This is a genomic window from Acinetobacter sp. 25-47-122, assembly GCF_056779695.1.
The window spans coordinates 115,344-173,014 of the sequence record NZ_JBWYIJ010000001.1 but is presented as its reverse complement, the minus strand read 5'-3'; the positions used below and the strand labels follow the sequence as shown (position 1 = coordinate 173,014).

52 protein-coding genes, 4 tRNA genes and 1 other RNA gene (2 of these 57 cut by a window edge) are annotated in these 57,671 nt (G+C 38.4%); 30 read left to right on the top strand and 27 right to left on the bottom strand.

The window, feature by feature from the left end; all coding sequences use genetic code 11:
• Positions 1 to 218, top strand: the end of a protein-coding gene (gene sucD, locus AC1M9P_RS00760) for a succinate--CoA ligase subunit alpha (protein WP_035268498.1). Its footprint begins 673 nt before the window's first position; the window shows 218 of its 891 coding nt (coding positions 674-891); its start codon lies beyond the left edge, outside the window; it ends in the stop codon at positions 216 to 218.
• Positions 219 to 295: 77 nt separating this feature from the next.
• Positions 296 to 775, top strand: coding sequence for a hypothetical protein (locus AC1M9P_RS00755; protein WP_481586475.1), 480 nt, complete (start codon positions 296 to 298; stop codon positions 773 to 775).
• A gap of 4 nt (positions 776 to 779) precedes the next feature.
• On the opposite strand, the gene rsmD is transcribed toward AC1M9P_RS00755, so the two are convergent.
• Together rsmD and mrdA are read right to left on the bottom strand one after the other, a co-directional pair.
• Positions 780 to 1,331: a 16S rRNA (guanine(966)-N(2))-methyltransferase RsmD gene (rsmD, locus tag AC1M9P_RS00750; protein WP_035268497.1), complete on the bottom strand. Its 552-nt coding sequence runs from the start codon at positions 1,329 to 1,331 to the stop codon at positions 780 to 782.
• Positions 1,332 to 3,431 (bottom strand): penicillin-binding protein 2, encoded by a 2,100-nt coding sequence (mrdA, locus tag AC1M9P_RS00745; protein ID WP_481586474.1) that lies wholly within the window; start codon positions 3,429 to 3,431, stop codon positions 1,332 to 1,334.
• 236 nt (positions 3,432 to 3,667) lie between these two features.
• Between mrdA and AC1M9P_RS00740 the strand changes: the two genes are divergently transcribed.
• From AC1M9P_RS00740 to AC1M9P_RS00725, 4 genes are all read left to right on the top strand, one after another.
• Complete coding sequence (locus AC1M9P_RS00740; protein WP_481586473.1) at positions 3,668 to 4,183, top strand: hypothetical protein; 516 nt, start codon at positions 3,668 to 3,670, stop codon at positions 4,181 to 4,183.
• A 64-nt stretch (positions 4,184 to 4,247) separates the two neighbouring features.
• A complete protein-coding gene (locus AC1M9P_RS00735) occupies positions 4,248 to 5,564 on the top strand; it encodes a hypothetical protein (protein ID WP_481586472.1) in 1,317 nt (438 codons plus the stop codon).
• A gap of 75 nt (positions 5,565 to 5,639) precedes the next feature.
• Positions 5,640 to 6,299, top strand: a complete 660-nt coding sequence (gene adk, locus AC1M9P_RS00730; protein ID WP_035268488.1) for an adenylate kinase — start codon at positions 5,640 to 5,642, stop codon at positions 6,297 to 6,299.
• 75 nt (positions 6,300 to 6,374) lie between these two features.
• Positions 6,375 to 6,527, top strand: a complete 153-nt coding sequence (locus AC1M9P_RS00725) for a hypothetical protein (RefSeq protein WP_171076785.1) — start codon at positions 6,375 to 6,377, stop codon at positions 6,525 to 6,527.
• On the opposite strand, the gene nth is transcribed toward AC1M9P_RS00725, so the two are convergent.
• Both nth and AC1M9P_RS00715 read right to left on the bottom strand, forming a co-directional pair.
• Complete coding sequence (nth, locus tag AC1M9P_RS00720) at positions 6,524 to 7,225, bottom strand: endonuclease III (protein ID WP_481586471.1); 702 nt, start codon at positions 7,223 to 7,225, stop codon at positions 6,524 to 6,526. The two genes, AC1M9P_RS00725 and nth, sit on opposite strands and share 4 nt — an antisense overlap.
• Positions 7,226 to 8,017: an RnfABCDGE type electron transport complex subunit B gene (locus AC1M9P_RS00715; protein ID WP_035268482.1), complete on the bottom strand. Its 792-nt coding sequence runs from the start codon at positions 8,015 to 8,017 to the stop codon at positions 7,226 to 7,228.
• 336 nt (positions 8,018 to 8,353) lie between these two features.
• On the opposite strand from AC1M9P_RS00715, the gene gdhA reads away from it, so the two are divergent.
• On the top strand, positions 8,354 to 9,697 hold the full coding sequence (gene gdhA / locus AC1M9P_RS00710; RefSeq protein WP_481586470.1) for an NADP-specific glutamate dehydrogenase: 1,344 nt from the start codon (positions 8,354 to 8,356) through the stop codon (positions 9,695 to 9,697).
• A gap of 51 nt (positions 9,698 to 9,748) precedes the next feature.
• Here the strand turns inward: gdhA and AC1M9P_RS00705 are convergent, their stop codons facing one another.
• The 5 genes from AC1M9P_RS00705 to AC1M9P_RS00685 form a co-directional block, all read right to left on the bottom strand.
• Complete coding sequence (locus AC1M9P_RS00705) at positions 9,749 to 10,525, bottom strand: DUF4377 domain-containing protein (RefSeq protein ID WP_481586469.1); 777 nt, start codon at positions 10,523 to 10,525, stop codon at positions 9,749 to 9,751.
• A gap of 153 nt (positions 10,526 to 10,678) precedes the next feature.
• On the bottom strand, positions 10,679 to 11,455 hold the full coding sequence (locus tag AC1M9P_RS00700; protein WP_481586468.1) for a DODA-type extradiol aromatic ring-opening family dioxygenase: 777 nt from the start codon (positions 11,453 to 11,455) through the stop codon (positions 10,679 to 10,681).
• 100 nt (positions 11,456 to 11,555) lie between these two features.
• Complete coding sequence (rlmH, locus tag AC1M9P_RS00695; protein WP_035268469.1) at positions 11,556 to 12,038, bottom strand: 23S rRNA (pseudouridine(1915)-N(3))-methyltransferase RlmH; 483 nt, start codon at positions 12,036 to 12,038, stop codon at positions 11,556 to 11,558.
• 155 nt (positions 12,039 to 12,193) lie between these two features.
• Positions 12,194 to 14,620: an endopeptidase La gene (lon, locus tag AC1M9P_RS00690; protein ID WP_035269773.1), complete on the bottom strand. Its 2,427-nt coding sequence runs from the start codon at positions 14,618 to 14,620 to the stop codon at positions 12,194 to 12,196.
• Positions 14,621 to 14,736: 116 nt separating this feature from the next.
• Positions 14,737 to 15,351, bottom strand: coding sequence for a 5-formyltetrahydrofolate cyclo-ligase (locus AC1M9P_RS00685; RefSeq protein ID WP_481586467.1), 615 nt, complete (start codon positions 15,349 to 15,351; stop codon positions 14,737 to 14,739).
• A 223-nt stretch (positions 15,352 to 15,574) separates the two neighbouring features.
• Here AC1M9P_RS00685 and AC1M9P_RS00680 point away from each other — a divergent pair, with 223 nt between their 5' ends.
• A complete protein-coding gene (locus AC1M9P_RS00680) occupies positions 15,575 to 16,831 on the top strand; it encodes a putative solute-binding protein (protein WP_481586466.1) in 1,257 nt (418 codons plus the stop codon).
• A gap of 253 nt (positions 16,832 to 17,084) precedes the next feature.
• Here AC1M9P_RS00680 and AC1M9P_RS00675 read toward each other — a convergent pair whose 3' ends face one another.
• From AC1M9P_RS00675 to AC1M9P_RS00660, 4 genes are all read right to left on the bottom strand, one after another.
• Complete coding sequence (locus AC1M9P_RS00675; protein ID WP_481586465.1) at positions 17,085 to 18,059, bottom strand: hypothetical protein; 975 nt, start codon at positions 18,057 to 18,059, stop codon at positions 17,085 to 17,087.
• Between the two features lie 401 nt (positions 18,060 to 18,460).
• A non-coding RNA gene (ssrS, locus tag AC1M9P_RS00670) (6S RNA) lies at positions 18,461 to 18,644 on the bottom strand.
• Between the two features lie 101 nt (positions 18,645 to 18,745).
• Positions 18,746 to 19,030 (bottom strand): cell division protein ZapA, encoded by a 285-nt coding sequence (locus tag AC1M9P_RS00665; RefSeq protein ID WP_180027932.1) that lies wholly within the window; start codon positions 19,028 to 19,030, stop codon positions 18,746 to 18,748.
• A 2-nt stretch (positions 19,031 to 19,032) separates the two neighbouring features.
• Entirely contained in the window at positions 19,033 to 19,584 is a 552-nt protein-coding gene (locus AC1M9P_RS00660; protein ID WP_481586464.1) for a hypothetical protein, read from the bottom strand.
• 65 nt (positions 19,585 to 19,649) lie between these two features.
• Between AC1M9P_RS00660 and AC1M9P_RS00655 the strand changes: the two genes are divergently transcribed.
• From AC1M9P_RS00655 to AC1M9P_RS00635, 5 genes are all read left to right on the top strand, one after another.
• Entirely contained in the window at positions 19,650 to 20,270 is a 621-nt protein-coding gene (locus tag AC1M9P_RS00655; RefSeq protein ID WP_481586463.1) for a UPF0149 family protein, read from the top strand.
• A gap of 81 nt (positions 20,271 to 20,351) precedes the next feature.
• Positions 20,352 to 21,671 (top strand): Xaa-Pro aminopeptidase, encoded by a 1,320-nt coding sequence (gene pepP, locus AC1M9P_RS00650; protein WP_481586462.1) that lies wholly within the window; start codon positions 20,352 to 20,354, stop codon positions 21,669 to 21,671.
• Between the two features lie 197 nt (positions 21,672 to 21,868).
• Positions 21,869 to 23,077, top strand: a complete 1,209-nt coding sequence (locus tag AC1M9P_RS00645; protein WP_481586461.1) for an FAD-dependent monooxygenase — start codon at positions 21,869 to 21,871, stop codon at positions 23,075 to 23,077.
• Positions 23,074 to 24,312 (top strand): FAD-dependent monooxygenase, encoded by a 1,239-nt coding sequence (locus tag AC1M9P_RS00640; protein ID WP_481586460.1) that lies wholly within the window; start codon positions 23,074 to 23,076, stop codon positions 24,310 to 24,312. The genes AC1M9P_RS00645 and AC1M9P_RS00640 overlap by 4 nt, the downstream gene beginning before the upstream one ends.
• Before the next feature lie 170 nt (positions 24,313 to 24,482).
• Complete coding sequence (locus AC1M9P_RS00635) at positions 24,483 to 24,731, top strand: hypothetical protein (protein WP_035269751.1); 249 nt, start codon at positions 24,483 to 24,485, stop codon at positions 24,729 to 24,731.
• 40 nt (positions 24,732 to 24,771) lie between these two features.
• On the opposite strand, the gene rsmI is transcribed toward AC1M9P_RS00635, so the two are convergent.
• Positions 24,772 to 25,614 (bottom strand): 16S rRNA (cytidine(1402)-2'-O)-methyltransferase, encoded by an 843-nt coding sequence (gene rsmI, locus AC1M9P_RS00630; RefSeq protein WP_481586459.1) that lies wholly within the window; start codon positions 25,612 to 25,614, stop codon positions 24,772 to 24,774.
• An 11-nt stretch (positions 25,615 to 25,625) separates the two neighbouring features.
• On the opposite strand from rsmI, the gene AC1M9P_RS00625 reads away from it, so the two are divergent.
• The 4 genes from AC1M9P_RS00625 (at position 25,626) to AC1M9P_RS00610 (ending at position 28,624) form a co-directional block, all read left to right on the top strand.
• On the top strand, positions 25,626 to 26,555 hold the full coding sequence (locus AC1M9P_RS00625; protein ID WP_035266822.1) for a penicillin-binding protein activator: 930 nt from the start codon (positions 25,626 to 25,628) through the stop codon (positions 26,553 to 26,555).
• A gap of 14 nt (positions 26,556 to 26,569) precedes the next feature.
• Complete coding sequence (locus tag AC1M9P_RS00620; RefSeq protein WP_035266825.1) at positions 26,570 to 26,986, top strand: YraN family protein; 417 nt, start codon at positions 26,570 to 26,572, stop codon at positions 26,984 to 26,986.
• A gap of 64 nt (positions 26,987 to 27,050) precedes the next feature.
• Entirely contained in the window at positions 27,051 to 27,743 is a 693-nt protein-coding gene (locus tag AC1M9P_RS00615; RefSeq protein ID WP_035266827.1) for a BON domain-containing protein, read from the top strand.
• The gene (locus tag AC1M9P_RS00610; protein ID WP_481586458.1) at positions 27,743 to 28,624 is read left to right on the top strand and encodes an alpha/beta hydrolase; all 882 of its coding nucleotides are present in this window, start codon (positions 27,743 to 27,745) and stop codon (positions 28,622 to 28,624) included. Before AC1M9P_RS00615 ends, AC1M9P_RS00610 begins: the two co-directional genes overlap by 1 nt.
• A gap of 23 nt (positions 28,625 to 28,647) precedes the next feature.
• On the opposite strand, the gene nudC is transcribed toward AC1M9P_RS00610, so the two are convergent.
• The 3 genes from nudC to dnaQ form a co-directional block, all read right to left on the bottom strand.
• On the bottom strand, positions 28,648 to 29,406 hold the full coding sequence (nudC, locus tag AC1M9P_RS00605; protein WP_035266832.1) for an NAD(+) diphosphatase: 759 nt from the start codon (positions 29,404 to 29,406) through the stop codon (positions 28,648 to 28,650).
• On the bottom strand, positions 29,406 to 31,046 hold the full coding sequence (locus tag AC1M9P_RS00600; protein WP_035266835.1) for a hypothetical protein: 1,641 nt from the start codon (positions 31,044 to 31,046) through the stop codon (positions 29,406 to 29,408). The genes nudC and AC1M9P_RS00600 overlap by 1 nt, the downstream gene beginning before the upstream one ends.
• A 119-nt stretch (positions 31,047 to 31,165) precedes the next feature.
• Positions 31,166 to 32,593, bottom strand: coding sequence for a DNA polymerase III subunit epsilon (gene dnaQ, locus AC1M9P_RS00595; RefSeq protein ID WP_481586457.1), 1,428 nt, complete (start codon positions 32,591 to 32,593; stop codon positions 31,166 to 31,168).
• A 215-nt stretch (positions 32,594 to 32,808) separates the two neighbouring features.
• On the opposite strand from dnaQ, the gene AC1M9P_RS00590 reads away from it, so the two are divergent.
• The 6 genes from AC1M9P_RS00590 (at position 32,809) to AC1M9P_RS00565 (ending at position 42,905) form a co-directional block, all read left to right on the top strand.
• Entirely contained in the window at positions 32,809 to 36,021 is a 3,213-nt protein-coding gene (locus AC1M9P_RS00590; RefSeq protein WP_481586456.1) for a LysM peptidoglycan-binding domain-containing protein, read from the top strand.
• Between the two features lie 33 nt (positions 36,022 to 36,054).
• On the top strand, positions 36,055 to 37,908 hold the full coding sequence (locus tag AC1M9P_RS00585; protein WP_481586455.1) for an extracellular solute-binding protein: 1,854 nt from the start codon (positions 36,055 to 36,057) through the stop codon (positions 37,906 to 37,908).
• An 11-nt stretch (positions 37,909 to 37,919) separates the two neighbouring features.
• On the top strand, positions 37,920 to 38,990 hold the full coding sequence (locus AC1M9P_RS00580; protein ID WP_481586454.1) for a microcin C ABC transporter permease YejB: 1,071 nt from the start codon (positions 37,920 to 37,922) through the stop codon (positions 38,988 to 38,990).
• Between the two features lie 2 nt (positions 38,991 to 38,992).
• Positions 38,993 to 40,003, top strand: a complete 1,011-nt coding sequence (locus tag AC1M9P_RS00575; RefSeq protein WP_481586453.1) for an ABC transporter permease — start codon at positions 38,993 to 38,995, stop codon at positions 40,001 to 40,003.
• On the top strand, positions 39,981 to 41,558 hold the full coding sequence (locus AC1M9P_RS00570; protein WP_481586452.1) for a dipeptide ABC transporter ATP-binding protein: 1,578 nt from the start codon (positions 39,981 to 39,983) through the stop codon (positions 41,556 to 41,558). The genes AC1M9P_RS00575 and AC1M9P_RS00570 overlap by 23 nt, the downstream gene beginning before the upstream one ends.
• Positions 41,559 to 41,660: 102 nt before the next feature.
• Positions 41,661 to 42,905, top strand: a complete 1,245-nt coding sequence (locus AC1M9P_RS00565) for an NADH:flavin oxidoreductase/NADH oxidase family protein (RefSeq protein WP_481586451.1) — start codon at positions 41,661 to 41,663, stop codon at positions 42,903 to 42,905.
• Between the two features lie 59 nt (positions 42,906 to 42,964).
• On the opposite strand, the gene AC1M9P_RS00560 is transcribed toward AC1M9P_RS00565, so the two are convergent.
• The 6 genes from AC1M9P_RS00560 to AC1M9P_RS00535 all read right to left on the bottom strand — a co-directional run bounded on the left by AC1M9P_RS00560 (position 42,965) and on the right by AC1M9P_RS00535 (position 46,633).
• Positions 42,965 to 44,368, bottom strand: a complete 1,404-nt coding sequence (locus AC1M9P_RS00560) for an iron-containing redox enzyme family protein (RefSeq protein ID WP_481586450.1) — start codon at positions 44,366 to 44,368, stop codon at positions 42,965 to 42,967.
• 157 nt (positions 44,369 to 44,525) lie between these two features.
• Positions 44,526 to 44,601 (bottom strand) — tRNA-Glu (locus tag AC1M9P_RS00555).
• 45 nt (positions 44,602 to 44,646) lie between these two features.
• Positions 44,647 to 44,722, bottom strand: a tRNA-Glu gene (locus AC1M9P_RS00550).
• Positions 44,723 to 44,746: 24 nt separating this feature from the next.
• A tRNA-Glu gene (locus tag AC1M9P_RS00545) sits at positions 44,747 to 44,822 on the bottom strand.
• Positions 44,823 to 45,036: 214 nt separating this feature from the next.
• Complete coding sequence (locus AC1M9P_RS00540) at positions 45,037 to 46,449, bottom strand: amino acid permease (protein WP_035266846.1); 1,413 nt, start codon at positions 46,447 to 46,449, stop codon at positions 45,037 to 45,039.
• A gap of 108 nt (positions 46,450 to 46,557) precedes the next feature.
• A tRNA-Glu gene (locus AC1M9P_RS00535) sits at positions 46,558 to 46,633 on the bottom strand.
• A 270-nt stretch (positions 46,634 to 46,903) separates the two neighbouring features.
• Between AC1M9P_RS00535 and AC1M9P_RS00530 the strand changes: the two genes are divergently transcribed.
• Both AC1M9P_RS00530 and AC1M9P_RS00525 read left to right on the top strand, forming a co-directional pair.
• Positions 46,904 to 47,371, top strand: coding sequence for a YaiI/YqxD family protein (locus AC1M9P_RS00530; RefSeq protein ID WP_035266848.1), 468 nt, complete (start codon positions 46,904 to 46,906; stop codon positions 47,369 to 47,371).
• Between the two features lie 23 nt (positions 47,372 to 47,394).
• Complete coding sequence (locus tag AC1M9P_RS00525) at positions 47,395 to 48,303, top strand: DMT family transporter (RefSeq protein ID WP_481586449.1); 909 nt, start codon at positions 47,395 to 47,397, stop codon at positions 48,301 to 48,303.
• Positions 48,304 to 48,312: 9 nt separating this feature from the next.
• Here AC1M9P_RS00525 and AC1M9P_RS00520 read toward each other — a convergent pair whose 3' ends face one another.
• The gene (locus tag AC1M9P_RS00520; RefSeq protein WP_035266851.1) at positions 48,313 to 48,888 is read right to left on the bottom strand and encodes a PilZ domain-containing protein; all 576 of its coding nucleotides are present in this window, start codon (positions 48,886 to 48,888) and stop codon (positions 48,313 to 48,315) included.
• A 23-nt stretch (positions 48,889 to 48,911) separates the two neighbouring features.
• Between AC1M9P_RS00520 and AC1M9P_RS00515 the strand changes: the two genes are divergently transcribed.
• The 3 genes from AC1M9P_RS00515 to AC1M9P_RS00505 all read left to right on the top strand — a co-directional run bounded on the left by AC1M9P_RS00515 (position 48,912) and on the right by AC1M9P_RS00505 (position 53,389).
• Positions 48,912 to 50,147, top strand: a complete 1,236-nt coding sequence (locus AC1M9P_RS00515; RefSeq protein WP_092766794.1) for a lipoprotein-releasing ABC transporter permease subunit — start codon at positions 48,912 to 48,914, stop codon at positions 50,145 to 50,147.
• A complete protein-coding gene (gene lolD / locus AC1M9P_RS00510; RefSeq protein ID WP_035266856.1) occupies positions 50,140 to 50,817 on the top strand; it encodes a lipoprotein-releasing ABC transporter ATP-binding protein LolD in 678 nt (225 codons plus the stop codon). The genes AC1M9P_RS00515 and lolD overlap by 8 nt, the downstream gene beginning before the upstream one ends.
• An 82-nt stretch (positions 50,818 to 50,899) precedes the next feature.
• Entirely contained in the window at positions 50,900 to 53,389 is a 2,490-nt protein-coding gene (locus tag AC1M9P_RS00505) for a DNA internalization-related competence protein ComEC/Rec2 (protein WP_481586448.1), read from the top strand.
• Here the strand turns inward: AC1M9P_RS00505 and AC1M9P_RS00500 are convergent.
• Positions 53,386 to 54,321, bottom strand: a complete 936-nt coding sequence (locus AC1M9P_RS00500; protein WP_035266859.1) for a lysophospholipid acyltransferase family protein — start codon at positions 54,319 to 54,321, stop codon at positions 53,386 to 53,388. The two genes, AC1M9P_RS00505 and AC1M9P_RS00500, sit on opposite strands and share 4 nt — an antisense overlap.
• A 131-nt stretch (positions 54,322 to 54,452) precedes the next feature.
• On the opposite strand from AC1M9P_RS00500, the gene sppA reads away from it, so the two are divergent.
• Together sppA and AC1M9P_RS00490 are read left to right on the top strand one after the other, a co-directional pair.
• Positions 54,453 to 55,466, top strand: coding sequence for a signal peptide peptidase SppA (sppA, locus tag AC1M9P_RS00495; protein WP_481586447.1), 1,014 nt, complete (start codon positions 54,453 to 54,455; stop codon positions 55,464 to 55,466).
• Positions 55,463 to 56,272 (top strand): alpha/beta fold hydrolase, encoded by an 810-nt coding sequence (locus tag AC1M9P_RS00490; RefSeq protein ID WP_481586446.1) that lies wholly within the window; start codon positions 55,463 to 55,465, stop codon positions 56,270 to 56,272. The genes sppA and AC1M9P_RS00490 overlap by 4 nt, the downstream gene beginning before the upstream one ends.
• Before the next feature lie 15 nt (positions 56,273 to 56,287).
• On the opposite strand, the gene purN is transcribed toward AC1M9P_RS00490, so the two are convergent.
• Both purN and purM read right to left on the bottom strand, forming a co-directional pair.
• Entirely contained in the window at positions 56,288 to 56,917 is a 630-nt protein-coding gene (purN, locus tag AC1M9P_RS00485) for a phosphoribosylglycinamide formyltransferase (RefSeq protein WP_092766790.1), read from the bottom strand.
• 18 nt (positions 56,918 to 56,935) lie between these two features.
• Positions 56,936 to 57,671 carry the 3' portion of a phosphoribosylformylglycinamidine cyclo-ligase gene (gene purM, locus AC1M9P_RS00480; protein ID WP_481586445.1) on the bottom strand. The gene runs 335 nt beyond the window's last position, so 736 of the gene's 1,071 nt are visible here — the last part of the coding sequence; its start codon lies off the right edge, out of view; its stop codon occupies positions 56,936 to 56,938.

Below are 57,671 nucleotides of genomic sequence, written 5' to 3'. Positions count from 1 at the left end.
AATCAAATGTGACCAAACCCGTTGTTGGTTATATTGCTGGTGTGACTGCACCGAAAGGTAAGCGAATGGGTCATGCTGGTGCTATTATTTCAGGTGGTAAAGGCACGGCAGAAGAAAAATTCGCTGCGTTTGAACGTGCTGGAATGGCATATACACGTAGCCCAGCTGAACTTGGTTCAACGATGCTAGAAGTACTTAAAGAAAAAGGTCTAGCTTAATGCTTTAAGTAAAAAAGCCTCCTGAGTGGAGGCTTTTTTTCATGCATAATAATAAGATATAGAAACGTAAAATTAATATGATTCAAAATTTAAAACTTTATTTACAAGCTTTGATGTTTTTTTCAATTTCTGCTGTTCACGCGAATTCCTTGGATCATGATGAAAATACGAATGATCAAAATCTCATTTTTAATTTTTTTGAAGCTCAGCAAGAACTTCACTATGAGCCTGCCATAGAAGATTTAAATAGTGAACAGACCAAGATTGCAGAATTAAATGAGAAAGAATATTCGAGATTTAATGTATTGACGCATTCAATTTTTCAATCCGAACGTATTCAATTTTTTAATTTCACGGCTTTTGATCGGAATGAATTGAAGAATAAACTTGATACAGGTCATTTTGACTTATCAAATCTGGAACAATTAAGCATTACGTTTGGATATGGTGTTGAGTATTTGCTGAAACAGAATCAAACGATAGGGTACGAGTTTTTATCCTCGTTTCCCTACGATCGAGGCAGATTGATTCGGATTTTTTGGAATCAGACGTTTTAAATGTCTAATCTATTTTTCGATAAAGGCCTGATTTAACTGTTCCAGCTTTGGTTTCTTTTATGAGGTGCCATGAAGAAGGTAGATTAAGTGATGACAATGGTTGATCGGCTTCGACATAAATAAATGCATCTGCTTTGAGTTTTGGGTCAATCAATGAAGCCAACTCCTCCCAAAGATTTAAACTATAGGGAGGATCTAAAAAAACTACATCGAATTGATTGTTTGAGAGTTGTTTTAGCGCGATTTGGGCAGTGCTTTGAATCAGTTTTGCATTATTCACATTTAAAAGCGCTAAGTTTGATTTTAAAAATTTATTTTGCTCTAAATTAGGTTCGATCATCGTGACATGAGCTGCCCCTCGAGATAGCGCTTCAAAACCTAATGCACCAGATCCAGCGCAAACATCTAGCACCTGCGCTTGTTGAATATCCCACATTAACCAATTAAATAAAGTTTCGCGTACACGATCTGGTGTTGGTCTTAAACCCTCAATAGTGGCAAAAGGTAATACACGGCGTTTCCATTCACCACCAATGATGCGGAGTTGATTTTTCATTTATTGACTCGTGTTACGTTGAGTGTCAGTGTTTGCATTCGTTGCATTCGTTGCATTCGTTGCATTCGTTGCATTCGTTGCATTCGTTGCATTCGTTGCATTCGTTGCATTCGTTGCACTGTTGCTGTTACGTGATGCTTGGAGTTCACGAGGAAGTGCATTCGGATCGGCTGACAAATTGGTAGATCCGCTAGGTAATTCACCAGGCTTAATGCCTGCTGTCATTAGGCCGCCACTGACAACATGATTCATCGGCTTTATTGGTTTACGATCACGATGGAGTAACCAATAATCTAATACAGGTCGTGCGAGTGCGGTTGCTCCTGAACCTCCACGACCATTTTCCCATATCACTGCAATCGCTATTTCTGGGTTGTCGGCAGGGGCGAAGCCTACAAATAAGCCGTGATCGAGTTGACGTTCAGTTAATAAAGCTTCGTTATACTTTTTACCTTGCGCAATACTCTTGACCTGAGCGGTACCTGTTTTACCCGCAATTTGATATTGCAGTCCACCACGAATACCTTTACCTGTTCCAGATTGGATCACATCCACCATGGCATCACGCATCTTTATCCAATCTTCATCAGTACCATTGAAGGCAATTTTATAATCTGGTGCATTGTGAACTTTGAATTGCTTTGTTCCTTTGGTTTCACGCAATACGTGCGGTGTAACATGGGCGCCATGATTTGCTGTAATTGCAGTTGCCATCGCGAGTTGTAAAGGGGTAGAAGTGAATGCACCTTGCCCAATACTGACTGAGATTGTTTCACCTTTGAGCCATTTAGAATTGCGAGTACGCATTTTCCATTCTGGCGAAGGATACAAGCCTGTACTTTCGCTAGGAAGGTCTACACCCGTTTTCTCACCAAATCCAAACTGACGCATCCATGTGTTCATACGATCGATCCCCATCTGGTAAGAAAGAACGTAATAGTAAGTATCACAAGAGACAACAATGGATTTGTGCATATTGACTACACCATGACCCGTTTTTTTCCAGTCGCGGAATTTGTGAGAGTCTCCTGGTAAGTGGAAATAACCTGGATCTGAAATAGCAGTTGACCAATCGACAATACCGTAGTGAATACCCCCTAATGCAGCCATAGGCTTAATGGTAGAACCTGGTGGATAAGTCCCTTGAACTGCTCGGTTATAAAGTGGTTGATCTAAATTGTCACGAAGGGCACTGTAGTCCGTATGACTGATACCGGTTACGAATAAATTTGGGTTGAAACTCGGACTTGAAACGAGCGCTAAAATTTCACCTGTACGTGGATCCATTGCAACAATTGCACCACGACGCCCCGCAAGTTGCTCAGCAGCTACGGTTTGGAGACCATAATCAAGTGATAAATAGAGGTCATTACCGCGTACAGAATCTTTACGCCCTAATTTCCGTAAGACATTACCGAAAGCATCTGTCTCAATAGATTCAAAGCCAGGTGAGCCATGCAACAGGTCTTCATAAAATTTTTCTACACCAATTTTACCGATCAGATTTGTACCTGCGTAAGCATCTTTATCAATGCTTTTGAGTTCTTTATCGTTAATACGACCGACATACCCAATAACATGGGCAAATAATTCACCATGTGGGTAATAACGCGTCATTTGGGTTTCAATAGAAACACCAGGAAATTTAAACTTTACTTCGCTAAATTTGGCGATATCTGTTTCAGTTAAGTTTAGTTTAAGCGTTACACGTTCAGTCTTTTTTGCGGTTTTCACACGACTCATGAAGCGTTCGATGTCTTCTTCGCTCAAGTCAATAATCTTTCTAAGGCGTTCTACCGTATCTTCAATATCAGGTACATCCGCTTTACTTAATGTAGCCGTAAAAACTGGATAATTGTCAGCCAGTAGAATGCCGTTACGATCAAAAATATAACCGCGGGCAGGGGAAATCGGTTGTAAACGAATTCGGTTTTTGTCCGATGCATCTTTAAACTGGTCGTAATGCACAATTTGCAGATACGCATATCGAGACAATAGAACAAGTAAAAAAAAGATTACCACGCAAATAGCAAACACCACTCGACTGCGAAAAATTCGCTTTTCTTGTTGTACATTCTTCAGTGGGAACTGCTGCTTCATAGATCTTTACTTTTTTGCGGGTAAAAGCTGACTTTATATCAAAGTATTTTAACTCAGATTGACTATAAAATTTGAAAAATTCATAAATAGTTCGTATGTTATAAAAATTAAAATTTGACCAAATAGACACTAATTTTAAAGCTTGTTGTATATAAGAACGAAAATTATTCTGTTAAAGTCGAAGCACTATGGATGAATAATAATATTGTTCTCAGTTTGAGAGAATGGAGAAAATAATGAGAAAAATCGTTTCCTTTGCTGTCATGATGTGGGTAGGGAATTTAGCATACGCAGATTTTTCATCGTTTTATCCTGAAGCAAAATTGAAACCAGAACAATTTTCTAAAATAAATGTGGGTGCTGGTGTTACACAACGGTTAGCGCATGGGAATTTAGAATACGTCACTCCATACGGTATTGGATACGGAAAGCTTGGCGCTTTCTTAAATGACGACCACGATGTGGGTGCTCAAGTCGGTTTTCGTTACCCAATAATTCTCGGAACTAAGGACTTAAATGGATTTTATTTAGGTGCATTTGCTGGTCATCTAAAATCAAAAACAGTCAATGGTGAAAAGGAATCTCAACTCGGTGGTGGTATAGATTTATCTTATGTCATGCTGAATAAAGAAAGAATTAGTACATTTAGTGTAGGGATAAAAGCAGGAGAGGAAATCACGCAAGGAAACCAAGTGATTTTTGAAACTAAACCAGAACTACAGTTTTCCTACACCTTAAGTGTAGGATTTTAGAAAGCTTTATGGTTTTATACCTCAAGTTCGACTGCAATTAGATATATGAATATGAGAGTCATGAATGTTTGGATATGTGAGTGATTTGTGGCAAGCCTTCGTCAATCGACCTGATTTTTATGCAGTACTGAGTATTATCCCAGTAACCGCATTTGTGACTTGGGCTCACGTCTGGATGGCACTCAAAATGGTGTTTTATCCAATTAAGTTTTGGGGTTTTCACTTAGGTCCGCTTCCGGTGGGATGGCAAGGAATTGTTCCACGTAAGGCAGGACGTATATCGGGTATTATTACCGACAATACACTATCAAAACTTGGCTCCTTACGAGAGTTCTTAGATGCGATGGATCCCGAGGATACTGCTCGTATCATTGGTGAACAGGTTGGCTTCGAGTTAGAGCACTTAATTGATGAAGTGATGATGGATCGCAATGCGGTTCTATGGGAAAACTTACCTTACTCAATCAAGCGACGTATTTATGCGCAAGCACATAAGCAACTTCCAAATGTTTTGAAAGAGCTCGTAACCGAATTAACTTTAAATGTTGAGTCGCTCGTGGATATGCGTGCGATGGTAGTGAGTCAAATGGAAGGCGACCGTCAATTGATGGTCAATATGTTCCTAAAAGTGGGCCAAAAAGAAATTAATTTCATTTGGCATATCAGTGCATTAATTGGTATGTTCTTCGGTATCTTCCAAATGATCGTTTGGTTTGTCGTGCCTTGGCATTGGACCGTACCATTCTGGGCAGCAATTTGGGGCTTTTTAACGAATTGGATTGCAATTTGGATGGTATTTAATCCAGTTGAGCCACATTATATTCGTTATCCACAATTCTTTGAGTTAACTCAAGATCGTAAATTCCCTTGGATAAAACCTGTTATTCCACGCATTGGTTCTTATAATATTCAAGGTGCGTTTATGAAGCGCCAAGAAGAAGTATCAGATGTATTTGCCCGTGTAGTGACTGAAGATTTGATTACATTGAAATCTATTATGATGGAAATGATGTATGGTGGAAAAAAAGACAAAACACGCCGTATTGTCAAACGTCATATCAATGAAATCATGGAAACACCATTGGTTCGTACATCATTACAGCTATCTTTAGGTCCAAAAGAGTATGCAAAACTCAAGACAGACTTGATCGATCGCTCAATTGAAATTACGATGGTGCCTGTATGCGACCCAGCTTTTAATGCGAGCCGCGCACAGAAAATCTATCAAATGTTTAAAGAACGTATCCGTGAATTAACGCCGCGCGAGTTTCAAAATCTATTACGTCCTGCATTCCAGGAAGACGAATGGATCTTAATTGTGCTAGGTGGGGTAACAGGTTTCTTCGCGGGTCTGATTCATTTATTTGTGGCTTTCTTATAAATAGATGCTGGATTGGTGCCTACCAAAGACATTAACCAAGTATCGTCGATATAGTTAAAATGAGGATGTTTATTTATGCGCATTATATTACTCGGACCACCTGGAGCAGGTAAAGGTACTCAAGCTCAGTTGATCTGCAAGCGCTACAATGTCCCACAAATTTCAACCGGTGATATGCTCCGTGCTGCAATTCGTGAAGGAACTGAACTCGGTCTACAGGCAAAATCTGTAATGGACAATGGTGGTCTAGTTTCTGACGAACTGATTATTGGTCTGGTTAAAGAGCGTATTGCACAACCAGATTGTGCAAATGGTTGTATCTTTGATGGTTTCCCTCGTACGATTCCTCAAGCTGAAGCTTTGGAAAAAGAAGGCATTGATATTGATCACGTGATCGAAATTGATGTGCCTGATGAAGAAATCGTTAAACGCTTATCGGGTCGTCGCCAACATCCAGCATCAGGTCGTGTTTATCATATCGTCTACAACCCACCAAAAGTGGAAGGCAAAGATGATGAAACTGGTGAAGATTTAGTTCAGCGTCCAGATGACCAAGAAGAAACAATTCGTAAGCGCTTAGGTTCGTATCATACTGAAACTGAACAGTTGGTTGGCTTTTACCAAGGGCGTGCAGCTTCAGGTGAAAATGCGCCAACGTATGATAAGTTGAATGGACTTCGTCCTATTGAAGAAGTTCAAAAAGAACTTTTTGCAATTTTAGATCAAACTAAATAACCATTATTCAGCTTTGACAAAAAAGAAGCCCTAAGTCATATTAGGGCTTCTTTTTTATGATGTGAAGGTAAACAAGTGCAAAATATTGCCATTATTTTATTGATGCTTGCATGCTTGGCAGTATTGTCTTTTTTGGTATTTATAAGTTTTAAATTACTTCGCGATAGTCAAAAACAGATGAAATTAGATAAAGAGAAAAAAGATCAAAAAAAATCTCTTGATCGTTAAACCTGTTTTAAATCGATCTGTCTTGTCGCTCCATATTCGAAACGTTCAGGCCAGTTGCACACATCACTCACAACACACTCATTGCACTTTGGCCTCCGCGCAATACAGCAATAACGTCCATGTAAAATTAACCAATGATGAGCGTCTACAATAAACTCTTTTGGAATCACTTTAACTAGACGGTGTTCAACTTCGAGTACATTTTTTCCTACCGCAAGTCCAGTACGATTACCTAATCGAAAGATGTGGGTATCAACGGCCATGGTTGGTTGACCAAAAGCGGTATTTAATACCACATTTGCAGTTTTTCGACCTACGCCCGGAAGTGCTTCTAAATCAGCACGGTTGTGAGGAACAATACTGTTGTGTTGTTTAATCAATATTTCACAAGCTTTGATGACATTTTCAGCTTTAGAGTTATAGAGACCTATTGTTTTAATATAAGATTTTAATCCTTCTACACCTAAGGCATAGATTGCTTCAGGTGTGTTTGCTACAGGGAAAAGCTTATCTGTGGCCTTATTTACGCTTACATCAGTGGCTTGTGCTGATAAGGTCACAGCAACTAACAACTCAAAGGGTGAAGAATAATTCAGCTCTGTTTTAGGGGTTGGGCGTTGAGCTCTTAATCTTTCAAAAAAAATTTGAATTTGCTTTTTTGTCATGTTTTTTACAGTTTTAGGTGTTTTAACGTTCATTTAAACACCCTCAATTGAATTGAGTTTTTCATATAAAGTATTGAGTTGCTCTTGCTTATCGACACTCTCACGTACAGCAAGTTGTTTTTCAAGCTTTTTAATTTGTGTACGTAATTTGGCAAGTTCGATTGTAGATTTTGCATCTAATGTCTTATGAAGCGCTGTTTTTTTTATCGTTTGAATAGTAGGTACTGATTGTAATTGTTTTGAAAACTGAGCAAAAAGCGCAGTATCAATTTCAGCTTTAACGACAGGACCTTTGCGATGAAGACTGCGATTTTCCTCACGTTGAATATGAGCATAATAACGATTTCTAAGATCATTTTGTTCTAGGAAGCGGGCTTGCTGATTTGGTATGGGCTGTAAATCTTCAACAAGATCGATACAGTCAACTGGACAAGGTGGTATACATAATTCGCATCCAGTACAAAGATCAGTTAACACAGTATGCATTAACTTTCCTGATCCAATGATGGCATCTACAGGGCAAGCACTGATGCATTTAGTGCAACCAATACACTCGTCTTCACGTATGATCGCTTTCATACGCTGTGGGCGACCATCAGATTGAATTGGCCAAACGCTTTCTTCAGCTTTAAGCTTAGGGCGATTCAGTAAGTGAGCAATTGCGTCAGCAACAGGTTGACCGCCAGGGACACATTTATTCGCGTCTTCTCCTTCTACAATAGCTTTAGCATAAGGTAAACAACCATCACGGTGGCCACATAGACCACATTGGGTTTGAGGTAGGAAAGCATCAACTTGTTGTATCAATGAGATTTGTGCGTGCATGTACGTTAAAACTTAATCAAGCGAAAAGGAGATCATAGGTGCGAAATATGAATGATTTTAACATGATTAGTGTTAGTTTGGGGTGCGCTGTTATGGGTCATTTATCGCGCAATAAAAGCGCCGAATAAGCATTAATCCATAATTAAAAGTAATGAATTTGATAATTTAAAATTATTAAATACTATAATTAAGTAATTGAAATTAAAAAAATATTAAAAAAAATTATGAAAACTATTGTACAGTGCCTGTAAAAGATATTTAATACTTTGCGCCAAAACTTATCAATATATTGAAATTTTGACCAATTTTGATCCATTTTCTGCTGAGGATTAAGCGTTGAAATACAACAGCCTTAACGACTTCCTAGACTACGTTAAAACACGTGATGCACATCAACCAGAATTTCTTCAAGCTGTTGAAGAGGTGATGACAAGCTTATGGCCTTTTATTGAAAAGAACCCTAAGTATGCAGCTCATGGTTTATTAGAACGTTTAGTTGAACCTGAACGTGCGATTCAATTCCGCGTTTCTTGGGTTGATGATCAAGGTCAAACACACGTTAACCGTGCGTTCCGTGTTCAGTACAACTCAGCAATTGGTCCATTCAAAGGTGGTATGCGTTTCCACCCTTCAGTGAACCTTTCAATCCTAAAATTCTTAGGTTTTGAACAGACTTTCAAAAATGCGTTAACTACACTACCAATGGGTGGTGGTAAAGGTGGTTCTGATTTTGACCCTAAAGGTAAATCAGAAGGCGAAATCATGCGTTTCTGCCAAGCACTCATGATCGAGTTATACCGTCACTTAGGTTCTGACACAGATATTCCTGCGGGTGATATTGGTGTTGGTGGCCGCGAAGTTGGTTACATGGCTGGTATGATGAAGAAGCTCAGCAATGACACTTCATGCGTGTTTACAGGTAAGGGTTTAACTTTTGGTGGTTCACTAGCGCGCCCTGAAGCAACTGGTTACGGCACAGTGTATTTCGCTGAGGAAATGCTTAAGACTCGTAACGACAGTTTCAAAGACAAGGTAGTTACAATCTCTGGTTCGGGTAACGTTGCACAGTTTGCTGCTGACAAAGCAATGTATTTGGGCGCAAAAGTTGTTTCACTTTCAGATTCAGCTGGTACTGTATACATTAAAGACGGTTTAACTCCTGAGCTTTTAGCTGAAGTAATGGAGCTTAAAAACGTTCAACGTGGTCGTATCTCTGAGTTTGCAGCGAAGCATGGTTTTGAATATCTTGAAGGGCAACGTCCTTGGGGTATTAAGTGTGATATCGCACTTCCATGTGCAACACAAAATGAATTAGATGCTGATGATGCGGATAAATTGCTTGCAAATGGTGTGATTTGCGTAGCTGAAGGTGCAAATATGCCTTCTACACTTGCAGCAGTTGAAAAATTCGTTGAAGCAAAAATTCTATATGCTCCAGGTAAGGCATCCAATGCAGGTGGTGTTGCAACTTCTGGTCTTGAAATGTCTCAAAATGCGCTTCGTTTAGGTTGGTCTTTCGAAGAAGTAGATGAGCGTTTACATGCAATCATGAAAGAAATTCACCGTAACTGCGTAAAATTCGGTACTCAAGAAGATGGTACTGTGAATTATGTAGATGGTGCGAACATTGCTGGTTTCGTAAAAGTTGCTGATGCGATGTTAGCTCAGGGTGTATTCTAAGAATATATTCAAAAATAAAAAAACCGAGGCTTAGCCTCGGTTTTTTATTCTTTATAAAGAACCTTTTACAGCTTCACGCTCTACAGCCATATCAAAAATATAAGCATACTTTGATTGATCTGCAGCAGGATTTTTAATTTCATAACGTTTTACACGAATGATTTGACGTTCATTCGGACTATGTGAAAAACCTTCAATTTGATCGTAGAATAAAGTCCAGTCTTTATCGACTTGCGTTTTAATACCACTATCGTTGTATTTTATTTCTCTGACTTGTAGACAAGTTTGGGGAGCTACACCAGTACATTGTTTAGTTTCTGGCGAAATTTCAAGAAATATGGTTTCACCTTGAGTTTTGTATTTGGTTTCAGGTGTCATTTTACCCGTGAAGATAATCTTTTCACCATTCGGCTGTACCAAAGTCAACGTTGGATTATCACGATCATTTAAATTAAGCACGAAAGGAACAGCAGCTTGGGAAAATAGATTTCCAGCAAAGCGTTCTTGTTCGGCAGCCAAACCATTACATCCCTTCATGGTAGATGCAAGTTGAGCAGCTACGATAGTATTGTTTTTTAGCTCAAACCCGCCAAATAAAGTATTGCAGCTCGTATGAATTGAAAGTTTTTTATCAGCGGTGAAGTTTAAAGTGATTGGTTGAGGCGCATTTTGTGGATTGGCTTGCCATTGGTATGCAGAGAGAGTTTGATCAGCATTTTGTTGTTGAAGCACAGACACAGCTAAATCCCCAGCTTTTTGTAGATCGGAAGTCTGACACGCAGCAAGTGTGATAGGCAAAATAGCCAAGGCAATTAATTTTAATTTCATAACAAGTTTTCTAAATTGTATTGATCAGAAGAAGGATAACGCAGGGCATCTAAAAAAATATGGATACATTCTGCACTTTTCAGTATCAAAATGTATCCATTGATCGATGATTAATTCGTGATGGTCATTTAAAAAATGATATTTTATTTTCTCTCAATCAAAGCGATAAATATCCATTCCTAAAGCACCCATGGTAAAACTACTATGTACAATGCTAAAACGATCACCAGTGCCCATAGAGAAAAATAAAGGTGCAAAGTGTTCTATCGTAGGGTGGTTACGATGAACATAAGGAATCGTATTCCACGCTAAAATAGCAGGATAATCCGAATGAGTGAGCTGCTGCACCACGTAGTTTCTAAAAGTTGATGCCCATTCTGGAACTTCACTCGTTTCACCATGCCAAGCAAGCTCTCTTAAATTATGAGTAATGCTTCCCGAGCCAATTAATAATATTTGCTGATCTCTTAATGGAGCGAGAGCTTGACCAATTTTAAATATCGCTTCAGCAGACATCGTCATGGGTAAAGAGATTTCGACTACGGGGATATCAGCTTCTGGATACATATGTAATAAAGGCATCCATACGCCATGATCACGAGGTCTTGTACTATTGGCATGTGCAGTAATTTGTGCCTCAGCGAATAAATTTAAAACTTGTTCAGCAACATCTGGAGCACCAGGGGCAGGATAGCGAATTTCATAAAGTGCATCTGGGAAACCTCGAAAATCGTGCCATGTTTCAGGTCTAGTCCCCGTACTTACTTCGAGTGCTTTGCTTTCCCAATGCGCAGACATGACGATTATCGCTCTAGGTTTGGGCAAATTGAGACTCAAGCGATGTAAAGCTGGACCAACCTGTTCAGGATTCAAAGCCAGCATTGGAGAGCCATGTGAGATGAATAAGCCAGGTAGCGTTTGAATAGTCATGAGGGTGGTTCCATTCTTAGATGTATGAGGTGATCATCGCAAATTTTAGAAGTCAGAATAACCATTTAAATTTGAACATCATGTTGCAAATTCGGAACGATTATCCAGCACGATGGTACGGATGGTTATGATTAATGCTCATGGCACGGTAAAGTTGTTCAATCAACAGAATGCGAACCATAGGGTGGGGTAGCGTTAATTTAGATAAAGACCAGTGCCAAGCAGCAGCTTTACGAACTGCATCAGAATGTCCATCAGGTCCACCAATCGCGAGCACAACATCATTCCCTTCAAGCATCCAACCTTTCATGGTTTCAGCTAATTTTTCTGTACTAAACTCTTTTCCTCCCACTTCAAGTGCAATTAAAAGTTCATTTCCTTTCAGTGCATTTAAAATGCTATCGCCTTCGATATTACGGTATTTTAAAATATCAGCTTCAGAGTCATTCTTTCCGCGTTTCGCCATAGGAAGCTCAACAATTTGAGTTTGTACAAAAGGTTGAATTCTTTTGAAATAATCTTCAAAACCAGTAAGAACCCATGCTGGCATTTTTTGACCAATGGTCAAGATACGAATTTTCATGAAAATGTGTCACTAGAAGTTTCACGATATTATACATTTCAAAGTGATGAATTTATAAATTCAAAAGTTAAAACATAATGGGTTGTTAATTTTGCATCCATTGACATCTTATAAAAAAGAGAGCCTAAGCTCTCTTTCTTCACTTAAAAGACCGATTAGTGTCGTGCAGATTTTGATTCGTCAACTGCTTTAACAATGGGTGTTTTGACTAATGGTTTGGGCATAGAGGTTAATGCTAGTGGTAAAATTTCATCAATTGATTTTACAACTTTGATATCTAAACCTTCTTTCACATTATCAGGAATTTCGACTAAATCGCGTGCATTTTCCTGTGGAATAAAGACCATTTTTACACCGCCACGATGTGCAGCCAGTAATTTTTCCTTTAAACCACCAATACGCATTGCACGGCCACTCAAGCTAGTTTCACCAGTCATTGCAATATCAGGTCGAATCGCAATGCCAGTAAACGCTGAAACTAATGCTGTCGTCAAAGCAAGACCAGCTGAAGGACCATCTTTAGGCGTAGCGCCTTCAGGTAAGTGCACGTGAATATCGGTTTCTTCAAAGCGAGTAGAATCGATACCCAAAGCATCAGCTCGTGTACGCACTACGGTCATCGCTGCAGTAATAGACTCCTTCATAACATCACCTAAAGAACCAGTGGTTACAAATTTGCCTTTACCTTTCATTGCTGCAACTTCAATTGTCAGTAGTTCACCACCAACTGAAGTCCAAGCTAGACCATTAACACGACCGACTTGAGCTTCTTCTTCCGCCATACCAAAATCGAATTTATGTGGCCCTAAGTAGTCAGGTAGATTTGCCGAATTAACTTCAATTTGAAGATTTTTCGCTTTTTTACTAACCGCTTCTTTAACCACTTTACGTGCAATTTTAGAGACTTCACGCTCTAAACTTCGAACACCAGCTTCACGTGTATAGCGTTGTACGATATCTCGGATTGCTTCTTCATGTACACTTAATTCCTTAGCGCGTAAGCCATTATTCTTGATTGCTTTAGGTACTAAGTAACGCTCAGCAATATTGATTTTCTCTTCCTCTGTATAACCAGGGAGCCGAATGACCTCCATACGATCTAACAAAGCTTCAGGGATATTCATACTGTTTGCAGTACAAATAAACATGACTTCAGATAAATCAAGATCAAGATCAAGATAGTGATCGTTGAATTTGTGATTCTGTGAAGGATCAAGTACTTCTAACAAGGCAGATGCAGGATCACCACGATGATCTTGAGCCATTTTGTCAATTTCATCGAGTAGGAATAAAGGGTTCTTTACACCAACTTTAGAAAGTGATTGCACAATCTTACCTGGCATCGCACCAATATAAGTTCTGCGATGTCCACGAATCTCAGCCTCATCACGAACACCACCAAGTGCCATTCGAACGAATTCGCGACCTGTTGCTTTAGCTACAGACTCACCTAATGAGGTTTTACCTACACCAGGAGGACCTACGAGACACAATACTGGTCCACGTAGTTTTTTTACACGTGACTGAACAGCAAGATATTCAACGATACGTTCTTTAACTTCATCCAAACCATAATGATCAGCATCAAGAATATCTTGAGCTTTAGCAAGATTAATACTTACTTTGCTTGCCTTATTCCATGGTGTATCTAAAATAGTTTCGATGTAATTACGAACTACGGCTGCTTCACTCGATGCAGGCTGCATTGCTTTGAGCTTACGGAATTCACCTTCTGCTTTTTTACGAACATGCTCAGGAAGATCCGCTTCAGCTAAGCGTTTTTCTATCTCAGCAATGTCATCTTCAGCACCGCCATTCATGTCAGAAAGTTCACGCTGAATAACTTTCATTTTTTCATTTAGAAAATATTCGCGCTGATTCTTTTCCATTTGACGTTTTACATTGTCATGTAAATTTTGCTCAATCTGTTGTTCTTCAGACTGTTGAAGCAAATAAGTCATTAACTCTTGTAAATGAGCTTCAAATTCATCGTGTTCGAGGAATTTTTGTTTCACTTCAATGTTTAACGGCACGCGTGTTGCGACGAAGAACATGAGTTGCAATAAATCATCGATTTTATTTGCAGCATTAATTAACTCACGCGCATTACGTAGTTTTGCTTCAGCGTATTGGCTGAAAAGACCACGTAATTCTTCGAGGCGAGTTTGTTGAGTTGCCGATTCCATACGGATCGTCATTGGGCTAAGGCTGTGCTCAGCTTCTAAATAATCGTTTTGATCGTAAATATTAATCAATTTAGAGCGATAAATACCCTCGATTAAAACCTTAATGCAGTTTTCATCGTTCTCATGATTTACGACTTGCACAATCTTCGCGACAGTACCGTATTGATATAAATTGTCGTGATCAATTTCTTCTGTAAGAGAATCTTGTTGAGCTACTACAAAAACTAAATTGTCACTGTTACGAGCTACATCAACTGCTTTAATCGATTTTTCACGGCCGACAAAAAGCGCAATTTGCATGTGGGGATAAACCACAACATCACGCAAAGCTAATAGCGGTAACACGCTAGGGGTCTGAAGTTCTAAGTTTTCTTCATTCATAATAATATCAGTCATGAGCACTCCTAATGAGTGACAACGGTGTTGCCATATTTTTATAGTGATGTGTAATTTAAAAAATACAAGGGTGAAAATCGATAAAATTCGATTTATTTCTACTAATCTTGATAAATTCAGTTGGATTTAGGGTGAATTAATATTCTTCGTTTGAATTTTAATCGTTTTCTAGGGGTGATTAACTCATCTAATGGCTGATCCCAAGGTTGGCGCTTTAAAGGATCTAAGATTAATTGAAAGTCATGCGCTAAACCGATGCGATAGGGTTGATTGCTCGCATGCTTTAACGTTCTATCATAAAAGCCACCTCCCATACCCATACGTGTTCCATGATAATCACAGGCTACTAGGGGCATCAATAGTAAATCAATTTGTTTTACATTTTGCCCCAATCTATGCATAGGCTCATACATGCCTAATTTATGTTTAGTAAAACGTTTATTTAGATATTGATGCTTTGAAATTGGAACCCATTTTAAAGTTGAATCAAGTCTGGATACTTTTGGGAGATAAACGACTTTATGCTTCGAAAAGCAATGCATGATTAGGATATGTGTTTGTATTTCACCGAATGCATCTAAATAAATCCCAATTTTTTGTGCAGATTTAAATTTAGAGTGAGATTGGATTTTTGACAAAACCTGAAAAGCAGAACGTCGTTGCGTAAAATTTGAGAGTTGTCTTCTACGAGAGCGTAGAGTTTTTCTTAAAAGTTGTGTTTGCAACTGCATTTCAAACTATACCAATCTAAGTGCATGTGTAAGGTAAGTAGTTTATCGATTTTTACTCAGGTTTAATCAACCTGATTTAAATATTTTCGATAGTATATTTTTCATTTACTCTAGGTGTAACAAATAAAAGATTAGGGTCAATTTAATTTTAAATTGAAGCCGATAAGCTGAACTCTATCGGATCAATTAAGGTCTGATCATAAAAAATAGAAAAGGGAAGATAATGAAAAATAAAAAATACGGTATTCTATTTAAAAAGAGCAAGCATGCTTATCGTATGGTTATGCTCACGACAGTAATTAGTCTTTCTGGTCTAATCACAAATCATGTAAATGCTCAAACTAGCTCTAAGTTGGATTTATCACTGTCCAGCCATTCTGTGAATAAAATAAAAAAACTACTGAATGATCCAAAAGTTTGGCAACAGATTCCGAAACAAGTCACCTTATGTGTGTATTCACCGAGCGGTGCTCATGGTGAAGCATTTGAGCAAGCGACGAGCTATATGAGTGAATTACCACGAATTGCTAAAGTTGCTCAAGATTTCGGCGTGCAAATGACTGTCAATCGTACGGCTAAGCTACAAATGCAGATAGATTTGAATTATCCAAAATTAAAGCAAAAAACATCCACTGAAGTTAATTTAAAAGTCTATACAGATGAACGGGTTTTAACTGAAGACTTTAGAAGTAAACGTTGTGATGGTGCTGGAATAAGTAATTTACGTGCCAAGCAATTCAACTCTTTTGTTGGAAGTATTGATGCAATAGGTGCAGTTCAAAACTATAAACAACTAACTAAAGTGATTCAGCTGTTAGCAAGACCTGAATTTGACTCGAAAATGGTCAATAAGGATTATGAGGTTGTTGGTATTGTGCCTTTAGGTGCTGCTTATATAATGGTAAATGATCGTAAAATTGATACTTTATCTAAAGCAGCTGGGAAAAAAGTCGCTGTAATGAGTTTTGACGCAACCCAAAAAAAATTAGTCCAAAATGTTGGTGCTCAACCAGTTACAGTGGATTTAACTTCGGTAGGCGGGAAATTCAACAATAAGGAAGTTGATATTATCGCAGCGCCTGCAATCTTATTTGAACCTTTAGAACTCTATCGTGGAATGACAAGCAAGGGCGAGGTACGAGGCGCAATTATTCGTTTTCCACTCGTTCAAGTAACGGGTACATTGATTATGCATCGAAATAAATTTCCTGCTGGAATGGGGCCTATAGCAAGGGAGATTATTTCCAAGCAATTAACACCGGCTTATAAATTTATTAATCAAACTGAATCTAAAATTGATCCTAAATTTTGGATGAATATAAGAGATGCTGAGAAACCTGGATATTTGAAAATTATGCGCGAAGCTAGAATTCAGATGACAAAAGAAGGGCATTATCATCCTGAAATGATGTCTATCCTTAAAAAGATACGATGTAGTGATGATCCTAAGAATTATGAGTGTGCGCTTCAAGATGAGTAACTAATAATCTAAAAAATAGATTGTTTTTATAATTTTAATCGGTTTTATTTGTTTTTAGCCATGCTTTAAATTACTCACATCTAGGTTAAAGAGTAAATGTGAGATGAAAATTTTTATCGCAGTAGTTACTTCTACTTTGTTGATGAGTGCATGCGCATATGATCCAGTGCATTATGAGCAGCTTAGAATGTCAGAGAACGCGCAACACATGAAATTAAATGGTTAAAAAAGCCCCCAGATGGGGGCTTTATGCCTATTTCTTTTTAACGATATCGCTCCAAGACACATTAGTTGGCACGCCTGAGTTAAAGCGAACTGATGCGGATGATGAATAATCTTTAGTTTGTTCAACGACAATCTTTTGATTGTACTCATCAATAATTTCTAACTTACCGCCTGCTTTCGGGTAAATTCTCCACGACTCTTTTTCGAATGGTTGAGTTACACTGAAGTTGAATGCATATGAAAAATTAGCATCTTTAGGTTGGCCAACGATTGTACCTTTACTTGACACACTTTGTAATTGATCATCAAAGAAACGGTATTCATAATCCTGTAGCCCCATATATTCCAATGTAGTGCTAGGGTTGTTTTTATCTACAATCTGGAATTTTAAAGGATCTTTTACAGAATAAATTGCGCCATTAGAACCAACTGTATCTTTTACAATTTTACCAGTGACTAAATATAGTTTAGATGTATCAGTCCACGGTGTATAAAGCGCATTATTAAACTCAACTGTGGTTGAGCTTAATGTTTCAGTAAGCGAAATAGATCCTCCTTTAAATGTTACGACTTCCTTGCCGAAACTAGTAGCACAAGAATCATTACCACTTTTTAGCTTGATTGTTTGAGTAGTTCCACTTTTAGTTAGGTCAGTACAAATTAAATTTCTAAAAATTGTAAATGCACTTGTTCCTTGATCTGTTAATTCAATTACTCTACCTGTACGAGTAATGGGTCCATCACCCAATGTTTCGCCAATCATGTGTCCTAATGCTTGATTAAATCGATCATCCATGACATTCAAAGATTCTGAAAAACCAAGCGTTTCTTTAAGTTTTGTTAAAAAATCCTTATCTTTAAAAGGTATAAATGTAGAGCTCACATCGCCTGGTTTAATATAATTATCATTTGGCGTGTCAAGCTTCGAGTCACTTCCACCACCACATGCACTTAGTAATGCAGCAATACTCGCAACCCCAGCCAATTTTGCTAATTTAGACATATTCTCTTCCTTTAAATATAAATCTATTCTCATTGTTTATAATGTTTGACTAATAATATAAAGTCTTTAAACAATAAGAAGACATTAAAATGAAATACTATTTGTGTAATTTCTATTATGGGGAATAATAATTTAAATTTTAGAAAAGTTACTAGGTCCTTATTAACCAAATTTACAAATAATATGTCAATTTTTTTATATTGTTAAATATATATAAAGTAATAGTTTTAAACAATTAAATAATATTGAGAGTTAAGTATATTTGTTTTAGATTAGTGTCTAATAAGTTGTTTATAGTGAAAATAATGTGATAAAAATCAAAAAATATTAATATTGATTATTAATTTGGGATAAAGCGCAAGGATGTTTATTCAAAAATAAGAAAAAAGAGAAAATAAAATAAAGACTCCGGAGATGCCGCTGCATGTGTCGTTACCCTGAACCCGACGAGTTCAAGGTGGACGCGACGTATACTTGCTGGGTTTCCCACTCGAGGTGGGCATACGCTCTAAATATACAGAACACAATCCATAAGTTTAAGTATCGGCAGGGGAATAGACCCGCTGGCGAACATCCCAGAGTTAAATTAAGTATAACGAAATGAGTGAGATTGGCAAACCTTGGTGTACCCATTATTTGCGTGATAATTCACTCAGTAAAACTGACTGTGCAAACTTAGATCAAATTTATACAGTTTTTTCAACGTCTTCCAAGATTGTTGCAAGTAAGCGTTCACAATGAGAATATTCTTGTAAGGATTTGTTCATTGTTAAAACTTCTTGCATAAGCTCTAAAGCCACCATGATAACGAGCTTATTGTGTTCTACGTTAGGTGCTTTTCTACGAAATTCTTGAAATTTCTCATTCAGCAAATCACCAGCACGTTGTAAATCATCTTTCCGATCTTGAGTGGTTGAAAGTCTAAATGTTTGTTCAATTAGTCTTAACTCGACTGTAACGACTTCAGACATAATTATGCTTCCTCATTTTGTTCAGCCGGATTTTCTAATTGTTGGATTTCTTGGGCATGATGATCTTGATCAGTACCTAAAATGGCTAAGCGTTGAATGATTTGCTCAACCTTAGTTTTAGCGAGTTCATTTTTTTTGATTAAACGTTGATTTTCAGCCTTCAATTCATCAATTTCTTTTTGAGCTTGACGTTGCTCAGCCAACATTTTTTCTTTAATGACTCTCAGCTCATTTCTTTCAGCCAAGATTTCCTGAAATCTATTTTTTAAATCAGTACAACTTTTTTCTAAACGACTATAACGTTCTGCTAAAGCAGTAGCATCTTGATTTAAAGTTTTATAAATACCATCTAATTGATTGTATTTGTCATTTAGACTTTCAATCTGTTCTTGCTTTTGAGTGATGATGGTATTTTTTTGAGCGGTTTGAATTTGATGAGTTTCCTGAAGTTCTTTCTGTTTAGCTTCAAGAGAACTATTCATTTGTTCGGTTTCGGACAAACGATGTTTAAGCGTGCCTAAATGCGTTTGTAAACGCTGTAATTGTTCTAACATAACGAGGTCGCGTAGTTTCGCAATCAAAGGTAATATATACAGAAGTATAGAGATTGGAAAAGCGAATGCAAGACGATATTTCAGGTTGGACAGATTGGAACCAACATTTCGGTTCAATTGAGGAAATTACTAGTCCAAGTGAGTTACATGGTTTACTTACAGGTATTGTTTGTGTAACTCAACCGCCATCTCATGAGGAGTGGTTACAAATTTTGTCTACATTGAATGTGCCTCAATTAGAACCTGCTGCACTTAATTTACTTGCTGAGGAATCTGAAGATGTTTCGCATGCTTTGTCAGAAGATGAATTAGATTATTTACCCATTTTGCCTGATGATGAACATTTATTGTCTGAGCGTGTTCAAGCTTTAGCAGATTGGTGTGCAGGAGTGGTATTAGGGTTTGGATTAGCGTCTGGGCATATTCGTGCTGATGAAGCTGAGTTGATTGAACACTTGCAAGATATTGCAGCAGTCGAGTTTGAAGATTCTGATAATGATGAAGAAGGTGAAATTAGCTATCAAGAACTTTATGAATTTGTTCGATTAATTCCAGTGAGTTTATCTGTTGGACGAACCAAGATTGCTGTTGAAGAAAGCTCATTACTGAAACATGTAAAACCAACAATTTCGAAAAAAAATGAGCAAAGTGTCGTTGAGATGTTTACACCTCATCGACCAAGTTGATTACATTTAATCAAGAGTACTACTTAACATATAAGTAGTACTGTATTTTCTTAAATTAAAAGCCTAAGCTGCAGAAAAGATATGAAACTTACTCAATCAGATTTTCAAAAACGACGTGATCAATTAGCCGCTGAAATAGGCCTAAGAAGCATTGCAATTATTGCAACACGTGAAGAAATGTTTAGAAATCGTGATGCTGATTATAAATATCGCGCTGATAGTAGCTTTTTTTATCTAACGGGATTTGCAGAGCCTGAAGCAGTTGCTGTAATTGAAACATTTGATACTGAAGAAGAAGGTTATACCTACAGTTTATTTTGTCGTGAACGCAATCGGGAGATGGAAATCTGGACAGGTTACCGTGCAGGGATTGATGGTGCAGTCGATGATTATGATGCGGATGAAGCTTATGCGATTGATCTACTAGACGAAGAAATCATCGCAAAGCTTCAAGGAAAAGAAAGATTATTTTATAGAATTGGTCAACAAGCCAGTTTTGATGCAAAAATTACAAAATGGATTGCAGAAGCAAGTGGTGAAAGCCGACGTGGTACCGCTGCACCTACACAATTGATTCAGTTAGATACAATTTTAGATGAGATGCGTCTACACAAAGAGCCAAAAGAAATAGAGTTAATGCAAATCGCATCTGATATTTCTGCTCAAGCACATACGCAAGCGATGAAATCTGTACAACCAGGAATGATGGAATATGCTTTAGAAGCGGAGCTGAATTATATTTTTGGTAAAAATGGTTGTGTACCATCGTATAACAGTATTGTGGGAGGTGGTGAAAATGCTTGTATATTGCACTATGTTGAAAATAACAAACAACTTAATGACGGCGATTTAGTTTTAATAGATGCAGCTTGTGAGTATGAGTTTTACGCATCAGATATCACTCGAACATTTCCAGTAAATGGTAAATTTAATCCTGAACAAAAGGCGCTTTATAATATAGTGCTTGATGCTCAAATCGCTGCAATAGATGCGGTTAGAATTGGTAACTCTTACAAAGAGCCACACTACGTTGCTGTTCGTATTTTAGTGCAAGGCTTGCTTAATCTTGGAATCATGCAGGGTGATCTCGATGAAATCATTGAGACAGAAGCCTATCGTCAATTTTATATGCATGGAACTGGTCACTGGTTAGGCATGGATGTTCATGACGTAGGGGGATATAAAGTCGATGGAGAATGGCGAACATATCAAGAAGGTATGGTGGTGACCATTGAACCAGGTTTATATATTGCCCCTGATGATGAAACTGTCGATCCAAAATGGAGAGGGATTGGTATTCGTATTGAAGATGATATTGTTGTCACCCAAGATGGACCGAGAAACCTGACTGCTAAAGTAGTGAAAACCATTGAAGATATCGAAGCCTTGATGGCGAGTTAACCATTTTCACAAATCTCAAAAGTCGATGGAAACATCGGCTTTTTTTTTAAATGTCATATTCAATATTGAAAAATGAATTATGGCTTCATCTTCAATAACGCTAATTCATTATAAAAAGTAAAAACTTTATTGTAAGATGAATTTGATTAAGAATTTATGTGTATGCAGCTATTGCTTGCTTTTATAAGGATCAAAACATGCAACAAGAAGTCATCATTGTCGGTGGTGGAATGGTCGGATTAAGCCTTGCTCTTATGCTGGCTAAAACTAACATTGCAGTGAAATTGTTAGAGGCGATCAGCTATCCTAACTATGATGATGCTAACCTTGCACCATATCATTCAAGTTTTGATGCCCGTAATAGTGCGCTGTCACGTCGAAGCGTGCAAATTTATCAAGAATTGGGAATTTGGGATTCACTGCAACAATATGCAACGCCTATTTTAGAAGTAAATATCACAGAAGAAGGAAGCTTTGGTAAAGCACGTTTAATCGCGGCTCAAGAGAAAGTAGAAAGCTTTGGCCAAGTAATTGAGAATGCATGGCTTGGACGAGTATTGTTATCAGAAGTCAAAAAAAATCCACTCATTGAGTTAATTGATGGTGTTCAAGTGACGTCGCTTAAACAGGATGAACATTTAGCTTATCTCGAAGCTTTAAAAGCGAATGAACATTTGCAGTTTCAATCCAAGTTAGTCATAGCAGCAGATGGACGTGATTCTTTCTGTCGTAAAGCACTTGGTGTTGGTGCATCAGTGCATGATTATGATCAAGTGGCGATTGTCACTACAGTGCAGACATCCAAACCTCACTCCCAAGTCGGTTTTGAACGTTTCAGCCCACTTGGCCCTTTAGCATTATTACCTTTACCTGGTGAATACCGTCGTTCTGTTGTTTGGCCAGTGCCTAAAGGTACTGAGGGAGAGTGGTTAGGTGATGAAAATGATCAGCATTTTATAGATGCTCTTCAAAAAACCTATGGCGATCGAGCTGGTAAATTTGAGAAAACTGGTCGTAGATTTAGTTTTCCTTTATCTCAAGTTTTGTCTGAAAAACAAGCAATAGGACGTGTTGTACTTATGGGTAATGCTGCTCATACCATTCATCCAGTCGCAGGTCAGGGTTTTAATTTGTGTATGCGTGATGCATATGTATTGACCCGATATTTAAAACAACAGGTCATCAAAAATGCCGATTTAGGTGAAGTTGCTGTACTGAAAGAGTATGAAAAATCTCGACTCAAAGATCAGCAACGTGTGATTAAGTTTTGTGATTCTGTGGTGCGAGGCTTTAGTAATCAAAATCCAATACTAAAATTTGTGCGAAATACAGGTCTAATGTGCTTTGAAAATATTCCAGGTATTAAGCCACTCGTTGCCAATTATGCAATGGGGTTAAAAGCATGAATGATGCTATTTTAGATGTCGTGATTGTGGGCGGTGGTTTAGTCGGAGGATTAACTGCTTTATTGCTGGCTAAAGGTGGAGTTCAAGCGACTGTACTTGATGCAGCACCGATATTGGATCACGAGAAGACCTTAGAATCATTGAATCCTCGTGTACTTGCATTGAGTCAAGCCACTATTCATTTGCTTAAGCATGTTGATGTATGGGATAAGTTGGCTCGTCAACAACCCTACACGGGAATGCAGGTGTGGAACAAAAATGGCTTTGGTGAAATCAATTTTGGAACATCAGCGCATTCTAAACCTGATCAAGCACAAATATTAGGTTCAATGGTCGAACCAAGTATCTTGAACCTTGCCATTCAGAGCATGATGATCGACCAGATTGATGATTACCGTACTCAAATCCAAGTGAAACGTATTGAGCAAGGAAATGGTTGTTGGATTCTTCATCTCGCTGATCAAACTCAATTGAAAACGAAACTTTTAATTGGTGCGGATGGTGCAAATTCATTCGTACGTGAACAAGCCATGATTGATTTGGATGTTTTGGATTATCATCAGGCTGGTATTAGTTGTGCGATCAAGACGGAACAAGCTCATGAACATGTTGCGAGACAAATCTTCTTAGAAACAGGACCACTGGCTTTTCTCCCAATGGCAAGTTTAGAAGATCAAGAATATGGTCATTGGCAATCCATTGTGTGGACTTTACCAGATGATTATGCAGACGAATTTGCGTCACTCTCAGATGAAGATTTTGTACAATTACTGACACGAGAGAGTCATCATATGTTGGGTAAAATATTAGCCGCAACGCCTCGAGCAAAATTCCCACTGAAAGCACGAGCTGCTCAACGTTATATTAAAGATGGCTTAGCCCTAATTGGTGATGCAGCCCATGTTATTCATCCACTTGCTGGTCAGGGGGTGAATATTGGTTGCCTTGATGCAGCAATTCTATGCGATGTGCTACTTTCTGATTACGCCCGTGGCGTTTGGGCTCATGAGCAAACTTTATTGAAATATGAGCATCGCCGTAAATTTCAAAACGATGCCATGATGCATAGTATGTCTATGATTGGGTGGATGGAATCTGCTCCTGTTTTTCCTATTGTTTGGGCGAGAAACTTTGGTTTGAAACAAGTTGAAAATATAAGTGCGTTAAAATCGGCGTTTATGTCGCAAGCGAATGGTTTGAGTCAGCTCAGTAATACAAGATATCAAGTGAATTGAAATCTGATCTAAAAAGAATCATCAGTATATATTTTTTTACCAATATGATTAAAAAATATACAAATGAGGTGCTTTAGATACTATGCGAACGATAAAGAGCTTGATACATTTCTCTAAAAATCAAAGCACGTTCCAATCAGGTGCGTGAAAACATTGATGGGGAGTTTGAAATGACAGACGCAAATGATTTTGATGACAACGAAGACAGTGTTGTAGACGAAAATGAATCACAAGCAGCAGAAAAAGGTGCGGCCGTAAGTGACGTTACTGTATCTGATGCCGATGTCGCGGAAGCTGAAACATTAACAGTGACAGCTAAACTCAAACAACGTCAGGCACTGGAAGATGAAGTTGCTGCTTTTCTAGCACGTGGTGGTCGTATTACTGAAGTTCCACCTGATGAATCAATAAAAGATTAATAAAAAAAGCACCATCAATATGGTGCTTTTTTTATTTTACTTAATCATTCGCGCCACTGAGCTCTAGCGCGCGTTGATATGCGACTTTCTTTTTGATTCCAGTGAGATCAGCTGCAAGTTGAGATGCTGCTTTTACAGATAAATCTTGCAATAAACGATTGAGTAATTTATCTAATTCTTCTTGCTGCATGTCTTTTTCAGTGGCTGCTCCAGCAATGACGAGTACAATTTCCCCTTTTTGCTGGTGATGATCATTTGCAATAAATGAGTGTAAATCTCCAAGGGTCATTTTTTTGATTGTTTCGAAGGTTTTGGTAATTTCACGTGCAAACCCGACTTCACGGTCAGCCCCGAACACAGAGACCATATCCGTTACAGAGTCTAGGATTCGATGTGGTGCCTCATAGATGATCATGGTATGCGTGTTGTCTTTCAGTTTATTTAATTGAATAAGACGTTGTGATTGTTTCGAAGATAGAAATCCTTCAAAACTAAAGTGATCACTGGGTAGACCTACAGCGCTTAATGCTGCAATAGCTGCACATGCACCTGGAACAGGAACGACACGAATACCATGGTCCTGAGCTGCACGAACCAATTTAAAACCAGGATCACTAATCAACGGTGTACCTGCATCACTGACAAGTGCAACATTTTCACCATTTTTTAACTTATCGATAATTATATCAATTTTGTTACTTTCATTGTGATCATGGCACGCTGTAAGCGGAGTTGAGATATTATAGTGTTTCATTAAAAGAGCGGACTGACGTGTGTCTTCTGCCGCGATAAGAGAGACAGACTTTAAAACATCAATTGCTCGATAAGTCATGTCATCTAAGTGCCCAATTGGCGTCGCTACAACAAATAACTGAGCACTCATAAGGTTTCTCCATGTCGGATCTATTAAGAATAAAAAAAGAATTCATTGGTATTGGCTTATGTGGAATGATTTTCCAAGCCCAAGCGGAAGTATTGGTTATTTTACCTGATTCAGGCCCTATGGCGCGAGCAAGTAATAGCATTAAAAATGGTATTGATGAGGCTTATCAAAAGTCTAAAAGTGAAATGCCAATCAAATATGTCAATTCGGATCAAAAACGATTAAAAGAGATACTAAAGACGCAAGTCAGTCAAAACACCAAACTTATTATTGGTCCATTAGTCAGACAGGATGTCGAAGCAATAATGAAAGAACCGCTTAAAATTCCTGTTTTAGCACTGAATGAAGTTCCTTCTAAGCATGCAAAAGTGTGGCAGTTTAGTTTATCGAAAACTGATGATGCTCAAGGTTTAATTAAACAGATTGAAAAGGACCGAGTTCAACATCTCTATATCTTGCGTGAGTCTGGTACTGAGTCCGAGAGTTTAAGCTTTGTAAATGCCGTGTTTAAAAATTTTCATGGTAAGTTTTCTCTAGTCCAACAATTGCCTGATATAAAGTCAAATGAAGGGGTGTTGCTTTTAGGCAGTATGGCGTGGATCAACTCATTGAAGAATAAGCCTTCAAAACGTTTGTATGTTCAGGCTTTTGCTATTGATCATAATATGGATATTCCGAACGGAACTAAATTCTGTGATGTTCCAGTCATGGTTCAATTTTTAAAAAAACCTAATCAAACAACAGAAAATACTGCTGCATTCCAACGTCTCAATGCCTTCGGTCAAGATGTTTGGCGTTTGGCGGATTTGATGTTGAAAACGAAGAATCCTGATCAAATATCAATTCAAGGTCAGACTGGGCACTTGAGTTTTAAAGAGCATCGGATCGAAAGAAAACCTGCGTGCTTCGAGAAAACATGGTTTAGATTAAAAAATATTTAAGAGGACTTAAATGGATGAGTTCTCAACAATTAGGTATATGGGCTGAAGACCAAACTGAAAAAGTCTTGATCTCACAGGGTTATATTGTGCTGGCTCGAAATTTTCATTCTCGTTATGGTGAGATAGACCTGATTGCTCAACGTGATCTTGAGCTTGTATTTGTTGAGGTCAAAGCCAGATCAAAAACAACCTATGCTTCAGCCCTAGAATCAATATCATCGAGCAAGCAAATTAAAATTGCGAAAACAGCAATGTCATTTCTACAAAAATTTCCAAGCTATACAGAGTTTTATTATCGTTTTGATGTGTTTTGTTTTGATTTTCATAAAAAAATTGCAAAACCGTTACAGCATGAAATTTCTGATATAGATTATGATCTCGAGTGGATTGAAAATGCATTTACAATAAATGCAGACTTGATTAATCTATGAACCGAATGAGCTAAGCCATTTCCAACAATAGAAAAAATTCAAGTTTCACGAGGAGACGGATTGAGTGTTGAAGCGTATTGTAATTTCGATGGCGTGTGTTGCTAGTCTTTCAGGCTGTGCAAGTTTTATTTCAGGTGGAACTGGCGCAGAACCAGTTGGGGTGGTGAGTGGAGCTCGTTCTTTAGGTCAGGTATTTATTGACTCTTCAATTGAACGTACAGCAAAGATCAATTTATACAAATTGGATGCTCGTTTTAAACAATCTCGAGTCAATGTGAATAGCTTTCACAGTAATGTCTTGTTAACAGGTCAAGTGCCTGATGCGCATTTGAAACAGTTAGCAGAAGATAACGTTCGAGCGATGAGTGATGTGAAATCTATTCATAACTACATCACAGTTGGTCCTCAAATTGGTTACTCTACCATCATGCAAGATGCGACTGCGACAGCGAACACACGTGGCTTAATTATGCGTGCGCCAGTTGTTTCAGACAGTAAAGTCTTGGTTCATACTGAAGATGGCGTGTTATATGTGATGGGACGCTTAAATACAGCTGAAGAGCAAGATCTCATTGAAGTTTTACAACGAGTAGGGAATGTCACGAAAATTGTTACTTTGATTGATAACGTGGAATCTGCTCAAGTAGGCGCAGGTGTTCAATCATCATCACTTATGAACCCTTCAGCGGTGAGTACTCAACCTTATGTTGAAACACCCGTTGCAATTGATCCTGACGCTGGTGTCAGTTACCAATAATGTCGAATAAGATTGCGCAATTTTTTCCGAAATCAGTTCAGTTAAAACTGACCAAATTGAATCAAAAACTGAATGCTTTTCGCCCATATAATTTGGGTGGTTTGGCATTAAATCAATTGACCTCAAATAAAGGCTATTCTGTAAAAAGAAATATTGCTTATGGTCTTAAAGCTCGGCAACGACTGGATCTTTATGTTTGCCAAGCGCCAGCGAATAAACCTTTAGTTATATTCGTGCATGGTGGTGCATGGAGTAGAGGAAGTAAGGACGATTACAAGTTTCTTGGAGAAAGTTTGACACGTGCTGGATATAACCTCGCCGTAATAAACTATCATCTGGCGCCAGAACATATTTTTCCTCGTTACGTAACTGACCTTGCAGATTCAATTCAATATTTAATCAAAAGTGCTGATAAATATGGTATTTGTGCAGATCAAATAGCGCTTATCGGACATTCTGCTGGTGCTTTTAATGTGATGTCACTGATTTATCATCCTTCATTCATTGACTTTGAAGGACGAGATCGAATTAAAGCGTTGATTGGTTTGGCTGGACCCTATCACTTTAACTATCTAGGTGATCATTTATCTGAACATGCATTCGATAAAGCAGTAAATTTCAAAGCGGTGATGCCATACTATTTTGTAGAGAAAAATAATATTCAGCACTATATTTTTCTAGCAGATCAAGATACGTTGGTAAAAGATCATAATTCTGAAGAGATGCATCAAGCACTGTTAGCTGTAGAGAATCATAGCCAGCTCATTCGGGTGCCTCGTACTGGACATGTATCAATCATGGCAACAACTGCAACATTATTTGGTCGACTCTTCAAAACTCGATCTCTCATCCTGAAAGTTTTAGAAGAGTCCTTCAAATAAATCTATAACGATTCGGATTTGATTTATTCTGATTTGAAAGGAGTATTGTGAATGACATGTTGAATCATGGCATGCGCAATACTTCCTGCAAATGGAATTTCTGGTAAATCATCAAATTTAAAGAATTGGGCATCACTAATTTCATCTTCTTGAAGCACAATGTCACCTGAATCATACTCGGCCCGAAAAGCAATCATTAAATTACTTGGGAATGGCCAAGGTTGGCTGGCAAGATATTGAATATTTTTAACATTTAGACCAATTTCTTCCATGGTTTCGCGTTGCACAGCCTCTTCTAAAGTTTCACCAACTTCGACAAAACCTGCAATTAATCCATACATATTGGATTTATTTTTTGCATTTTTCGCCAGCAAAATTTCATTGTCACCTCGTGTGATTACGGTGATAACACAAGGTTGAACACGAGGGTATTGGTGATAATTACATGCTGGGCAGATCATGGCATATTCTGAACGGTGCACATCCGTTTCTGTACCGCAATGACTGCAAAATTTATGATTACGACGCCATTCTAATAATTGAACTGCTCGGCTCGCTTGTTCAAATTGTTGCTTAGACCATTGAGTGATCAACTGTCGGATTGGCACAAGTTGATAACCTTCAGGAATCGCTTCTTCAATATGTAGATCTCGTGCAATTACCTGATCACCAGATTTGAAAATCAGATCACTCTCTAAACGTTCAACACGTGGTAATTGGAAGTTTTCATCGACGAGAAGTTGATGTTGTTTAAAAATATAAGCAACAGAGAGTTCAGACATTAGGCAACCGCTTTAATTTTTTGACTGCTGATGAGTGCAGTCTCAGATACTGATTTATGAATAGGATAATCATACTTCAAGCCATCAAGATGAAGCTCTAGACTGGCAAGCACATCTAGAATGTGCTGAAGTTGTTGGGGGGTGAGTGATTTCTGAATATCGTAATAGTGTTCAACCGCCTCAGCACTATTTTTTAGCGCATTACTTAATTCTTGAGCATCAAGAAATAGAGCAGCACCGCTTAATTGTCTTAAATTGGTTGTGATGTTTAATAAATCATTTGTGTCTTTAGCATCGATGTTTTGAAAAAGCTTATCGCCTAGTTCTTGCAAGAGAATTCGAGCTTCTTTTTGCAGCGTTTCATGTGCATCATCTAGCCGATCCAGTGATATATTCATATTATTCACATCAAGTTGAATGCGAGTTGGTGCAAAATTTCGCTTCAAAATCCCGATAGAGTTCATAGCCGATAGCATGCTGTTCATTAATCGTTGAGCAAAATCGGTATTTTGTTGAATATAGGTTCGATGAAAATGATCTGCTTGCAGTTTCATCTCTGCATAAGCTTCATTAAGATTCATGACTAAAAAGATATTTGCCATACGATACAGCTTTAAGCGAATATCTAAAATTTGATCGTCGGTAAAACTTTGATAGTGACTTTCAATATCTAATCTTAATTGATTCAATTCTTCTGTAATCAAGTGAGCAACGGTATCCATTGTTCTTTGATCAGGTCCAAACAGATGGCGACTAAAAATTTGTAGTTGAACATCAGTCAAAATGTTGTCCGAGATTTGAAAATACTCACGAAGCATTTGTGAATCGTAGTTTTCTTGGCTAATACAAATCGCTAAAGCATTAGCAAAGTCAGTTTCATCGACCTGAAAATGCTGGGGTGCATTTAAAAACTCCCGAATTTGACTGCCAACTTTAGCCAACCATTTTAGGCGTGCATCACTGAGAATGAGTTGGTCAAGTTGATTAAATGCGATTTGCATCAGAAGCCAATATTGTTGACTCGGTGTTTCAAGAGAGAGCAGTGCTATATGATATACAATGAGTTTAAAACGATCAAAATCGTCTTCAGTTTCATTTTGCGTCACTAATTTTATTAAACAATCTTTATATAGTGTATTCCAATAATCAGATGAATTAATCTGATTCGATGAAGCTTGCGGTGTTAAAGTTAATTGTTTCTGAGTGGTCTGAATTCCATTACCCAAAGCTGTGCAAGGGATGTTCAATACTCGCTCAAGATGGTTAAGTGTATCTAAGAGAAATTGGGGGACATCGACTTCACGTAAGCAAATAAATTCGATATATCGCTTTAGCATCGTTGTACCATCACTTAATGCAGCAGCGTATTTCAGGTTTTTTGCAGTTGGATTTTGCATCATCTTTGACATGACTTGCGCACAGTAGTGTGCAAGTTGTGCGAGATGAGGAAGCTCGATCATGGCAAAAACTTGATTGGATTGTTCAAGTCGAATGAATGCGTCATCTATCCCAAAAGGAAGTGTTTGATCCTCAATAAGCTCTGATACTGTATTTTCGACCTGATCGATGATTTGATCAATTTCTTTTTTAACAATAAGTAATGCTGTAGGGTCAAAATAAATTGAACTTTGATAAGACATCGATCGAAACCTATGTTGGCCGTTAATTTTGCTCAGAGCCCAGATAAGGGGAATTTTTGCTCTAAATGAATATAGCCGAACTGATCGTACTTTACAAAATGAATCAAGCAGATGGAAGATTATTTAGCAAATAAGCACGGCTCGCCATTTTTTTTTTGGTAATCTTCGATCCATTTTTGGTGTGCTGCTAATTCCTCATCAGAAGCATAAATGATTGGTAAATCTACCTCAATTTTTTGGTACTGATTTTGTCCAGTTTCAGAATGATGATCATGCGCGGAGAGTGCATCGATATCAAATGAAACTTGACCACCTGTCATGGCTAAATAAACATCTGACAGAATTTCTGCATCCAGTAAAGCACCGTGGAAGGTACGATCACGCTGTGGAACTTCGTAGCGCTTCACTAATGCATCCAATGAGTTCTTTTGACCTGGATGTTTCGCTTTTGCCATCGCAAGTGTATCAGTCACTGCGCAGACTTCTGAAAGCGTACCAAAGCCAGCACGTTTGAACTCCATATCTAAGAAGTTCATATCGAAAGTTGCGTTGTGTGCGATAATTTCTGCACCTTTTAAGTACTTGTACAGTTCAGCAGCGATTTCTTCAAATATAGGTTTATCTTTCAAAAAATCATCAGAAATACCGTGAATTGCTTCAGATTCACCGACTGGTTTTTTGGGATTGATATAAATGTGAATTGAACTTCCTGTCAGTTTACGATTGATCATTTCAATCGCACCCACCTCGATAATACGGTCTGTATCTTGATAATAAAAACCTGTAGTTTCCGTATCTAAAATCAGTTGGCGTGGTCCTTGTAAATTTAAACGAGCAGGCGTGACCACAATATGTGGATGCGATTTTTCAGCTAACTGAGGAACGCTTTGATCTACAGATTCAGAATTTAAGTCCTGTGCATCAACTGTCTTAATAATATCTGAGGAGTTTGAGGTGACTTCGTCCGTGCTGTATTTAGCTTGATCATCATTTTCTGCTAAATCAATTTCGACTTCTTCTTCAACTTCTTCATCTTGATCGTTGAGATCTAAACCAAACGGATCATTGAGCAACCAATCTTCAGACTGTTTTTTTTTATCATTCGCTTGCAGGGAATTTTTTAATTGTTCAGCCGTTTGGTCAGCGCCTTGATTAGCTAACTGATCTGCCATTTCATTGCCTGGATGTCCTGCATGACCTTTAATCCAGTTCCACTCAATATCGCGACCTTGACAAACTTGATCCAAAGTTTGCCATAAATCAGGATTTTTTACGTCTTTCCAATTTTTCTTTTTCCAACCACTGATCCATTCAGTAATACCGCGTTTTACATAGTTTGAGTCTGTCCAAATGATCAGCTTCGCATCAACAGGACAAAATTTGATTCCTTCGATTGCGGCTGTTAACTCCATACGATTATTGGTCGTGTCAGGTTCACCACCACATATTTTATGTTCTGTATCCTTAGTGATGATGTAAGCACCCCAGCCACCTAGCCCAGGATTACCACGACATGCGCCATCAACATAAAGTGTTATTTCAGACATAGTTTGAACCAATCAATCGAATAAAGTGTTGAACATCAAGTTCGGAAATTTTATTGTATACGTAAATGCGAAACATCAGTGCGATAACTGGATATTTTTTAATGTCTTGTAACATTTATAAGCAATTACTCATCAAGAAGAGACTTGCCTGAACAACGAGCTCCTCTAAAATGGCTTATATACAATAAATTTACTATGCGTCTTTCGGAATTTGTATGTCTAAAACAACCACCGCAGTGTGGCAGCCATCTGCAACTTTTTTATTTAAAATTTCAGTAATTACTTCCGCAGTAACCGGGTTAGGCGTAATGACTGGCTGTACAGCGAGTCCCACTTCCGCAAAGACGCAAAAGTCGAATCAACTCGGCATGTTAGATGCCAGTAGCTTAGATTCACTTGAAGATCTTTTATCTGCAACTGATATGCGTGCAGTTGAAGGTGATCGTTTACTTATTTTAAAGCACGGCGATGTTTGGAAACGTATGACCGTTGGTTTTAAAATGGATGAAACAAAGTGGGATCCACGGATTGATGCTCAAAGAAGTTGGTTTATTACGCGTCAGCCTTATCTGGATCGTTTATCCGCTCGAGCTTCTCGTTATCTTTATCATACTGTAAAGGAAGCAGAGCGCCGTGGATTACCTACAGAACTTGCTTTACTTCCCGTCATTGAGAGTTCCTATGATCCAGCTGCAACGAGTTCAGCGGCAGCTGCAGGGATGTGGCAATTCATCCCAAGTACAGGTCGTATTTATGGATTAAGACAGACCAATTTGTATGATGGACGCCGTGATGTAGTTGAATCTACACGTGCAGCCTACGAGTTTTTAGGAAGTTTATATAACCAATTCGGTTCATGGGAATTAGCTTTAGCGGCTTATAACGCTGGTCCTGGACGTATTCAACAAGCGATTAACCGTAATAAGGCTGCTGGCTTGCCTACAGATTATTGGTCATTACGTTTGCCTCAAGAGACAATGAACTATGTTCCACGTTTCCTTGCGGTTGCACAGATTATCAAATCCCCTGAAAAGTATGGCGTAAGATTACCACCAATTGCGAATCGTCCTCACTTTAGAGAAGTTCCAGTTCCAGCAGGTGCGAGTTTAAACGAAATTGCTTCTCTGACAGGCTTAAGTCGTGCAGAACTTTATCAACTGAATCCAGGGCATCGTGGTGATATCATTGATCCTCAAAGTCCACAGCGAATTTTAATTCCAGCAGATTTAAATCCAAATATTGATCGTAAATTGAAAGCACTTAAACCAAGCAGTACAGGTCTATGGGCGAGCGCTTCAAGCCCTGTTTCTACATCTACGCCAGCAACCACAATTACAACGACAGTAAATACACCAAAAGCTTCAAATGCTTCCGTATTGGCAACTCAAACAGCGAAGCCAGTTAATAATACTCAAACACCTTCAGTATCTACAACAATTTCAACTTCGAAGGGTAGGACTCCTTCTGGTTCTGATGCATTGGCAGCTTTTGCTGCTTCGGCAGTGGTGCCAAGCGCACCTCGTATACCTGTTGCTGTTACACCGGCGCAAAATGTTAAACCTGTACGTGTAGAACCAGAAATCACTGCTGAAGAAAAAGCCAAAATCTTAGCTTCAATTGCACCTGAAAAAACCACAACAACTACGAGTTCTGATCAAATTATTGCCTCGGTCATTGAACCACAGGCCACTGAAGCAGAAAAAGCGGAAGTCGTTAGAGAGATTAGTGCCATTGCACCTCAAGGTACTGAGATTGTCGATCCGTTGGATGGCAAGATTAAATTAACTGCGATTCAAACAAGTCAATCTGTGGCAGCAGGACAAGGTTCAGAAGTTAAAGTTGGCTTTGCTTATCCTAAATCTGTAGCAGAAAGTACATTGCCTACTTCTGAGGAAGCCCAGCTTAATCAAGGTAAGGCATTTAAGAAAACTGAAAGTGAAGTGGTTGTAGAACCACCTAAGGGTAAGCGTAGTACGTATACGGTACTCCCTGGTGACACGCTGGCAATTATTGCAATGAAAAACGGCGTAAGTTGGAGAGATATTGCAAAATGGAACCAAGTAGATCCAAATGCAACCTTATATGTAGGTGCGACCCTATATCTGTACGATGCTAAACCAGTAGCATCTGCCCAGAAAACGGATATAAAGCCAGCAAGTTATATTGTAAAAGCAAATGATAGTCTTACTAGTGTTGCAAACCAGTTTGATTTAAGTGTCCAACAATTGGCTGAATTGAATGGTCTGACTATCAATAGTAATTTACTGGTTGGGCAGAAGTTAAATCTAACCCAGTCTCAAGCATCTAAATCAAGCAAAACTGAACAAGCGCTAACTAAGGTTCAAACGAAATCTTATACGGTCAAACGCGGTGAATACTTAAAGTTAATCGCTGATCGATACGGACTTTCGACTCAAGAGTTAGCGTCATTAAGCTCAGGATTGAAAGCTGATAGTAGCCTATACGCGGGTCAAAAAATTAATGTTCCTTTAGAAGAAGTGCAATCTGCTACAGCTTCATCAACGACTCGCGCGAGTAATGCTAAAACTGTACCTGAAATTCAGACTGAAACTTACCGCGTACAACGAGGAGATACGTTGTACAACATTGCAAATGCGAATAAGTTAACCGTTGTTGAGTTGGCGACACTGAATAATTTGGATATTGAAAAAGGATTGATGGTTGGTCAAACCATTAAAGTACCGGTGGGATCTAAAGTACCAGAGCAATATGTTGTTCAATCAGGCGATAGCCTGAATGCCATTGCAAGCAAATATAATCTTTCTGTTGCACAGTTAGCAGAAATGAATGGCTTGCGTACGAATGCTGGATTACAAGTTGGGCAAAAGCTGAATTTGAAAGAAGATGAAAATAAAGCTTCCACTAAGCAGAGTTCGACACGAAATAATTCGGTTGCTGAGAAAGTGGAGTCTCACACTGTGAAGAGTGGAGAGACCTTAGCAAGTATTGCGCGACAATATGATATGTCGCTTCAATCATTACTTACGCTGAATGATCTAAATGCGAGATCAGTCCTTCAAATTGGTCAAAAATTAAAAGTAAGTGGCGATGTTGAAAAGGCGGCTGCGAGTACTGAAAAAACACCAGTCCGTCAATCAAAATCGCGTGATACAGAGGATTATGCTGTCAAATCAGGTGAGTCTCTCCATGTTATTGCTACACGATTTGATATGACTGCAAAAGAACTTGCAGATCTCAATAAGTTGAACCTACGTGCTGGATTGCAAAGAGGTCAAATTATTCAAGTTCCTAAAGTTGTTACAGATTATAAAGTCCGTAGTGGTGATTCCCTGTATAGAATTGCGAATCGATTTGGTATAGACATTGATCAGCTTGCAGAAATGAATGGTTTGAAACCAAACACACCTTTACAGATTGGTGCTACGATAAAAGTTCCACATTCTTAAGTCTGCTTAAGCAATCAGGAATTTCATTTCGAGATGTGCATTTCATCAACTGTGTCAAAAGCAAAGTTTATTCTCCTCTTCTTGCCCATTCATATCAGTGCATGGGCAAATCTTCAAACGACGACTTATATTGCTTTACAGTCAAAACCTAAATATCTGAATTTAGATGCGATGCCATATGCCAACCCAGACGCACCAAAGGGTGGAAAGTTGGTGAAAGCGGCTGATGGGACATTTGATAATCTAAACGGTATGAATGGGCAAGGGAGTTGGGTTGAAGGTACAAATTACTTGTTCGATACGCTATTTTCAAAGTCATTAGATGAACCAAATGTGTTTTATCCACTTTTGGCTGAGAAAATTCAGTTTGATCCAAGCCGAACAAAATTTGTGATTTTTCATTTAAATCCACGTGCTCGATTTAGTGATGGATCGCCTGTACTGGCTGAGGATGTCAAATTCACGTTTGAAATGTATTTAACCAAAACCAATCCCGGTTTACAGATGTATTTGTCTGATTTAGATAAAATTCAGGTTCTGTCTAAACATGCCGTAAAAATGGTATTTAAATCAGAAAGTAATACTGAAATGCCAGCAATACTTTCACAGATGCCTATTTTTTCTAAAAAGGATTGGGAATCTAAAGATTTTAGTCGAGCAACACTCAAACCCATTTTAGGATCAGGGCCATATACAATTAAAAATATTGATGCTGGTCGTAGTATTACCTATCAGCGTAATCCCCATTATTGGGCTAAGGATTTGCTTGTAAATCGTGGTCGTTATAATTTTGATCAAATTAAATATGTTTATTACCGTAGTTCGGACATTGCATTTGAAGGATTTAAAGCTGGACAATATACATTTCACCAAGAGAAATTTGCTCGTAAATGGAAGACGGAATACAACTTTCCAGCATTTAACTCAGGGTTGGTTAAAAAATATAGTGTAGCTTTACAAAATCCTGCTCCGACACAAAGTATCGTTTTTAACACACGAAAAAAACCGCTAAACGATATCTATTTTAGACAAGCAATGACCTATGCTTATGACTTTGAATGGCAAAATAAAGCATTGTTTTATCAACAATATCAACGTTTACAAAGTCATTTCCAGTTTAGTGAGCTAGAGGCAAAGTCAGTCCCAAGCCCTAAAGAATTAACAATATTAAAACCTTATTTATCTCGGTTACATCCTTTACAACGAGAAGGAGTATTAAAAGCGTGGAAATATCCTATTACTGATGGTACAGGCTACAATCGTAAAGGCTTACTCACTGCTCGGAAAATTTTAATTGACCAGGGGTATTCATTTAAAAATGGTAATTTGCATGCGCGTGATGGAAAACCAATTCAATTAGAGTTGCTTCTTCATCAAGAAGGCTTACAACGGACGCTCATGCCTTATATTCGAAATTTAAAAAAATTGGGTATTCAGGTTTCGATTCGCCAAGTCGATATGCCTCAATATTTACAGCGAATGCGTCAATATGATTTTGATTTAACCACGATGGTGATGCCTCAGTCACTAAATCCTGGGAATGAGCAAGCGCAATTTTGGAGCAGTCATGCTGCAAATGAAGAGGGAAATTATAATTTTTCTGGTGTGAAAAATAGCGTTATAGATGAAATTATACAACGTATTATCCATGCACCTGATCGAGAAAAATTAATATTAAATACACGTATCTTGGATCGTTTATTACGTGCAGGATATTATCAGATACTTACTTATGGAAATGATCGTGAATGGTATGCGTATTGGAATATGTATAAACAGCCACAGATTAAACCAAAACTTGCTGTTGGTGAAGATTATTGGTGGGTAGATCAACAGCAAGCTCGCAAAGTGGCTGCTTATCTTGGTCGAAGTAAAGGCTCACGTTAAAGGTTAAATTTATGGGTCTTTATATACTTAAACGACTTTTGCTAATCATTCCCACCTTATTTTTGATATTACTCATCAATTTCGCCGTCGTTCAAATTGCTCCTGGTGGACCTGTTGAACAGGCAATACAGAGAGCTGAACAGTTTCAAGGCATTGGTGTTGTGTCTGGTTCGACATCTCACATCAATGAAGTCCAGAGTCATTATCAGGGTACACGAGGACTCAGTCCTGAAATGGTCGAGCAGATCAAAGCGCAATATGGATTTGACCGCCCTGTGCATGAGCGCTTTTTTAAAATGCTCAAAGGATATCTTCAACTCGATTTTGGAACGAGCTTTTTTAAAAATAAATCAGTAACAACATTAATTTTGGAAAAAATCCCAGTTACGATCTCCCTTGGATTATGGAGTACCTTACTGATCTACAGTATCGCCATTCCTCTAGGGATCAGCAAAGCGAAAAGACATGGCAGTCTGTTTGATCAAACGACCTCCCTAGTATTGGCCGTAGGTTATGCAGTGCCAACTTTTGTATTTGCTATTCTGCTTATTATGATTTTTTCGGGGGGATCGTATTTGCAATGGTTTCCATTACAAGGATTGGTCTCTGAGAATTTCGCTGAACTCAGCTTCATTGATAAAGTAAAAGATTATTTTTGGCATCTTACATTGCCTGTCCTTACTATTATATTAGGTGGATTTGCGACCCTCACATATCTAACAAAATACTCTTTTATGGAAGAGTTAAATAAACAATATGTGACGGCAGCTCGTGCTAAAGGTCTGACCGAGCCACGCGTTTTATACAATCATGTTTTCCGTAACGCCATGTTGATCGTTATAGCAGGATTACCTGAAGCACTGATCGGAATTTTTTTTGTTGGCAATCTATTTGTAGAAATTATATTTAATCTTGATGGTTTGGGATTGCTCGGATTTGAGGCAATTCAGCAGCGTGATTATCCTGTGATTTTTGGAACATTGTTTATCTTTACGTTGGTCGGTTTAATTTTGAGATTACTCAGCGATGTTTTATATCAATTGATTGATCCCAGAATCAATTTCGATCGTCCAGGAGCATAAAAATGTATCCACTTTTCGATCAACGAATTTCAAAATTTAAGTCACATCGACTCGGATTCTTCAGCTTCATTTTATTTATCGCGATCTTTATTTTATCCTTGGGGGCAGAGTTTATTGCCAACGAAAAACCAATACTTATTTATTATAAAGAAGAAATTTATTTCCCAATTTTTAAGCCTTATCCTGAAACAACATTTGGTGGTGTCTTTGAGACTGAGGCAGATTATAAAGATCCAGCTGTTCAAGAATTGATTAATGAGCATGGATGGCAGATTTGGCCTATCATCCCATTTTCATATCAAACACCTAATTATGAATTGGCAGAAGCTGTTCCATCTCCACCGACTTCTGTGAATTGGTTAGGCACAGATGATCAAGGTCGTGATGTCTTGGCAAGATTAATATATGGTATTCGTATCTCTTTGCTGTTCGGCATTGCACTTACTATTGGATCTGCATTCATAGGAATTACCATTGGTGCTATCCAAGGCTACTTTGGCGGTTGGTTGGATCTGATCGGTCAAAGGCTGTTAGAGGTGTGGGGTGGTCTACCAATGTTATTTATTGTGATGATCTTAGTGAGCATGTTTACACCAAGCGTATATTGGCTGTTTTTAATTATGCTGATGTTTGGTTGGACTGCGTTAGTTGGTCTTGTTCGTGCAGAGTTTCTGAAAGCCAGAAATTTGGACTATGTGCGAGCTGCGAGATCACTCGGTGCTACAGATAGTCAAATTATTATCAAACATATTTTACCCAATGCTATAAGTTCGTCACTTTCACAGCTTCCTTTCATTCTTACCGCTAATATTACCGCACTTACAGCCTTGGATTTTCTGGGCTATGGTTTGCCACCTGATACAGCTTCAATTGGTGAAATTTTACTGCAGGGTAAGAATAATCTATCAGCACCGTGGCTGGTTTTATCTGGATTTTTTAGTCTAGCAGTTGTGTTATCTATTCTTATTTATATTGGGGAGGCAGCTCGAGATGCATTTGATCCAAGAGGCTAAACCAATACTTGAAGTCAACAAGCTCAATATTCAGTTGAATGAACAAAAAATCTTAACTGATTTGTCTTTTAAGCTAAATGCGGGTGAGACAGTAGCGATTGTTGGTGAAAGTGGTTCAGGAAAGTCTCTAGCTTGTCTAAGTCTTCTAGGTCTTCAAGATCGCGCTCTAGACTTAAGTGGTGAAATCATATTTCAAAATGAAGATCTGCGTCTAAAACACGAAGATCAGTTGCGCTTAATACGTGGCAATAAGATCGCGATGATATTTCAAGAGCCAATGACGGCACTAAATCCATTACATACAATTGAAAAAATTATTTCAGAACCTTTATGGCTGATGGGGCTTAAGAAAAAAACCATTCGAAAAAAAATAGAAGAAGTGCTTTGTGATGTAGGGTTGGGGAGTTCATCAGACATCCTCAAGCGATATCCAAACCAGTTGTCTGGTGGGCAGCGTCAAAGGGTAATGATTGCAACAGCTCTGATTTCCGAACCTGAAATTTTAATTGCAGACGAACCAACAACAGCCCTTGATGTATCACTACAGAAGCAAATTTTAAAATTAATTAAAGACCAAGCGCATCAAAAAAATATGGCCTTAGTTTTGGTTAGTCATGATTTAAGGTTGGTGCAACAATATGCTGATCAGGTATTGGTTTTGTCTAAAGGTGTCACAGTTGAACAGGGTGATGTCTCTCAAATATTCCTGCAGCCTCGCCATGAATATACTCGACTGCTCCTTAATCAGCAGTTTGATTCGATTTCACCTATCAGTGAACAGGCCAAAGAACTTTTAAATACTGAACATCTTCGAGTGCGCTATCCACCTAAGCTGAATTTTCTGAATGTATTTAAAACTCAATTTATAGCGGTGGAAGATTTAAGTTTCCAGCTTAAACAAGGAGAGTCGCTTGGTATTGTAGGTGAAAGTGGATCTGGAAAAACCAGTGCTGCACTCGCGCTTGCACGACTCATAGAGTCAACAGGTACCATTGAGTTAAATTGTATCAATCTGAATCATTTGTCTGACAAGCAATTAAGAGCACATCGAAAAGATTTTCAAATCGTTTTTCAAGATCCTTTTTCGAGTCTCAACCCAAGAATGGATGTTTTGTCATTATTAACTGAAGGGTTAAGATTAAAAAAATTGAGAAAGAGTGAAAAATTAAATCTCGCAATTCAAGCTCTTGAAGAGGTTAATCTCACAAAAGAATTTCTTCATCGTTATCCTCATCAAATGTCGGGTGGACAGCGACAAAGAGTATCACTGGCCAGAGCACTGATTCTGAAACCTCAATTACTCATTCTAGATGAGCCAACATCTGCATTAGATCGCAATACACAAATAAAATTGGTGAACTTACTTCAAGATATACAGCAAAGAACAGGAATCAGTTACATCTTTATTAGTCATGATCTGAAAATTGTGAAAGCGTTATGCCATCGAGTTATGGTGATGAAAGATGCAAAAGTTGTAGAGATTCAAGAGACAGAGCGTTTATTCAGTGCACCGATTCATGCTTATACGCAACATCTTATACAAAGTAGTTTATAAAAGTTATTTGACAAGAAGGATTGTCAATTTTAGACTGAAATTCAGGGAAGTCACGCCTAATTAGTTTTAGGTTTAGATAAGCACAAAATTGAGAACTTCAAGATGAGTAAAATTGCTGAGCCGATTCAAATTCGCAATACAACTTTCAAAAATCGCATTATTAAAGGCGCAATGAGTGAAGCTCTGGCGAATGCTGCTGGTGAACCAAATCATTTGCATACAGGCTTGTATGAGGCTTGGGCAAAAGGTGGTTTAGGGTGTTCAATCACAGGAAATGTGATGGTTGATCTGCGTGCGAAAAATGAGCCTGGTGTCGTCGTGGTCGAAAATGAGCGAGATTTACCTAAATTAAAGGCATGGGCTGACCTCGGTAAACGTTATGGTATGGTACAGCTTGTTCAATTGTCTCATCCGGGCAGACAGTGTCCTAAAGGCTTAAATAAAGAAACTGTTGCACCGTCTGCTGTTCCATTTAGTGCTATGTTGGCTACTACCTTTGCTACTCCACGGGCTCTCGAGCATGAGGAAATTCTAGATCTAATCCAACGATTTGCAACCTCTGCAGCGATTTGCGAAAAAGCGGGCTTTGAAGGTGTTCAATTACACGGTGCTCATGGATATTTAATAAGTGAATTTCTATCGCCACTGACCAATAAGCGTAATGATCAATGGGGTGGAAGCATTGAAAATCGTATGCGTTTCTTATTAGAAATTTATAAAGCTGTTCGAGCTGCAACATCCGAGAATTTTATCGTTTCAGTGAAATTGAATTCCGCAGATTTTCAACGTGGTGGAATTACTGAAGAAGAAGTGATTCAAGTATTTAAAGCTATTGATGATGCAGGTATCGATTTAATTGAAATTTCAGGTGGTACGTATGAAGCGCCCGCAATGGCAGGTGCTAAAGCTGAACAGCGTAAAGCAAGTACCATTGCACGTGAGGCTTACTTTTTAGATTTCGCAGAGAAAATACGTCAAGAAGTAAAATGCAGACTGATGGTTACAGGTGGATTCAGAACCGTAAAAGGGATGAATGATGCTTTAGAAAGTGGTGCATGTGACTTTATTGGAATTGCACGCCCGCTCGCTGTAGAAACGGATTTAACTGATCGTTTGATTGCAGGACACGATGTTAGATATGCAGTAAAACCAATTAAAACAGGGATTCCATTTATTGATAAAATGGCAATTATGGAAATTATTTGGTATGCGGCACAATTCAAAGCGATTGGTGAGGGTAATCAACCTAATCCAAAACTATCACCTTTAAAGGTTTTTCTGAATTATGCAAAAGGAAATGTGAAGGCTATCATTCAGGGTAAAGTTAATTCAAGAAAATTGGCATAGTATAAATCAATATATATAAGGAGCCTTCATGGCTCCTTATTTTATGAGGCGACTTAGAACTAAAGCGCAAGCGTTTGAAAAGGGAAAAGTATCTTAGAAACTTCTTGGGTTGCCCATAATCCGATCGCTCGTGGATGATAGTAAGGTGATAGATATGGAATTAATAATGTGAGTTTATCGTTTATATCATCTAATGAATGACATTGATGTTTGATCTGTTCGAGTTCATGTTGATTATTGTATTTTGACAGCCAGTTTTGATCTCCTGTTACGGGCATTCTTTTTAAACGAACAGTTAATGATTCCCCTTGAATCCAGTCCTTGATCAGCATCTTCTCAGTTGCATTAAACACACCAAACATTTTGCCATCACTATCGTGAATAAGTTTCCAAAAACGACTTTCTTCGACAGGCCTGTTTTTAATAATCCATTGTTTATCAATTAAGATTTGAACAAATTCAGATATTAATTCAGGTTGAGCGAGCCACTCATTAATAGACTTGCCATTGAATTGACATTTTTGGTTATGGATATGTTGACCGACAACTGCTTTTCTTTGCAGAAGTTGATAAAGGCTTTGAGTCAGATCAATTTCTTGGATGATATTTGTTGAGCTCAAGCCAAGATCATTCATTTGGAAACCCATTTTAACCAATTCAAGATATTTTGATTTATCTTGAGCTTGATGATAATGATCAATAAATGCCTGTATTGATTTTTCAGCATGTCCATTGTGTGCATTATCAATTGTAATATGAACATTAAAATAATGAGGATCAATTCCAAGTTCTGCTAACTCATAATTGGTGATTAACAGGTGTAGTGGTAATTGTTCATAACCCAAGTTAAATCCAATTACCAGTGGAAATAAATCATGTGATATATATGCGAGAGCAAGTTGAACAGCGGCTTGTTCAAAATAAATATCATCTAAATAATTAATGTACGGTTCAAGCTCGAAATGTCGTAGTAAGCTTTGATACATGCAAACATGATTTGCTTTAGCATCTCCCAAGCCAAGTTCTTCTAAGTAGATATAGCTTAGATCTTTGTTCTCAAACAAAGAGGGGTGCGTAAGAGATGAATATAGCCATGAGCCATCTGCATATTTAACTGGAGCAACTTTATATAAAAACTCTAAAGCATGAGAGATGGTTGGAAAGTAGTCACGCCCAAGGCCTGATTTTCGTTGATCTAGATAACTTTGAAATTTAGAACAAGTTTGATCATGTTCGTGTTGTATATGTTGCCTAACTTGGTCTACCTGATCAATCCATGATAAATGAGTCGTATTGAGTTGATCGAATAGTGAAAGAACATAGGTTTCAGCATATTCTGTTTTACATTCACGATTCACTTTAGGGTCTAAAAAAAACTCAACCCAGTCTTTATTTGTTTTAGGACTAATTGTATTTAATTGTGATGGGGATGCTAGGGGATTAAGTACGGTGTTGTCCAACATCATCTTCTCCAAGCGTTATTAAGGGTTTAAACCACCATAACCTGCAAAGATGATAATGTTGTTTATTTTGTGTTCTATTTTTAGGGTGACTAAGTTATAAAAAAAAGCCCAAGTCTTAAATGCTTGGGCTTTTTTATGAGATGTATCATCTCGAATATGGCGTCCCTACGGGGATTCGAACCCCGGTTACCGCCGTGAAAGGGCGATGTCCTAGGCCTCTAGACGATAGGGACAGTGCAGAAATATATTTTAAACCATGTTATTTCAATTGAAATTAATGGCGTCCCTACGGGGATTCGAACCCCGGTTACCGCCGTGAAAGGGCGATGTCCTAGGCCTCTAGACGATAGGGACTTAATAAAATCTACTTCTGAAAATTGGCGTCCCTACGGGGATTCGAACCCCGGTTACCGCCGTGAAAGGGCGATGTCCTAGGCCTCTAGACGATAGGGACGTTTCAGAGGTGGGCGTATAATAGGGTGAAAATAGGGGGGTGTCAAACGCATTTCAGCAAAAAAATTAAAAAAATGGTGTGTTCGTATGAAAATAAAACAATATTGAATTTAAAGGCTAAATTTAGATCAAATCTCCAAGAAATATTAGAAAAGCATTTGGAAAATAGGAACTGTCTAAGCAAAAAAATAGCGACCGAAGTCGCTATTTCAAAATCAAGATTTATCGTGATAAAACAGGTAATAACTGGCATAGCATACAGCAATGAACGCTAAACACCCGAAAAAGCTAATACGCATACTTGGATCAAATACCATACTTAAGCATGTGATAAAACAGAACACAAAACCTAAGATTGGGACAATTGGAAATAATGGAGCAGCAAAGCCCAGCTCTTCTTTTTTGCGCCCTTGCTTATACCAATCGCGTCTGAAATTAAATTGGCTTAAACAAATACTCATCCACACAACGACCATTGTAAAAGCAGCAATACCTAATAAATTGGTAAAAATAGTCTCAGGTGCGAATTGTTCTGACAATAAGCCTGGTAACCCACCGATCATTGTCACGATCACTGCAACATAGGGGATACCACGTGCATTCACTCTAGAAAATACTGCAGGCAGCTGCTTTTTGTAAGATAAAGACCACATCATGCGTGACGCAGCAAACAAACCAGAGTTAGCAGCTGATAATAAAGCGGTAATAATTACAAAACGGATGATATCTTCTGCATAGGGAATACCAATATGCTGGAAAACAGTCACAAATGGAGAGCTACTCACACCTTCAGCAGCTAAGCCAGCTTCTTGATGTGGAAGAAGTGACGTCACTACAATGATCGTACCTACGAAGAAAATCAACAGACGAAAAATCGCTGTATTAATCGCTTTAGGAACATTTTTAGCTGGGTCTTTAGTTTCACCAGCAGCAACCCCAATTAATTCTGTTCCAGAGAATGCGAAGTTTACGATAAGCATCGTAGCAAAAATTGGGAATAGACCTTCAGGGAACCAACCTTGAGCAGTTAAATTGCTAAATAAAGGTGCAGTTTCGTAACCTTGATAGCCAATTACGCCAAAAATTGCGAGTAGGCCTAAGAGAATAAATGCAACAACAGTAATAACTTTAACTAATGCCAGCCAAAATTCAGATTCTGCGAACCATTTTGTGGAAATCATATTTAAAACAAATACGAATACACCAAAGACTATAGTCCACATCCACATGGAACTATCTGGGAACCATTCCTGCATGAGGAGGGCGGCGGCTGTAAACTCAGTTCCTAAAGTAACCGACCAAGTTAACCAATATAACCAAGTGATGGTATAGCCAGTTCCTGGTCCAATATATCTTTTGGCATAAGCACCAAACGAACCAGACTCAGGCATATGAACGGCAAGCTCACCTAAACACAGCATAACCATGTAGGCGATAATCCCGCCAAGGATATAAGAAATAATGGCACCTACAGGCCCCGTTTGTGCAATGACTTCACCCGAACCTAAGAAAAGTCCAGTACCGATTGCGCCGCCAAGCGAAATCATAACCAGATGTCGAGTACTCATAGCGCGTTGTAAAGGCGCAGAATTGCCCTGATGCGAAGCATCATTCGGAGATGAGTGCATAGGATTGAAAATTCGAAACAAATGAAGCGAGTTATTGTAGTGAAAAACTACAATTCTTCAATGAAATAATAGTAATTTTGAATATTGAGTGATCGTATGAAACGATAATGGCGTCCCTACGGGGATTCGAACCCCGGTTACCGCCGTGAAAGGGCGATGTCCTAGGCCTCTAGACGATAGGGACGTTGCGAGGTGCTTGTATATTAAGGATAGACATTTCAATTGTCAAAAGCTTCGTATCAAAAAAAGTTTTAATCGTTCATACATTAAGCAAAAACAATCAATTAGTTTTAATTTTGATTAAACTGACAACAATAAGATTTTTCATGTATTTAAATAACATGGAGAGAAGGTCCTCACTATAAAAAAACGATCAGCTTTATATTCATCATATCAAAACAGCCATCTGTAAAATTTGATAAGATGACGTGGTAAGACAACGAAGGAAAGAGGCGTGTTGCCATTTAAACTCTGGGTCGATGCTGATGCATTACCTAAAATTTTGCGTGAAGTCATTTTAAGAGCTTCTGATCGTTATCAACTTGAAGTAACTTTTGTCGCCAATCAAAATGTAGGAATAACTCCTTCTGTTCGTATTAATTCAATACAGGTGATGAGTGGAGCAGATCAAGCTGATAAAGAAATTATCGAACGTATGAAAGAACATGATATTGTCATGACGCAGGATATTCCTCTAGCAGCTCAAGTCATCGAAAAGGGTGGCGTTGCAATTCATCCACGTGGTGAAATTTGGACAGAAGCTAATATTAAGGCACGATTACATTTGCGTGATTTCATGGAAACTTTGAGAGGGGCTGGCGTTCAAACCGGTGGACCACCGCCAATTTCAGAAAGAGATAAACGTGAATTTTCAAGTGCTTTGGATCAAACGATTCAAAAACAAAAAAGAAAAACTGCCTGATTTATCTTATCAATCGAGTTCACATGCCAGAAAAATCTAAACTTATGCTCATTTATGCCTTATTGGTCATCATCTGGGCAACAACTCCACTTGCGATTGTGTGGAGTGTAGAAGATATTTATTTAATGTGGGCATTGGTGATTCGATTAGGCTTGGCACTGCCTATCGCGGCATTGCTTCTCATTGTTTTAAAGGTAAAATTTCCTTTAAATTCAATTGCATTGCATAGTTATTTTGCTGGTTCATTTAGCTTGATTGGTTCACAATTTTTTACTTATGTAGCTACTGAGTATCTAAGTTCTGGCATGATTGCACTGATGTTTGGATTAGCACCAATTATGGCAGGGCTTATTGGAAAATTTATCTTTCAACAAGATTTCCATAAGCTGCAATGGTTAGGAATGATCGTCGCGATTACTGGGCTCGTAGTGATCAGTTTTACTGGATCATCACAACATATCCATCCCATTGGAATTGGTTTAATGTTGCTTAGCGTTTTTTCATACGCAATGTCAATTTTTTGGGTAAAAAAAATAAATGCTGATGTAGCACCGATGGCACAGGCGACAGGTTCAATACTTGTTTCTACCTTTGTTGCATGTTTAATTGTGCCATTTATATGGAAATATTTACCTACTGAATTACCTTCAATGAAGTCATTACTTGCGATCATATATTCTGTTGTTATGGCTTCATTAGTGGCTATGTTTTGTTATTTCTATTTGGTCAAAAAAATCCAACCGACGACATTGTCACTGACAAATGTAATGACTCCAGTTCTAGCACTTGGTGTAGGCGCTGCATTTAATCATGAGAAATTAACGCTAGGTATGATACTGGGAGCAATGATCCTACTTCTGGGATTGTTTATGTATTTTTATCGGGATATAGAAGCGAATCAGAAATTTAAACAAAAAGTATTAAAGCCTTAAGTTGGATGCTCAGCGATTCTGTGAGTTTTTTAAATGCTTCAAGGCTTCTGTTAACTTTACTTTGTCTTGGGGATGTAACGTTAGAAAATATGCACCGGTTCTAAACAGCCCATTTTCTTCTTGATTGCTGTAGACAACTTGTGCAGTTGCAGCGATATGAAAATCATTTTCAGGGTGACTCAATGTGATGTGTATATAGGTTTGTTCAGGGATATGTTGCTCAGCATAAAAACTAAAACCCGTTTCAGACAAATTGACTTGAGTAGGTACTGGTAACATGGTTTGTACAATAGAGTCGTAAAGTGAGCCCGTAATCAGGTTTAATTTTTGATTAAATAAGGATAATATCCGAGCAATTTGTTGATCTTTTTGATTTAATTGTTCTAATTCGTACATAAGCGCATGATCAAATTGATCTAATTCTGCAAGTAAGAGAAAATAGCGCGGTAGTACAAAATTTGAATCATAGGGATCATTCAAAGCGACATCTTTAGTGATGATCTGATAATTTATTCTTAAGGCAGCATCAATACGTGACATGACGCGTCTTTCAATATTGCCACTTTGATGCTGAAGATTTTCCATTAAAACACCTCGGACTAGATGGTATGTTTAAACCGATCTCGCTGTATATAGGGTTGAGATACACTCGCGCACGGCGAAGTAATCACTTTATTTCTTTTATTGCTTTAGTTTCCATGATCGGTCTGACTTTGGGCGTCGCTGTTCTCATTACTGTGTTATCTGTAATGAACGGTTTCGATCGTGAATTAAAAAACCGTGTCTTGGGAATGGTACCTCAAGCGACTGTTTCCTCTACACAAATTCTAACAGACTGGCCTGAGCTTGCAAAGAAAATAGACCAACATGAACATGTGACGGGTGTTGCACCTTTTACACAGTTGCAGGGGATGTTAACAGCCCAAGGACAGGTTGCAGGGATAATGGTCACGGGTATTGAGCCTGACTATGAAAAAAATGTATCTATTATTCAAAATCATATGGTTCAAGGCGACCTCAACTCATTAAAGAAAGGTGAGTTCGGGATTGTTTTGGGCAAGCAGATGACGGATGCTTTAGGTTTAAGTCTCAATGACAATGTAACATTGGTATTACCTGAAGCGACACCATCACCCGCTGGCGTTGTTCCACGATTTAAACGTTTTAAAATTGTCGGTATTTTTAGTATTGGTGCGGAAGTGGACTCGATGATGGGTTACATCGCGCTAAACGATGCTTCGACACTGTTGAGACTGCCGGATGGTGCACAAGGTATCCGTATGAAGCTAGATGATATCTTCAAAGCACCACAAGTCGCTGAAGAAGTTGTTATGGATTTACCAGGCAATTTCTATCCATCAAATTGGACTTATACGCACGGCAATCTCTTTAGTGCCATTCAGATGGAAAAAGCAATGGTCAGCCTTTTACTTTTCCTGATTGTCTTGGTTGCAGCATTTAATATTGTATCTTCATTGGTGATGGTGGTTACTGATAAAAAATCCGACATTGCTATTTTAAGAACCTTAGGTGCTTCACCAGCAACGATCACTAAGATTTTTATGGTACAGGGTACGGTGATTGGTGTTGTAGGAACACTGGCAGGAGCAGCACTAGGTATCATCTTTGCAACGAGCATCAGTGGATTTATTGGCTGGTTGAACACTGCTTTTGGACTAAATTTGTTCGATGCATATTTCATTAACTATTTACCATCGTATCTACGTTGGCAAGATGTGGTGGTGATTGTTAGCTTATCACTAGCGCTAAGTTTCCTTGCAACAATTTATCCAGCGCTGCGTGCTGCCAAAGTTCAACCAGCAGAGGCTTTACGCTATGAGTAATATTGTCTTAGAAGCCAAAAATATTCATAAACATTTTACAGATGGTAAATCAACTGTTGAAGTGATTAAGGGATTGGATTTAGTTGTTGAGCAAGGACAATTTGTTTCAATTGTTGGATCAAGTGGTTCGGGTAAGAGTACGCTGTTACATGTATTAGGGGGGCTTGATCGTCCGTCCGAAGGTGTAGTGATGCTTAATGGTCAGCGTTTTGACACTTTAGGCGAAGCTGAACGCGGTTTCCTACGTAATGAACACCTCGGATTTGTGTATCAATTTCACCATTTACTTCCTGAGTTTACGGCTTTAGAAAATGTATCAATGCCGCTGATGTTACGTAAAGATGCAAATTTTAAAGAAGTAAAAGAACGTGCAGAATATTTGTTGAATAAAGTGGGTTTATCACATCGTTTAACGCATAAACCAGGTGAGTTATCTGGCGGTGAGCGACAACGCGTTGCGCTTGCACGGGCTTTAGTGGCTCAACCTAAATTGATGATGGCAGATGAGCCTACTGGAAATTTAGATCGTAAGACTGCCGTCACAATTTTTGAATTGCTTTCCGATCTGCGTAAAGAATTTAATATGGCAATGCTCATCGTGACCCATGATGAGCAGCTCGCACAAACTGCTGATAAGATTTTGCATATGCAAGATGGATTGTGGGTATAGCCTAAAAATCCGATTAACAGTCTTGTTAAAGCCCACTTAGGTGGGCTTTAATCTATTTAAGAAAAATAAACATAAAAGTTAGATGTTTTTAATATTTATTCTCATCTTTTGGATCATTGGTGTTGCTACGATCAGCTTTCAGGGTGAAGTTGAATATTCAACTCTCTTGCTGGGTATGGCAAGTATCATTTTGATCATGGGTTACTTTGTACAATTAATGAGGCAACCTGATCGATTCATTTATCCTCACACCTCAAGTATTGTCCAGTCATCATCAAGAATGCTTGTGCTAACGGGAATTTGTCTGATCACATTTGTTTTGGGGCATCAACATGCAAAAACAGCCTTACACGATTGTTTAGATAAACGTGTTCAATATATTGAAGAAAAAGAAATAGTTGTTTATATCAATAAAATTAATCAGCTGAAAATGGATCAGGAAGGTCGATCAATACAGCAGCCTGCGCAGGTGATCGACAAGAAGCAAGGACAATCTCAAACGCTATTATTATATTTGCGAGAGTCAAAACTTGATACGACATTAGAACTTGGGCGCTATTATAAAGTTACGGGAAAATTAAGACCCGCACATAGTTATGCAGTAGATGGGGTCTTTGATCAAGAGAAATGGTTGTTGCAGCAAAATATAGCTGGAACAATGCGTGTAGATTGGATCGTACCTGTAAGTGAAGCGGTGTTATATTCTGAAGGTTATTTATCTTCAACCGATGTGCATCGGAGCCTTATCGCACGATTGAGCCTGAGCATTGAAAAAGCACGTTTAGCTTTTAGGGATGATATCGAACAGGGAGTATTCAGGAATAAGGGTTTGCTAGTCGCGTTACTCACAGGTGATAAGAGTCTACTGACGGAGCAACAAGAAGAATTATTTAAAAAACTAGGCATTACGCATTTATTGGCTATTTCAGGTCCACATGTTCTAATTTTTGCTGGCTTATTATCGTGGTTCATGGGGTATCTTGTATCAATTTTTCGTCCTCATATTTTTCTAAAAGTTCCCAAAACATATTTACTTTTAATCCCTTTCGTATGTGGGGTAATTATTTATAGTTTTTTTTCAGGGCTCGAAATTCCTGCACTAAGAACTACATTGTCAGTTTGTCTAATTAGTATCGCTATTTTATTCAAATTTAAGATTAAGCCTTTTGTGCTATTACTTATAAGTGCGAGCTTAATGCTCTATTTAGACCCTTTTAGTATTTTATCTGCTGCATTTTGGCTTTCTTACGGCGCATGTTTGATTTTGATTCGTGTATATCAAACGATCGCTAATGAACAGCAAAACACTGCTTTAATCAACAAATATCATTTTCTAGATAAAGCAAAAATGTATCTTAAAATACTTTTGCAATCCCAATGGAAAATATTTATTGCACTGATACCACTCACTTTACTGATATTTCAACAGATTTCTTTACTTGCGCCATTTGCTAATTTAGTTGCTGTTCCAATGATTGGGACCTTGATCGTGCCATTGGAAGTACTGGGCTATTGTCTTAGCTATATTCCTTTTGTTGGTCAATTTTTATTTCATCTGGCTGATGTATTGATATCGGTTCTTTTGGTGCTACTGACTAAGCTGGGAGCAATATTAGACAATCCATTGAAATGGGTAGCGTTAACGAAAGCACAAATGTTATTGCTCGTTTTGGCAGTATTCATGTTCTTTATGCCAAAGAATGTAATCCCTCGATTATGGATACCCGTATTAGGTGTGGCATTGCTGATGCCTAAACGTGATGATGGATACGATATCATTGAAATTTTGGACATAGGGCAGGGGCAGTCCATACTCTTACAGTCATCAGGGAAAACTGCTTTAGTTGATACAGGCGGGAGCTTTGATGAGAATACATTTAGTATCGGAGAAAATGTAGTTGTCCCTTTCTTAATTCAACGTGGCATATCAAAATTAGATCAAGTTTTTATCAGTCATCTTGATCAAGATCATGCTGGAGCATACCGCACTATTGGAAAACATATACAAATTGATCAAGTTATCTCAAATGAAAAAGATGATAGGTTTCAGTATGTTGAATTTGATTATTGTCGACAGCATCAACAGGTACAATTGGGTAAGATCAATATACAATTTCTTTCACCAGTTGAATCACAATTAAATTTTGTCAGTCAAAATCGTAATGAGCTTTCTTGCGTAATATATCTGACATTACCCTATGCTAACGATTTTAAGCATATTCTGATTATGGGGGATGCAGGGTGGGAGACAGAGTATCGTATTTTAAAGCAGTATCCTGAACTTAGAGTAGATATTTTAATCTTAGGACACCATGGCAGTCGACATAGTTCATCTTACGACTTTTTAAAAAATACCAAACCTAAAATTGCCATTGCATCGGCTGGTTTTGATAACCGCTATAATCATCCACATCCTGTTGTCAAAGAGCGTTTAAAAGCGCTTAATATTCCGCTACTCGATACCCAATCGAAGGGCAGCATTCGAATGACCTTCGATAAAAACGGAGATGTACAATTTCGATATCATCGAGATCAAAAAGCGTGGTTAACTCGGAATATCCCCATAGATTAACTTGCTTTTCTGACTTGTTCTATTTTTGCTCTGGCTTGTTCTGCAGGGATACGATAAATGTTATGTAGATCAGGATTTGCACGGAAACGTTTGTAGCTCCAATGAGCATGTTCAGGATAACGATGAATCAGGCTTTCTATTGCACGGTGAATTACTAACGTTCCATCAGCGGGAGTGCCTTCATAAATCGAAGCATCCATTGGTTCAATAAATACATCAAAATCTTCAGTTTCATTGCGAATTGCATAGACCAAAAGGCCTTTGGCTTTAGTTTTTTGGATGAGTTTGGCACTTAAATTACTGGACTCGAGTGGTATGCCGAAATAATCGATCATTTCACCACCGTGTTTAGGATTGTGATCTGGAAGAATCACAGTTGTCCCCCCTAATTTAAGGGCTTTAAAAATTTGTCTTATACCACTCTCATCTGTAGGGACTAAAGTTGCTTGTTCTCGACTACGAGCCTGGCGCACAAATTGATCTGCTTCTTCATTCTTGATGGGTTTATACATGATGGTCATCTTAGTATATTGTGCGAACCACGCATTCATGACTTCCCAGGTACCAAAATGTGGTGCGAGTAAAATAATACCTTTCTTTTCAGCCATTGCTTCATGAAAATATTCAGCACCAGTGACATTGCGTATTCGTGAAATATTGGTTTCGTTTGAGCTTCCCCAAATACTAAAAAATTCCATATAAGATTGAAGTTCGTTTCTTACCGCTGCACGAGTCACTAAATGTTTTTCTTCATCAGAAAGATGTGGTAAGCAAATGTCGATATTGAGGCGGATGGTATTCGTAGTTTTTGTAATTTTTAGCGTATTAATCAGCCCTGCAAGCATTTTTGCAAAAAAACGAGAAAAACGAATCGGACGGCGACTGAAGAAATTTAACAGGCGGGTTGTGGTCGATGTTTTGGTTTCAGGCATTAGATTCAAAATTTGGTAAGTTCATAGAATATTGTGATTTGGGTTTATTATATGTTAAATCTTGACTTATAAATAGTTTGACCTCATTCCTTGTATATAATGTCAGCTTAAATTTAATTTGGATGGTATGTATGTCCGCTTGGCCGCCTGAACCACAAAATGAAAATCAAAAACCAAATAACCAACCGAACGGAAAAGAATGGCAAATTTTAGAAAAAGCTGTTCTCGCATCTGTAGAAGAACAGAGACGTGCAAGACGTTGGGGAATCTTTTTTAAATTTCTTACTTTCGCATATCTGTTATTTATAGTTTTGGTCATGGGGAAAAGTTGTTCAACGACTTCCACTGATAGTGCGGTGTCATCACAGCATATTGCTACAGTCGATATTGTAGGAACGATTGCTGCAGACCAGCAAAGTGTGAATAGTGCAGATACGATCAAAGGTTTGAAAAAAGCATTTGAAAGCAAGCAATCGCAAGCTGTTGTTTTAAATATTAACTCTCCGGGTGGATCTCCAGTTCAGTCTGATGAAATTTGGCAAGAGATCCAATATTTAAAGTCGGTTTATAAAGATAAAAAACTTTATGCATTAATTGGTGACACAGGTGCTTCAGGTGCATATTACATTGCGTCTGCAGCTGATGAAATTATTGTTAATCCATCAAGTTTAGTCGGCTCAATTGGCGTCATTATGCCAAACTATGGAGTGAGTGGTTTGATGCAAAAACTTGGCGTTGAAGATCGCACCATGACTTCAGGTGAGAACAAAGCATTGTTGTCGATGACACAACCAGTTGATCCTGCACAACGTGCACACGTACAAGGTATATTGGATAATGTTCATCAACATTTTATTGATGCAGTCAAAAAAGGTCGTGGCAATAAATTGAAATCGCAAGACCCTGCTATATTTTCAGGTTTGTTTTGGACTGGTGAGCAGGCTGTGAAGCTCGGTATTGCAGATCGGATTGGCAGTATTCACACACTGAAACGCGAATTAAAAGTCGAAAAAACGGTAGATTATACTATTCAACGTAGCCCCTTTGATTCTGTGCTTGGACGACTTGGAAGTGAAATTGGTCAAGGTTTTGCTTCTTCAATTTCCAAGCAGATTCAATCTGAGCAGGTGAATCGAATCCAATGAAACCATTGATCCATTTTGCTCATGCCAACGGGGTTCCATCGAAAGTTTATCAAAAATTTTTTGATGCTTTGTCTGATCAATTCGATGTGATTTATACGACCAATCTTGGTGTTGATCAACGTTATCCTGTAGATCAACACTGGGAAAGTATGACACAGCAAGTGATTGATAATATTGTTCAGAAATCCCATGGTCGTAAAGTGATTGGTATCGGGCACTCCTTAGGAGGAGTTTTGACGTTCAAAGCTGCGTTGAAATGCCCAGAACTTTTTAGTCAAACTATTCTTCTCGATCCACCTCTCATTATGGGGGTGGAATCATTTGCTATGCATATTGCAAAGTCTTTGAAGTTAAAAGCAGTGGATCAAATGTCGCCAGCGGCATTGTCTAAACGTCGACGTGATCATTGGGATAGCCGAGAGCAAGCTGCAACATTACTTCGACCCAAAGCATTATATGCAGCATTTGATGAGCAATGTTTTAATGACTATATTCAATTTGCATTAGTTGAAGATCCAACGCGTGGCGGCGTTGAATTGGCGATTCCAAAATCTATTGAAGTGGATATTTTTAGAACCAATCCTTCATTATGGTGGCTGCCTCAACCTAAGCTCAAAGTTCCAACTCAATTAATTGTTGCTTCTGAAGGTCCATTCTTAGCACGTAAATTCCCTCATAAAGTGAGGAAAAAGTTTGGTGTGCCTTTTAGTATTTTTGAAGGTGGACACATGTTCCCACTTGAACATCCTGAGCAATTAGCTGCGCATTTAAAAACTATTTTGACGCCACTAAAAAACGCAGCCTAAGCTGCGTTTTTTAAATCAAATATGACAGAACTGTATTGGATCTTTCAAAATTTGATTTTTATAGTGCACGCCTTCGGATGTGACTTGAATGGTTTGATTACAAATCCATTCTACAACTTGAGGATAAATTAAATGTTCAAGTTGATGTACACGATCTGCTAAAGATGCAACATTATCATGGTGAGAAACTTTGAGTACGCCTTGAGCAAGTGCTTGACCTGCATCTAGTTCTGCAGTGACATAATGTACTGTGCAACCATGCCATAGATCACCAGTATTTAATACACGTTGATGTGTATGCATTCCTTTGTAATTTGGCAGTAGAGAAGGGTGGATATTGATCATTTTACCCTCCCATGCTTTAACGAACTTAGCACTTAAAATACGCATAAAGCCCGCTAAAACTACAAGATCAGCTTCCCAGTCGAGCAGTTGCTGATGCATAACATCATCAAACGTTTCACGGTCTGGGAAGTTTTTGTGTTCAATCACTGCAGTTGCAATGTTGGCATGAGTAGCACGCTCAAGTGCGTAAGCATCAGGTTTATTCGAGATCACACCGACAATTTGACCTGAAAGGTTTGCATCAATTAATGCTTGTAGGTTTGATCCGTTACCTGATACTAAAACAGCAATTTTAATCATGTTTTAACAATAAACTGATTAAGCGAAGATCACACGAATTTTTTCGTCTGCACCTTCGACAGATTCAGCATTGTCAACAATGTGGCCCATTGTCCATGCTTTTTCACCGAGTTGATTTAAGAATTCAACTGTTTTATCAGCTTCAGCAGCATCAACAACTAGAACCATACCTACGCCACAGTTGAATGTGCGGTACATTTCAAATTGTTCTACACCACCTTCACGTTGAAGAAGTTTGAACAGTTCAGGCCATTCCCAAGAAGATTCGTTTACTACAGCTTGAGCACCATTTGGTAATACGCGAGGTAAGTTACCTGGTAAACCGCCACCTGTGATGTGTGCCATCGCGTGAACATCAACCTGTTTGAGAAGCTCTAGAATTGGTTTAACGTAGATACGAGTTGGCTCCATTGCGACATCAGCAAGTGGACGACCATCAACAATTTGAGTTAAATCAACATTTTTTACATCTAAAATTTTACGAAGAAGAGAGTAGCCATTAGAGTGTGCGCCGCTTGAAGCAACACCAACTAATACATCACCAGCTTTAACTTTAGAGCCATCAATAATTTTACTTTGTTCTACAACACCTACACAGAAACCAGCTAAATCGTAATCTTCACCTTCATACATGCCTGGCATTTCAGCAGTTTCACCACCGACCAATGCACATCCAGCAAGCTCACAACCTTGACCGATACCTGTCACTACATTTGCTGCGACATCAACATTGAGGTGACCAGTTGCGTAGTAA

What these genes read in the sequence shown, in the direction of transcription:
- nth (WP_481586471.1), bottom strand. Translation starts at nt 7,225, where the DNA reads ATGAACGTTAAAACACCTAAAACTGTAAAAAACATGACAAAAAAGCAA.
- AC1M9P_RS00580 (WP_481586454.1), top strand. Translation starts at nt 37,920, where the DNA reads ATGGGTCTTTATATACTTAAACGACTTTTGCTAATCATTCCCACCTTA.
- AC1M9P_RS00700 (WP_481586468.1), bottom strand. Translation starts at nt 11,455, where the DNA reads ATGACTATTCAAACGCTACCTGGCTTATTCATCTCACATGGCTCTCCA.
- dnaQ (WP_481586457.1), bottom strand. Translation starts at nt 32,593, where the DNA reads ATGTCTGAAATAACACTTTATGTTGATGGCGCATGTCGTGGTAATCCT.
- AC1M9P_RS00705 (WP_481586469.1), bottom strand. Translation starts at nt 10,525, where the DNA reads ATGAAATTAAAATTAATTGCCTTGGCTATTTTGCCTATCACACTTGCT.
- AC1M9P_RS00515 (WP_092766794.1), top strand. Translation starts at nt 48,912, where the DNA reads ATGTTTAAACCGATCTCGCTGTATATAGGGTTGAGATACACTCGCGCA.
- AC1M9P_RS00680 (WP_481586466.1), top strand. Translation starts at nt 15,575, where the DNA reads ATGAAAAATAAAAAATACGGTATTCTATTTAAAAAGAGCAAGCATGCT.
- AC1M9P_RS00735 (WP_481586472.1), top strand. Translation starts at nt 4,248, where the DNA reads ATGTTTGGATATGTGAGTGATTTGTGGCAAGCCTTCGTCAATCGACCT.
- AC1M9P_RS00715 (WP_035268482.1), bottom strand. Translation starts at nt 8,017, where the DNA reads ATGCACGCACAAATCTCATTGATACAACAAGTTGATGCTTTCCTACCT.
- AC1M9P_RS00490 (WP_481586446.1), top strand. Translation starts at nt 55,463, where the DNA reads ATGAAACCATTGATCCATTTTGCTCATGCCAACGGGGTTCCATCGAAA.
- AC1M9P_RS00625 (WP_035266822.1), top strand. Translation starts at nt 25,626, where the DNA reads ATGTCGGATCTATTAAGAATAAAAAAAGAATTCATTGGTATTGGCTTA.
- AC1M9P_RS00560 (WP_481586450.1), bottom strand. Translation starts at nt 44,368, where the DNA reads ATGTTGGACAACACCGTACTTAATCCCCTAGCATCCCCATCACAATTA.
- sppA (WP_481586447.1), top strand. Translation starts at nt 54,453, where the DNA reads ATGTCCGCTTGGCCGCCTGAACCACAAAATGAAAATCAAAAACCAAAT.
- rsmI (WP_481586459.1), bottom strand. Translation starts at nt 25,614, where the DNA reads ATGAGTGCTCAGTTATTTGTTGTAGCGACGCCAATTGGGCACTTAGAT.
- AC1M9P_RS00645 (WP_481586461.1), top strand. Translation starts at nt 21,869, where the DNA reads ATGCAACAAGAAGTCATCATTGTCGGTGGTGGAATGGTCGGATTAAGC.
- nudC (WP_035266832.1), bottom strand. Translation starts at nt 29,406, where the DNA reads ATGTCTGAACTCTCTGTTGCTTATATTTTTAAACAACATCAACTTCTC.
- AC1M9P_RS00600 (WP_035266835.1), bottom strand. Translation starts at nt 31,046, where the DNA reads ATGTCTTATCAAAGTTCAATTTATTTTGACCCTACAGCATTACTTATT.
- AC1M9P_RS00565 (WP_481586451.1), top strand. Translation starts at nt 41,661, where the DNA reads ATGAGTAAAATTGCTGAGCCGATTCAAATTCGCAATACAACTTTCAAA.
- AC1M9P_RS00740 (WP_481586473.1), top strand. Translation starts at nt 3,668, where the DNA reads ATGAGAAAAATCGTTTCCTTTGCTGTCATGATGTGGGTAGGGAATTTA.
- AC1M9P_RS00655 (WP_481586463.1), top strand. Translation starts at nt 19,650, where the DNA reads ATGCAAGACGATATTTCAGGTTGGACAGATTGGAACCAACATTTCGGT.
- AC1M9P_RS00660 (WP_481586464.1), bottom strand. Translation starts at nt 19,584, where the DNA reads ATGTTAGAACAATTACAGCGTTTACAAACGCATTTAGGCACGCTTAAA.
- AC1M9P_RS00635 (WP_035269751.1), top strand. Translation starts at nt 24,483, where the DNA reads ATGACAGACGCAAATGATTTTGATGACAACGAAGACAGTGTTGTAGAC.
- AC1M9P_RS00570 (WP_481586452.1), top strand. Translation starts at nt 39,981, where the DNA reads ATGCATTTGATCCAAGAGGCTAAACCAATACTTGAAGTCAACAAGCTC.
- lon (WP_035269773.1), bottom strand. Translation starts at nt 14,620, where the DNA reads ATGACTGATATTATTATGAATGAAGAAAACTTAGAACTTCAGACCCCT.
- AC1M9P_RS00585 (WP_481586455.1), top strand. Translation starts at nt 36,055, where the DNA reads ATGTGCATTTCATCAACTGTGTCAAAAGCAAAGTTTATTCTCCTCTTC.
- AC1M9P_RS00525 (WP_481586449.1), top strand. Translation starts at nt 47,395, where the DNA reads ATGCCAGAAAAATCTAAACTTATGCTCATTTATGCCTTATTGGTCATC.
- AC1M9P_RS00610 (WP_481586458.1), top strand. Translation starts at nt 27,743, where the DNA reads ATGTCGAATAAGATTGCGCAATTTTTTCCGAAATCAGTTCAGTTAAAA.
- AC1M9P_RS00640 (WP_481586460.1), top strand. Translation starts at nt 23,074, where the DNA reads ATGAATGATGCTATTTTAGATGTCGTGATTGTGGGCGGTGGTTTAGTC.
- AC1M9P_RS00520 (WP_035266851.1), bottom strand. Translation starts at nt 48,888, where the DNA reads ATGGAAAATCTTCAGCATCAAAGTGGCAATATTGAAAGACGCGTCATG.
- rlmH (WP_035268469.1), bottom strand. Translation starts at nt 12,038, where the DNA reads ATGAAAATTCGTATCTTGACCATTGGTCAAAAAATGCCAGCATGGGTT.
- adk (WP_035268488.1), top strand. Translation starts at nt 5,640, where the DNA reads ATGCGCATTATATTACTCGGACCACCTGGAGCAGGTAAAGGTACTCAA.
- lolD (WP_035266856.1), top strand. Translation starts at nt 50,140, where the DNA reads ATGAGTAATATTGTCTTAGAAGCCAAAAATATTCATAAACATTTTACA.
- pepP (WP_481586462.1), top strand. Translation starts at nt 20,352, where the DNA reads ATGAAACTTACTCAATCAGATTTTCAAAAACGACGTGATCAATTAGCC.
- AC1M9P_RS00500 (WP_035266859.1), bottom strand. Translation starts at nt 54,321, where the DNA reads ATGCCTGAAACCAAAACATCGACCACAACCCGCCTGTTAAATTTCTTC.
- AC1M9P_RS00685 (WP_481586467.1), bottom strand. Translation starts at nt 15,351, where the DNA reads ATGCAGTTGCAAACACAACTTTTAAGAAAAACTCTACGCTCTCGTAGA.
- AC1M9P_RS00620 (WP_035266825.1), top strand. Translation starts at nt 26,570, where the DNA reads ATGAGTTCTCAACAATTAGGTATATGGGCTGAAGACCAAACTGAAAAA.
- AC1M9P_RS00540 (WP_035266846.1), bottom strand. Translation starts at nt 46,449, where the DNA reads ATGCACTCATCTCCGAATGATGCTTCGCATCAGGGCAATTCTGCGCCT.
- AC1M9P_RS00755 (WP_481586475.1), top strand. Translation starts at nt 296, where the DNA reads ATGATTCAAAATTTAAAACTTTATTTACAAGCTTTGATGTTTTTTTCA.
- mrdA (WP_481586474.1), bottom strand. Translation starts at nt 3,431, where the DNA reads ATGAAGCAGCAGTTCCCACTGAAGAATGTACAACAAGAAAAGCGAATT.
- AC1M9P_RS00505 (WP_481586448.1), top strand. Translation starts at nt 50,900, where the DNA reads ATGTTTTTAATATTTATTCTCATCTTTTGGATCATTGGTGTTGCTACG.
- AC1M9P_RS00590 (WP_481586456.1), top strand. Translation starts at nt 32,809, where the DNA reads ATGTCTAAAACAACCACCGCAGTGTGGCAGCCATCTGCAACTTTTTTA.
- purN (WP_092766790.1), bottom strand. Translation starts at nt 56,917, where the DNA reads ATGATTAAAATTGCTGTTTTAGTATCAGGTAACGGATCAAACCTACAA.
- AC1M9P_RS00575 (WP_481586453.1), top strand. Translation starts at nt 38,993, where the DNA reads ATGTATCCACTTTTCGATCAACGAATTTCAAAATTTAAGTCACATCGA.
- AC1M9P_RS00665 (WP_180027932.1), bottom strand. Translation starts at nt 19,030, where the DNA reads ATGTCTGAAGTCGTTACAGTCGAGTTAAGACTAATTGAACAAACATTT.
- AC1M9P_RS00675 (WP_481586465.1), bottom strand. Translation starts at nt 18,059, where the DNA reads ATGTCTAAATTAGCAAAATTGGCTGGGGTTGCGAGTATTGCTGCATTA.
- rsmD (WP_035268497.1), bottom strand. Translation starts at nt 1,331, where the DNA reads ATGAAAAATCAACTCCGCATCATTGGTGGTGAATGGAAACGCCGTGTA.